At 37.6% G+C, this 57,671-nt stretch carries 51 protein-coding genes (2 of these 51 cut by a window edge); 29 read left to right on the top strand and 22 right to left on the bottom strand.

The window, feature by feature from the left end:
- The 4 genes from nosD to ACIQZ6_RS00795 all read left to right on the top strand — a co-directional run.
- Nucleotides 1–609 carry the final stretch of a nitrous oxide reductase family maturation protein NosD gene (gene nosD, locus ACIQZ6_RS00810; RefSeq protein WP_395807226.1) on the top strand. The gene continues 639 nt to the left of window position 1, outside the view, so the window shows 609 of its 1,248 coding nt (coding positions 640–1,248); its start codon lies beyond the left edge, outside the window; its stop codon occupies nt 607–609.
- Nucleotides 610–659: 50 nt separating this feature from the next.
- Nucleotides 660–1,370, top strand: coding sequence for an ABC transporter ATP-binding protein (locus ACIQZ6_RS00805; protein WP_395807224.1), 711 nt, complete (start codon nt 660–662; stop codon nt 1,368–1,370).
- Nucleotides 1,363–2,130, top strand: coding sequence for an ABC transporter permease (locus ACIQZ6_RS00800; protein WP_395807222.1), 768 nt, complete (start codon nt 1,363–1,365; stop codon nt 2,128–2,130). Before ACIQZ6_RS00805 ends, ACIQZ6_RS00800 begins: the two co-directional genes overlap by 8 nt.
- 343 nt (nt 2,131–2,473) lie before the next feature.
- On the top strand, nt 2,474–2,875 hold the full coding sequence (locus ACIQZ6_RS00795; RefSeq protein ID WP_395807220.1) for a group III truncated hemoglobin: 402 nt from the start codon (nt 2,474–2,476) through the stop codon (nt 2,873–2,875).
- 101 nt (nt 2,876–2,976) lie between these two features.
- Here ACIQZ6_RS00795 and ACIQZ6_RS00790 read toward each other — a convergent pair whose 3' ends face one another.
- From ACIQZ6_RS00790 to ACIQZ6_RS00780, 3 genes are all read right to left on the bottom strand, one after another.
- Nucleotides 2,977–3,537 carry a fasciclin domain-containing protein gene (locus ACIQZ6_RS00790; protein ID WP_395807218.1) on the bottom strand — a complete coding sequence of 187 codons (561 nt, stop codon included), beginning with the start codon at nt 3,535–3,537 and terminating at the stop codon, nt 2,977–2,979.
- A gap of 214 nt (nt 3,538–3,751) precedes the next feature.
- Nucleotides 3,752–5,539: a hypothetical protein gene (locus tag ACIQZ6_RS00785; protein WP_395807216.1), complete on the bottom strand. Its 1,788-nt coding sequence runs from the start codon at nt 5,537–5,539 to the stop codon at nt 3,752–3,754.
- 98 nt (nt 5,540–5,637) lie between these two features.
- Nucleotides 5,638–6,897 (bottom strand): NAD(P)-binding domain-containing protein, encoded by a 1,260-nt coding sequence (locus ACIQZ6_RS00780; RefSeq protein ID WP_395807214.1) that lies wholly within the window; start codon nt 6,895–6,897, stop codon nt 5,638–5,640.
- Between the two features lie 205 nt (nt 6,898–7,102).
- Here ACIQZ6_RS00780 and glpK point away from each other — a divergent pair, with 205 nt between their 5' ends.
- From glpK to hemN, 6 genes are all read left to right on the top strand, one after another.
- On the top strand, nt 7,103–8,590 hold the full coding sequence (glpK, locus tag ACIQZ6_RS00775; protein WP_395807212.1) for a glycerol kinase GlpK: 1,488 nt from the start codon (nt 7,103–7,105) through the stop codon (nt 8,588–8,590).
- Nucleotides 8,591–8,608: 18 nt separating this feature from the next.
- Entirely contained in the window at nt 8,609–9,337 is a 729-nt protein-coding gene (locus ACIQZ6_RS00770; RefSeq protein WP_395807210.1) for an MIP/aquaporin family protein, read from the top strand.
- Nucleotides 9,338–9,407: 70 nt separating this feature from the next.
- Nucleotides 9,408–10,595: a PAS domain S-box protein gene (locus tag ACIQZ6_RS00765; protein WP_395807208.1), complete on the top strand. Its 1,188-nt coding sequence runs from the start codon at nt 9,408–9,410 to the stop codon at nt 10,593–10,595.
- A 6-nt stretch (nt 10,596–10,601) separates the two neighbouring features.
- On the top strand, nt 10,602–11,660 hold the full coding sequence (locus ACIQZ6_RS00760) for a response regulator (protein WP_395807206.1): 1,059 nt from the start codon (nt 10,602–10,604) through the stop codon (nt 11,658–11,660).
- A 59-nt stretch (nt 11,661–11,719) separates the two neighbouring features.
- A complete protein-coding gene (locus ACIQZ6_RS00755) occupies nt 11,720–12,745 on the top strand; it encodes a 2-hydroxyacid dehydrogenase (protein ID WP_395807204.1) in 1,026 nt (341 codons plus the stop codon).
- A gap of 32 nt (nt 12,746–12,777) precedes the next feature.
- A complete protein-coding gene (gene hemN, locus ACIQZ6_RS00750) occupies nt 12,778–14,142 on the top strand; it encodes an oxygen-independent coproporphyrinogen III oxidase (protein WP_395807202.1) in 1,365 nt (454 codons plus the stop codon).
- A 17-nt stretch (nt 14,143–14,159) separates the two neighbouring features.
- On the opposite strand, the gene ACIQZ6_RS00745 is transcribed toward hemN, so the two are convergent.
- The 3 genes from ACIQZ6_RS00745 to ccoG are packed head-to-tail and all read right to left on the bottom strand — an operon-like array spanning nt 14,160 to nt 16,721.
- A complete protein-coding gene (locus ACIQZ6_RS00745; RefSeq protein WP_395807200.1) occupies nt 14,160–14,861 on the bottom strand; it encodes a sulfite exporter TauE/SafE family protein in 702 nt (233 codons plus the stop codon).
- A 43-nt stretch (nt 14,862–14,904) separates the two neighbouring features.
- Nucleotides 14,905–15,327: a FixH family protein gene (locus ACIQZ6_RS00740; protein ID WP_395807198.1), complete on the bottom strand. Its 423-nt coding sequence runs from the start codon at nt 15,325–15,327 to the stop codon at nt 14,905–14,907.
- Nucleotides 15,328–15,332: 5 nt separating this feature from the next.
- Nucleotides 15,333–16,721, bottom strand: a complete 1,389-nt coding sequence (gene ccoG, locus ACIQZ6_RS00735; RefSeq protein ID WP_395807196.1) for a cytochrome c oxidase accessory protein CcoG — start codon at nt 16,719–16,721, stop codon at nt 15,333–15,335.
- Between the two features lie 266 nt (nt 16,722–16,987).
- Here ccoG and ACIQZ6_RS00730 point away from each other — a divergent pair, with 266 nt between their 5' ends.
- The 4 genes from ACIQZ6_RS00730 (at nt 16,988) to ACIQZ6_RS00715 (ending at nt 20,217) form a co-directional block, all read left to right on the top strand.
- Nucleotides 16,988–17,977, top strand: coding sequence for a PEP/pyruvate-binding domain-containing protein (locus ACIQZ6_RS00730; protein WP_395807194.1), 990 nt, complete (start codon nt 16,988–16,990; stop codon nt 17,975–17,977).
- Between the two features lie 4 nt (nt 17,978–17,981).
- Nucleotides 17,982–18,710 carry a TIGR00730 family Rossman fold protein gene (locus tag ACIQZ6_RS00725; RefSeq protein ID WP_395807192.1) on the top strand — a complete coding sequence of 243 codons (729 nt, stop codon included), beginning with the start codon at nt 17,982–17,984 and terminating at the stop codon, nt 18,708–18,710.
- A 79-nt stretch (nt 18,711–18,789) separates the two neighbouring features.
- Nucleotides 18,790–19,395, top strand: a complete 606-nt coding sequence (locus ACIQZ6_RS00720; protein ID WP_395807190.1) for a YceI family protein — start codon at nt 18,790–18,792, stop codon at nt 19,393–19,395.
- Nucleotides 19,396–19,413: 18 nt separating this feature from the next.
- Nucleotides 19,414–20,217 (top strand): hypothetical protein, encoded by an 804-nt coding sequence (locus ACIQZ6_RS00715; protein WP_395807188.1) that lies wholly within the window; start codon nt 19,414–19,416, stop codon nt 20,215–20,217.
- Between the two features lie 62 nt (nt 20,218–20,279).
- Here the strand turns inward: ACIQZ6_RS00715 and ACIQZ6_RS00710 are convergent, their stop codons facing one another.
- The 4 genes from ACIQZ6_RS00710 to ACIQZ6_RS00695 form a co-directional block, all read right to left on the bottom strand.
- The gene (locus tag ACIQZ6_RS00710; RefSeq protein ID WP_395807186.1) at nt 20,280–21,161 is read right to left on the bottom strand and encodes a cbb3-type cytochrome c oxidase N-terminal domain-containing protein; all 882 of its coding nucleotides are present in this window, start codon (nt 21,159–21,161) and stop codon (nt 20,280–20,282) included.
- A gap of 216 nt (nt 21,162–21,377) precedes the next feature.
- A complete protein-coding gene (gene ccoN, locus ACIQZ6_RS00705; protein WP_395807184.1) occupies nt 21,378–23,501 on the bottom strand; it encodes a cytochrome-c oxidase, cbb3-type subunit I in 2,124 nt (707 codons plus the stop codon).
- Between the two features lie 63 nt (nt 23,502–23,564).
- Entirely contained in the window at nt 23,565–23,750 is a 186-nt protein-coding gene (gene ccoS, locus ACIQZ6_RS00700) for a cbb3-type cytochrome oxidase assembly protein CcoS (protein WP_395807182.1), read from the bottom strand.
- Complete coding sequence (locus ACIQZ6_RS00695; RefSeq protein WP_395807180.1) at nt 23,747–26,146, bottom strand: heavy metal translocating P-type ATPase; 2,400 nt, start codon at nt 26,144–26,146, stop codon at nt 23,747–23,749. Before ACIQZ6_RS00695 ends, ccoS begins: the two co-directional genes overlap by 4 nt.
- Nucleotides 26,147–26,477: 331 nt before the next feature.
- Between ACIQZ6_RS00695 and ACIQZ6_RS00690 the strand changes: the two genes are divergently transcribed.
- Nucleotides 26,478–28,583 carry a PQQ-binding-like beta-propeller repeat protein gene (locus tag ACIQZ6_RS00690; RefSeq protein WP_395807178.1) on the top strand — a complete coding sequence of 702 codons (2,106 nt, stop codon included), beginning with the start codon at nt 26,478–26,480 and terminating at the stop codon, nt 28,581–28,583.
- A gap of 216 nt (nt 28,584–28,799) precedes the next feature.
- Nucleotides 28,800–29,375 (top strand): YbhB/YbcL family Raf kinase inhibitor-like protein, encoded by a 576-nt coding sequence (locus ACIQZ6_RS00685; protein WP_395807176.1) that lies wholly within the window; start codon nt 28,800–28,802, stop codon nt 29,373–29,375.
- Nucleotides 29,376–29,620: 245 nt separating this feature from the next.
- On the opposite strand, the gene ACIQZ6_RS00680 is transcribed toward ACIQZ6_RS00685, so the two are convergent.
- Nucleotides 29,621–29,767, bottom strand: coding sequence for a hypothetical protein (locus ACIQZ6_RS00680; RefSeq protein WP_395807174.1), 147 nt, complete (start codon nt 29,765–29,767; stop codon nt 29,621–29,623).
- A gap of 1,010 nt (nt 29,768–30,777) precedes the next feature.
- On the opposite strand from ACIQZ6_RS00680, the gene fucP reads away from it, so the two are divergent.
- The 7 genes from fucP (at nt 30,778) to ACIQZ6_RS00645 (ending at nt 37,418) form a co-directional block, all read left to right on the top strand.
- On the top strand, nt 30,778–32,034 hold the full coding sequence (gene fucP / locus ACIQZ6_RS00675; protein ID WP_395807172.1) for an L-fucose:H+ symporter permease: 1,257 nt from the start codon (nt 30,778–30,780) through the stop codon (nt 32,032–32,034).
- Nucleotides 32,027–32,356, top strand: a complete 330-nt coding sequence (locus ACIQZ6_RS00670; RefSeq protein ID WP_395807170.1) for an L-rhamnose mutarotase — start codon at nt 32,027–32,029, stop codon at nt 32,354–32,356. Before fucP ends, ACIQZ6_RS00670 begins: the two co-directional genes overlap by 8 nt.
- Before the next feature lie 6 nt (nt 32,357–32,362).
- Nucleotides 32,363–34,039 (top strand): UxaA family hydrolase, encoded by a 1,677-nt coding sequence (locus ACIQZ6_RS00665; RefSeq protein WP_395807168.1) that lies wholly within the window; start codon nt 32,363–32,365, stop codon nt 34,037–34,039.
- A 21-nt stretch (nt 34,040–34,060) separates the two neighbouring features.
- Nucleotides 34,061–34,825 carry an SDR family NAD(P)-dependent oxidoreductase gene (locus ACIQZ6_RS00660; protein ID WP_395807166.1) on the top strand — a complete coding sequence of 255 codons (765 nt, stop codon included), beginning with the start codon at nt 34,061–34,063 and terminating at the stop codon, nt 34,823–34,825.
- Between the two features lie 74 nt (nt 34,826–34,899).
- Nucleotides 34,900–35,757: a fumarylacetoacetate hydrolase family protein gene (locus ACIQZ6_RS00655; protein ID WP_395807164.1), complete on the top strand. Its 858-nt coding sequence runs from the start codon at nt 34,900–34,902 to the stop codon at nt 35,755–35,757.
- Nucleotides 35,744–36,571 carry an amidohydrolase family protein gene (locus tag ACIQZ6_RS00650; protein WP_395807162.1) on the top strand — a complete coding sequence of 276 codons (828 nt, stop codon included), beginning with the start codon at nt 35,744–35,746 and terminating at the stop codon, nt 36,569–36,571. Before ACIQZ6_RS00655 ends, ACIQZ6_RS00650 begins: the two co-directional genes overlap by 14 nt.
- 64 nt (nt 36,572–36,635) lie before the next feature.
- Entirely contained in the window at nt 36,636–37,418 is a 783-nt protein-coding gene (locus ACIQZ6_RS00645) for an SDR family oxidoreductase (RefSeq protein ID WP_395807160.1), read from the top strand.
- A 230-nt stretch (nt 37,419–37,648) separates the two neighbouring features.
- Here ACIQZ6_RS00645 and ACIQZ6_RS00640 read toward each other — a convergent pair whose 3' ends face one another.
- From ACIQZ6_RS00640 to ACIQZ6_RS00625, 4 genes are all read right to left on the bottom strand, one after another.
- On the bottom strand, nt 37,649–38,665 hold the full coding sequence (locus ACIQZ6_RS00640; RefSeq protein ID WP_395807158.1) for an FAD:protein FMN transferase: 1,017 nt from the start codon (nt 38,663–38,665) through the stop codon (nt 37,649–37,651).
- Between the two features lie 46 nt (nt 38,666–38,711).
- A complete protein-coding gene (locus ACIQZ6_RS00635) occupies nt 38,712–40,028 on the bottom strand; it encodes a putative oxidoreductase C-terminal domain-containing protein (RefSeq protein ID WP_395807156.1) in 1,317 nt (438 codons plus the stop codon).
- A 108-nt stretch (nt 40,029–40,136) separates the two neighbouring features.
- Nucleotides 40,137–40,286, bottom strand: a complete 150-nt coding sequence (locus tag ACIQZ6_RS00630) for a hypothetical protein (RefSeq protein ID WP_395807154.1) — start codon at nt 40,284–40,286, stop codon at nt 40,137–40,139.
- A gap of 299 nt (nt 40,287–40,585) precedes the next feature.
- Nucleotides 40,586–41,494 carry a serine hydrolase gene (locus tag ACIQZ6_RS00625; protein ID WP_395807152.1) on the bottom strand — a complete coding sequence of 303 codons (909 nt, stop codon included), beginning with the start codon at nt 41,492–41,494 and terminating at the stop codon, nt 40,586–40,588.
- A 101-nt stretch (nt 41,495–41,595) separates the two neighbouring features.
- Here ACIQZ6_RS00625 and ACIQZ6_RS00620 point away from each other — a divergent pair, with 101 nt between their 5' ends.
- Nucleotides 41,596–43,080, top strand: coding sequence for a M14 family zinc carboxypeptidase (locus ACIQZ6_RS00620; RefSeq protein ID WP_395807150.1), 1,485 nt, complete (start codon nt 41,596–41,598; stop codon nt 43,078–43,080).
- Nucleotides 43,081–43,112: 32 nt separating this feature from the next.
- Here the strand turns inward: ACIQZ6_RS00620 and ACIQZ6_RS00615 are convergent, their stop codons facing one another.
- From ACIQZ6_RS00615 to ACIQZ6_RS00605, 3 genes are all read right to left on the bottom strand, one after another.
- Entirely contained in the window at nt 43,113–44,102 is a 990-nt protein-coding gene (locus ACIQZ6_RS00615; RefSeq protein ID WP_395807148.1) for an N-acetylmuramoyl-L-alanine amidase, read from the bottom strand.
- 31 nt (nt 44,103–44,133) lie between these two features.
- Nucleotides 44,134–45,456: a D-alanyl-D-alanine carboxypeptidase gene (locus tag ACIQZ6_RS00610; protein ID WP_395807146.1), complete on the bottom strand. Its 1,323-nt coding sequence runs from the start codon at nt 45,454–45,456 to the stop codon at nt 44,134–44,136.
- A gap of 503 nt (nt 45,457–45,959) precedes the next feature.
- On the bottom strand, nt 45,960–46,397 hold the full coding sequence (locus ACIQZ6_RS00605; protein ID WP_395807144.1) for a hypothetical protein: 438 nt from the start codon (nt 46,395–46,397) through the stop codon (nt 45,960–45,962).
- Between the two features lie 1,073 nt (nt 46,398–47,470).
- Between ACIQZ6_RS00605 and ACIQZ6_RS00600 the strand changes: the two genes are divergently transcribed.
- Nucleotides 47,471–48,298 carry an aminotransferase class IV gene (locus ACIQZ6_RS00600; protein WP_395807142.1) on the top strand — a complete coding sequence of 276 codons (828 nt, stop codon included), beginning with the start codon at nt 47,471–47,473 and terminating at the stop codon, nt 48,296–48,298.
- Nucleotides 48,299–48,370: 72 nt separating this feature from the next.
- On the opposite strand, the gene ACIQZ6_RS00595 is transcribed toward ACIQZ6_RS00600, so the two are convergent.
- Both ACIQZ6_RS00595 and ACIQZ6_RS00590 read right to left on the bottom strand, forming a co-directional pair.
- Complete coding sequence (locus ACIQZ6_RS00595; RefSeq protein WP_395807140.1) at nt 48,371–48,820, bottom strand: YhcH/YjgK/YiaL family protein; 450 nt, start codon at nt 48,818–48,820, stop codon at nt 48,371–48,373.
- Between the two features lie 64 nt (nt 48,821–48,884).
- Nucleotides 48,885–49,910: a sugar kinase gene (locus ACIQZ6_RS00590; protein ID WP_306550075.1), complete on the bottom strand. Its 1,026-nt coding sequence runs from the start codon at nt 49,908–49,910 to the stop codon at nt 48,885–48,887.
- A 224-nt stretch (nt 49,911–50,134) separates the two neighbouring features.
- Here ACIQZ6_RS00590 and ACIQZ6_RS00585 point away from each other — a divergent pair, with 224 nt between their 5' ends.
- The 3 genes from ACIQZ6_RS00585 (at nt 50,135) to ACIQZ6_RS00575 (ending at nt 54,891) form a co-directional block, all read left to right on the top strand.
- Nucleotides 50,135–50,797 (top strand): bifunctional 4-hydroxy-2-oxoglutarate aldolase/2-dehydro-3-deoxy-phosphogluconate aldolase, encoded by a 663-nt coding sequence (locus ACIQZ6_RS00585; protein ID WP_395807138.1) that lies wholly within the window; start codon nt 50,135–50,137, stop codon nt 50,795–50,797.
- A 239-nt stretch (nt 50,798–51,036) separates the two neighbouring features.
- Nucleotides 51,037–53,748, top strand: coding sequence for a PKD domain-containing protein (locus ACIQZ6_RS00580; RefSeq protein WP_395807136.1), 2,712 nt, complete (start codon nt 51,037–51,039; stop codon nt 53,746–53,748).
- 126 nt (nt 53,749–53,874) lie between these two features.
- On the top strand, nt 53,875–54,891 hold the full coding sequence (locus ACIQZ6_RS00575) for a type IX secretion system membrane protein PorP/SprF (protein WP_395807134.1): 1,017 nt from the start codon (nt 53,875–53,877) through the stop codon (nt 54,889–54,891).
- A 402-nt stretch (nt 54,892–55,293) separates the two neighbouring features.
- On the opposite strand, the gene rpoN is transcribed toward ACIQZ6_RS00575, so the two are convergent.
- Nucleotides 55,294–56,763, bottom strand: a complete 1,470-nt coding sequence (rpoN, locus tag ACIQZ6_RS00570) for an RNA polymerase factor sigma-54 (RefSeq protein ID WP_395807250.1) — start codon at nt 56,761–56,763, stop codon at nt 55,294–55,296.
- A gap of 145 nt (nt 56,764–56,908) precedes the next feature.
- On the opposite strand from rpoN, the gene mscL reads away from it, so the two are divergent.
- Nucleotides 56,909–57,322: a large-conductance mechanosensitive channel protein MscL gene (mscL, locus tag ACIQZ6_RS00565; protein WP_395807132.1), complete on the top strand. Its 414-nt coding sequence runs from the start codon at nt 56,909–56,911 to the stop codon at nt 57,320–57,322.
- Here mscL and ACIQZ6_RS00560 read toward each other — a convergent pair whose 3' ends face one another.
- Nucleotides 57,323–57,671, bottom strand: the 3' end of a protein-coding gene (locus ACIQZ6_RS00560; RefSeq protein WP_395807130.1) for a ChaN family lipoprotein. The gene runs 524 nt beyond the window's last position; only the last 349 of its 873 coding nucleotides appear in the window; the start codon falls outside the window, past its right edge; its stop codon occupies nt 57,323–57,325. It lies immediately after the preceding gene.

Raw genomic sequence — 57,671 nt, 5'->3', positions numbered from 1 at the left:
TTTATGTTTTCGAATGATGATATGTATGTGAACAATGTTTTTAGAAATAATGGTTCGGGGGTATCAGTGATGTACTCTAACAGAATTAAAATGTTTAGCAATTATTTTGAAGAGAATTGGGGCGATGCGGCTCATGGTATTTTGCTCAAAGAAATATCTGATGGTTATATGGAAGGCAATTATTTTACTAAAAATACCAGTGCCATTTTTATGGAAGGCGCCAACCGTATTCACATGAAACGAAATGTATTTGAAAACAATGGCTGGGCCTTAAAAATTCAGGCAAGCTGTGCCGATGTAATTCTAGAATATAATAATTTCACTGGCAATACATTTGATGTAGGAACCAATGGTTCACTTGTACTGAATCAGTTTAAAAATAACTATTGGGATAAATACGAAGGCTATGATTTAAACAAAGATAAAATTGGGGATATTCCATATCGGCCTGTAAGTATGTATTCAATGATTGTTGAGAAGTATCCTCCCGCAATGATTTTATTCAGAAGTTTCATCACTACACTTCTTGATAAAACAGAAAAAATATTGCCGAGTCTTACGCCTGAAAATCTTAAAGACAATAGTCCAATGATGAATAAAGCATTCTAGATATGGCTTTTGCCTTAGTGTTTTCAGTGATGATTCTTAGCATATAAACTATGATTACTTTTAAAAATATAAATAAACAGTTTGGTAAATTAAACGTGCTTGACCATGTATCTACATCTTGCGATAAATCAGAATGTATTGCATTGATTGGTCCGAATGGCAGTGGAAAAACCACACTAATCAAATCAATTTTGGGTATGGTAATTCCTGATAGTGGCTCTATCACTTTCAATGGGAAAGACATCGCTAATAACTATCAATACAGAGATGAAATAGGGTATATGCCTCAGATTGGTCGATATCCTGATAATATGACTATTGGACAGGTATTGGGAATGATGAAAGATATACGTGGTAAATCTGGCGAGCTAGACCAAGATCTTATCCATGCGTTTTCCATAAATAACCTCTTGAATAAGAGAATGCGAACCTTATCAGGCGGAACCATTCAAAAAGTAAGTGCTGCACTTGCATTTCTGTTCAAACCCTCAGTACTGATCCTTGATGAGCCTACTGCAGGTCTTGATCCGGTAGCTTCTGAGCTCTTCAAAGAAAAAATTATTGCAGAAAAGGATAAGGGTAAACTGGTTCTGATTACTTCACATATATTGAGCGATCTAGATGATTTGGTTACAAGGATTATTTATATGCAGGATGGAAAGCTTGTTTTCCATAAAAGCATGGAAGAGTTGCGTAGGGATACGGGTGAGGAAAGACTCGTAAAATCAATTGCACAAGTGATGATCAGCAACTATGAATAAGATAATAAAATACGTAATTACAGATATCCTTCGAAATAAAATTGTGGTGATCTACACTGCTTTTTTGCTTGTAGCATCTTTCAGTGTGTTTAGTTTGGAAGATAATAACAGTAAAGGACTGTTAAGTTTATTGAATATTATTCTGATTGTGGTGCCACTTGTGAGCATTATTTTTTCTACCATTTATATGTATAATTCTGTTGAGTTTATTGAACTGCTGGTTAGTCAGCCTCTCAAAAGACGTACAATTTGGCTTAGCTTATTTATAGGTCTTGCATCGTCGCTTTCTATAGCATTTTTTATTGGTGCAGGAATACCGGTTTTGATCTATCAGGCAAATGGAATAGGTTATACTATGATCCTTTCTGGAATAATTCTCAGTATTATTTTTGCTGCCATCGCTTTTCTTGCAACAGTAAAAATGCGGGATAAAGCAAAAGGAATTGGCGCAGCAATTATGCTATGGTTATATTTTTCATTGTTATTCGATGGATTGGTTTTGTTTTTATTGTTCCAGTTTGCAGATTATCCGTTGGAAAAGCCAATGATCGCATTAAGTGCTCTTAATCCTATAGATTTAAGCCGAATCTTGATTCTATTGCAGCTCGATGTGTCTGCCATGATGGGATATACTGGTGCAGTTTTCAAAGACTTCTTTGGAACCTCAACTGGATTACTATTTTCTTTTTTTGTATTGTTGTTCTGGATCCTATTACCGGTTTGGTATTCTGCCAGAAAATTTAATTCTAAAGATCTTTAATGTAAAAAGACATCCTACATTAATACCTATTTCTAGAGAGCAACACGGCATATTGATACTTGATAGATTAATCAAAAGAATGCTCCACCATGCCAAGGTTTTCTTCTTGAAATTAAGGGTAAAGCAAAATATGCACTAGGATTTTAGAAAAATATACTGACTGCACATTTTATTGCTGAATCAATATAGATTCAGGATAACCTTGAGGTTCATCTAGACTAACTAGGTAACTATATTGAATTACATATTCGCACGTAGCAAAGGCAATTGTTTTGCTTAATTCAAGACAACTGCAATGAACGTGTAATGAATACCATTGGAATGACATAATCTGCATAGCTAGTTGAAAAAGGATATAGAAAACCGGACAGATATTGAGTTATTGGTTAATACTTTTTATACCAAAGTAATAGCCGATAAAAAGCTGGGCTATATTTTTAATGATGTGGCACACGTCAACTGGTCAACTCATTTTTTGGTCATGTATAATTTCTGGGAAAATGCTATTCTGTTTTCTGGTTCTTATGCAGGCAATCCAATAAAACTACATAAACAACTTCATCCTATTCAACCGCTAAATAAAACTCATTTTAATCGTTGGAATAACTTATTCGTAAAAACAGTTAATGAATTGTTTAAAGGATCAAAAGCAGATCTTGCCAAAGAACGTGCATTAAATATTTCCGTTATAATCAGCGAAAATATTCAGGAATATCAAAAAGAACTAAAATCCAAAAGTAAATAGGATTCTATTATTAATTTAAGAGGAGGATCTCTACGTGGAGATCCTCATTTAATTGATAATTGTATTTTTAATAGGAAATATATTCGCTAAAAATTAGATACTTATTTGGCTACAGGTGGTAATAATACCCCGTCAATTACATGTATAATGCCATTTGATGCCGGTACAGAGGCAACAATTTTTGCACCATTGATCATAACTTTGCCATCCTTTACACTTATGGTGATGTCATTGCCGTTTACTTGACCAAGTACTTGCCCGTCGGTAAAACTCTCAGCTTTAAATACACCAAGTGAAACATGGTACTGCAGTATATTGGCCAGGTCATCTTTACTTTCAGGTTTTAATAAACTTTCTACTGTTCCGGCAGGTAATTTATTGAATGCTTCATTGGTAGGTGCAAACACTGTAAATGGTCCGGCATTACTTAATGCGTCTACTAATTCAGCAGCTTGGATAGCGGTAACTAAAGTACTGTGGTCTTTGCTCCCGATAGCAACCTGAACAACATTTTTTTGCGACAGATCATCCTGTACTCCTGATTGCCCAGTAGCAATTGTTTCTGTACTGCCCTCTGTTTCAGTTGACTGTTTTGTACTGTTTTGGCAGCTTATCAGCATTGAAATACAGATCAATGATGTAGCTAAAAAGATCTTTCTCATAATTTTTATTTTAGTTTTATTATCATACAATTTATCTATTAAATTCTCCTAATTATATGATTACAATCATAATTGGAGAGTTTTTTGTGCATATTTTATTAAAATTATACTTTAATAAATACCTAATAATGAATTAATTACAAGATTTTTAATCAAAAAAAAGCCGGTCATCAATGTGTTTTGATGATCCGGCTTTACCTGATTCAGATTTCTATTATATTTCTTGATTTACTACCGGGTTTAACTGCTGTAATTGTTCTTCAATTACTTTGAGTTCATTCAGCATTTTCTTTCTGTAAACTTCGGTCTGGTTGGTGATTTTTGGAACAAGTTGTTTGTAATAATCGATTCCTACCTGCAGCTGCTCTTTAAATTTTGAAACGTATTTAGCTTTTTTATCACTCATTTCCTGTAAGTGCTTACTGACATCTTTTTTGAGGTATTCTACATAAAGATTCAGTTCATTTACAAATAGGTTTGGACGGTCGTTATCATTCAATAAATTGAGCTTACCATAAATATGGCTCACCATTTCATCAAGTGAGAATTTCCCACTAAAATAGGCTATGTTCGGTCCCGGACAAATAGCTACAGCTCTACTTTCTTTAGGCTTTAAAATGTCATTTTTTAAGTATGCTGGCGCTGCAAGGCCTTCGCAAAGGCATATTTTTTCAGTGATCTCATTGAATTTTGTCTGAAAAATTTCAGGATCTAAGCCTTCAGCTTCCAACTGTTTGATCTTTAAATTTTGGTATTCTCTTGAGGCCGTACAGATTGGTTGTTCGGTAAATTCTGTATTTGTGGATAGGTATTTCTTTACACAGGGGCTGCCGGGTCTGCCTTTGGCAATTCGTTCTAGCCTTTGCTTTTCTGATGTGCTTTTACTGAAATTATTAAATGGAATTCCCAAGGGCGATGAACTACTGATATAAAAATCATTTTTACATGCCGTTGCCAGTAGTTCTAATGTTTCCTCATCTACGTTTGTGGCTTCAGGTACCAGTAAAAATGGACTTCCCCATCCAGTAGCGTCTAATTGATAATGTTCCATCAGGAAATTATTTTCATGGGCAGTTCCAATACCTCCCTGGACGCTGATCTTCATCTGTGGTGCCTGGGTTAATTGAATGCCTTTTTCAAGTATTGCCTTACTATACATTTCATAGAGCTCATTAATCATCTCCTGTTTTTTCAGCTTAAACTCCTCCAGAATTGGGCCAAGTAAATAGCCCTCGGTAGCGAATGCATGACCACCGCAATTAAGTCCGGATTCAATTCTGAACTCGGATACCCAAATACCTTTTTTTGCAAGAAATTTAGCTTGGATAAGTGCCGATCTGAAATCGCTGACCTTTAAAATGACGCTTTTTTTAAATTTACCCCATTGATCAGGAAGAAAGTCTGCAAAGTTTTCTAAGTAACCGTAAAGTCGTGGATTCATTCCTGCTGATAATACTACAGCAGAGTTTATATCACTTTCAGCAAAACCTTTCAATGCCGATAGGGAGTCTGAAAGTTGCTCACCATTGGTATCTGGATTCATCCGGTCAACCTTGGCCATAATATTTACCTGAATTTCACCCTTTTGCATTTCATTTAGCAATTCCTGTTGTAATGCAGAAACTACTATGCGGTCTTGTTTGGAACGCATCTGCTCATATTTGCTTTTCAAGGGTGATGTGTCAGGTAATAATTTAAAATATCTGTTTAGGTCTGTACCATCATCAAAAGATTGCTTCTTCAGAGTATCAAACTGTTCATCAACAATCTTTTTTATAAGATTGAGATAGGCAGTTATTCTTTTGCTTCTAAAATCGACCTCTTTGGGATTTATGGGTACAAATGTCTCCTTGCGTTTTTCAGTATAGAATTGACGCATGCGTTCAATCAACATGTCATCAACTATAGAAACAACAGAACTGATACCATAACGTGCTACTTTTACTGGGGTATCAACAGAATAGGCTAGCCCAAGAACAGGAATATGAAATGTATGACTCATGAAAATTATAAATAGGTTAAAATCACGAGTGCAAATAAGAGCATTAAAGGGCTCTTAAAATATGACAGAAGTCACATATATGGAAAATGACTCAAGAATTATTCTATTTCAAGCTTTCTAATCAATTCTGCACTTTGGTCACGGCCATGTTCTAGCCTTCCTGCAAAAAATGTTTTTACTTGCTCAAAATGCTGTTTATAGCCTTCCATGTCGCCATAGCCAATAATTGATGACCATTCGCGTACTGCTGAGTGGAATTCCAAATCGTCTCCACGGATCGTTTTATCGAATAATGCAGTTTCAATTGATTCTTCTAAAAGTTCTTCATTTTTGAAGAGGTATTCAGCAATTCCTAATCTTAGCCGGAATGGGGGAGTTTGGCAAATCAGATTGTCATATGGGTTTATACCGAGATGATACCAGGCGTCTACCATACTAAGCAGACTCAAATGTGAATTTGGTTTACGATGTTCAGATCCTGCCGATAGTGAGAACTCCTGCATGACTTTTTCGTTAAGCATTAAAGGTTTATGATTCTGCCCAAAAATAAAATCCTTGGCATTATAAAGCCGCTTTCTGAACGTATCAGCTTCTTCTTTGATCATGAGCTTGAAAAGCTCAGATTCAGATTCGGCATAACGTTTGATCTGCTGCTTGGCATAGGGGTTCAATATGGCTAATCCGCCGTATATATGCGCCTTATAACTAAATATTCTAAGAGTGATCAGGATCTTTACATTATCAATTCCACCGAGATAGGAGGCATTTTCCCATGGAAAAAAGCCGGCTTCTTTCCAGGCGGTGCCCATACTTTCAAAGCCCATATGTGTTACTGCCTGCGTGTCAGCAACAATTTTATCATGCTCGTGGTAATCAGCTATTTCATTTAATACCGAACCCAAAGATAAAAGGATATCGGTCATTCGCTGATAAGCCTCCTTTGTTGTACGGTGAGGGATCACAATCATTTTTTGTCCCTTAGGATCGAATCCTGGGCCGTGCAGTGAATGGCAGGTTATAATATGAGAATCCTTTGGCAGGTATTTTTCAAATGCCTCAATTTCTGGATGCTTTACAGATGTCTGCCCCGCTACTATTGCCCCATATTTGGTATGGGGGCCATATTGACTCACTACTTCAGCAATTCGTTCAGCTTCAACAGAGTAAAATATCACATCAGATATACGGGAAACTTCTTTACCATCTTTCAAAATTTCAATGCCATAAGGGCCAAGCTCTGCTTCGAGTAGTTCTCTGCGATGTGGTAAATCGCAGCCATAAACCCTATAGCCAGCTTTTAAGAAAGATTTAGCATAGATACAGCCCATGTCGCCAAGGCCTATGATTCCAATATTCATGTTAAATGGCTGATGTGTTTTGAATAGATAATGGTTTGATTATTTATTCTATTTACTCATTTAATTAAAAAACTCATAATTCATGCTGTTGCTATAATTATAGTAGCATGCTATCTTTTTATCGATAAATATTATGCTCAATATTACATATTTTTCTCATATTTAATTAAGCTATAAACATCCGGTCGAATTAATTTTTATTACTATGTCAGATTATATTTTATCTATAGACCAGGGTACCACCAGTTCCAGAGCTATTTTATTTAATCGCAAAGGTAGTATTGTTGCTGTTTCGCAAAAAGAATTCGAGCAGATCTATCCTAAACCAGGGTGGGTTGAACATGATCCTTTAGAAATCTGGTCAAGTCAGGTTTCTGTTGTTACCGAGGCTATAGCCAAGGCCGGACTTAATTCAATTGATATTCACGCAATCGGTATCACCAATCAAAGGGAAACTACTGTGGTTTGGGATAAAGAAACTGGCCTTCCTATTTACAATGCAATTGTTTGGCAGGATCGTCGAACTTCAGATTATTGTGATTCGATCAGAACGGAACATGGCGATATGATCCGTCAAAAAACTGGCCTGATTATCGACTCTTATTTTTCGGCCACTAAGGTTCGTTGGATTCTTGAAAATGTTCCGGGTGCCCGTCTAAAAGCGATGCAAGGCAAACTACTTTTCGGTACAGTTGATAGCTGGTTGATCTGGAAACTTTCCGGAAATACTACCCATGTTACTGATGTTAGTAATGCATCACGTACCATGTTATTTGATATTAATACTCTTGAATGGGATCAAACTTTATTGGATATTTTTGATATTCCAATGAGCATGCTTCCGGAAGTTAAATCTTCTAGTGAAATATTCTGTCATACTGCAGGTAATATCCTGGCAACTAAAATTCCGATTGCTGGCATTGCTGGAGATCAACAGGCAGCTCTTTTTGGACAAATGTGTACCAAAGTTGGGATGGTGAAAAATACCTATGGAACAGGATGTTTTATGCTGATGAACATTGGTAAGAAACCAGCCATATCTGCCAATAATCTGCTCACTACCATTGCCTGGAAAATTAATGGAGAGGTAACTTATGCATTAGAGGGGGGTATATTTATAGGTGGTGCTGTGGTACAATGGTTAAGAGATGAACTTGGATTGATCAAGTCTTCTGCTGAAGTTGAAGACCTTGCAGCAACAGTAAACGACAATGGTGGAGTTTTTGTTGTTCCTGCCTTTGCAGGGCTGGGTGCACCTCACTGGGATCAGCATGCCAGAGGAACAATAACAGGAATAACACGTGGAACAAATTCTGGACATTTTGCAAGGGCAGCACTAGAAAGTATTGCTTATCAGACCATGGATGTGCTAAAGGCAATGGAAGCTGATGCTGGAACTCCCATCAGTGAGCTAAGAGTTGATGGTGGAGCTTCTGCAAATAATATATTAATGCAATTTCAGGCCGATATGATGAAATGCAAAGTTATTCGTCCGCAAGTAACAGAAGTAACTGCCCTGGGTGCTGCTTATCTTGCCGGATTGGCAACAGGTTTCTGGAGCGATGTGGAAGAAATCTCTGCACAGTGGAAAGTTGAAAGGAATTTTGAACCTGCAGCGCTTGAAAATTATGATGAATTGATCAATGGATGGGAGCGGGCAATAAAGGCTGCAAAAGCTAATGTAAGTTTATAAAAAACAATATTTTCAATTATGACACCATTTTTAGCAGAATTTATAGGAACAGCACTTCTGATCTTATTAGGCAACGGAGTAGTTGCCAATGTAGTTTTAACTGGGACAAAGGGCAATGGGGGTGGTTGGATGGTGATTACTACGGCATGGGCTCTGGCAGTATTTGTTGGTGTAGTAGTCTCAGCTCCTTACAGTGGGGCGCATTTGAACCCTGCAGTAACCTTCGCGCTTGCCATCTCCGGTAAATTTGAATGGGCTCAAGTACCCATATATATGCTTGCCCAATTGCTTGGAGCAATGCTTGGATCTTTGTTAGTTTGGGTTAAGTATAAGGATCATTTTTTAGTTACAGACGACAAGGGTTTAAAGTTGGCGGTATTCAGTACAGGACCTGCAATAAGAAATACAATTTCAAATTTGACCAGTGAGATCATTGGCTCATTTGTATTACTTTTTGTAATCTTCTATTTTACCACTGCTGAAATTGTAGATACTAAAACACCTGTCGGGCTTGGATCTTTGGGTGCTATTCCGGTGATGTTCCTAGTTTGGGCTATCGGACTATCACTAGGAGGAACTACAGGATATGCAATTAACCCGGTGCGGGATCTTGGCCCCAGAATCATGCATAGTTTACTTCCTGTTGCAGGTAAAGGATCAAGTGACTGGTCGTATTCATGGATTCCTGTTATGGGCCCTATGGTAGGAGCAAGCCTTGCAGCAGTTCTTTATCTTGCTTTAAATTGATCATAATTTTCATACCTTATAGCTATTCATAATTTCCTGATTTTCATTTTCAAAAGAGTATTTTTACCTCATGACTGAAAAGAGTGCTTTATTATATGCCATTATAGAAAATGCAATTGATGGCATTATAACTATTGATGAGCGCGGATTGATAGAGTCAATAAATCCCGCTGCTTGTGCCTTATTTGGCTACTCAATTGACGAAGTAATTGGGAAGAATGTTTCAATGCTTATGCCCAGGCCTGATAAAGATCAACATGATGAATATATAGCACGCTTTCAAAGAACCGCCAGTCCTCATATCATTGGAAAAGGTCGAGATGTTAATGGGCAAAAAAAGGATGGTACTTTATTTCCCTTCCGTTTGGGGGTAAATGAAGTAAAGTATTCGGGAAGAACTATTTATGCTGGGTTTATTCATGATCTTTCTAAAGAGAAAGAAGCAGAATCAAAGATACTTCATTATGCATCTCAACTTGAAAAATTGGTTGAAGAGCGAACCAATTCCTTGCAAAAATCGGTAACTGAACTCCAAGCAGCAAAAGAGTCGGTCAGCAAATCACTCGAAAAAGAAATAGAGCTCAACCAGCTTAAAAGCAGATTTGTATCGATGGCTTCTCATGAATTTCGAACACCACTGAGCTCCATTCAGCTATCAGCCTCGCTGATCGAAAAGTATAAATCGCAATCAGACGACATAAATGTTAGTAAACATGTCAGTAAAATCAAAAATTCAGTTGGAAATCTAACAACCATTTTGGATGATTTCCTATCGTTGGAACGCTTGGAGGCTGGAAAAATCGAAACTAATTTTACTAAATTCGATATGGTTAAACTTGCTGAAGAGATTACCGAAGAAATGCAGTTAATGGCCAAAAAAGATCAAAATATCATTTACCAGCATACAGGTTTGCATAGTATGGTTTTGCTTGATCAGAATTTGCTTCGAAATTGTATTATTAATCTGATTTCAAATTCAATAAAATACTCTGGTGAAAATACATTCATTGAATTTAACACTGAGCTTACCGATACGGAATGTAGTATAACAGTTCGGGACAATGGCATTGGTATTCCAGAAATTGATCATAAACATCTTTTTGAGCCTTTTTTCAGAGCAAATAATACTGGCAACATACCTGGTACCGGATTAGGATTGAATATAATTCTTCGATACGTTAACCTTATGGGCGGTAAAGTAGATTTTAAAAGCCTTGTTAATCAGAAAACTGTATTTACACTCAATTTTCCACAGTAAATTTCTATGAAGAAAAAAATTCTAATTATTGAGGATAATGAAGACATCAGAGAAAGTTCAATGGAAATCTTGGAACTTGCAGGTTATGAAGTATTACAAGCTGAAAATGGCAAAATAGGAGTAGAGCTGGCCCAAAAACATCTTCCGGATATGATCCTTTGCGATATCATGATGCCCGAGCTTGATGGATATGGGGTATTGTATCTACTTTCAAAAAATCAGAATACTGGAAATATTCCATTTATTTTTCTTACTGCCAAGGCAGAGCGTTCTGATTTGAGAAAAGGTATGGAAATGGGAGCTGATGATTATTTGACCAAGCCATTTGATGATATGGAATTGCTCAATGCCATTGAATCACGATTTCATAAAAAGCAGAAATTAGAATCTTTTTACAGCCAATCATACGAAAGCCTTAAGCTTCTTGCAAATCAGAATCAGGGATTAGATGAACTGAAAAAAGTAATAGCCGATCGAAAAGTAAAGTTGGTTAGAAAAAAGCAGATTGTTTATTATGAGGGAGATTCTATAACAGGCATTTATTTGATTCTAAGTGGTCGAGTTAAGGCTATCAAGTTAAATGAAGATGGTAGAGAACTTGTGACCGGAATGTATGGTTCAGAAGAATATCTTGGAATCCAGGCCATGTTATCTGGTGATCATTATAATGAAACTGTAGAAGCAACAGAAGATACCACCATTTGCCTCCTTCCCAAAGATATTGTTAAACAATTGCTTGATAATTATACAGATGTTGGTCAGAAGTTTATTAAAATAATTTCTAGTAACCTCATTGAAAAGGAAGAGCAATTGCTACAGCTCGCATACCATTCTGTACGAAAGCGTATGGCTGAGATTCTAATCCGTCTAACTAAAATTCATCAGGATTCTGTTGGAGAGTCTCAAATTCGGATTTCAAGAGAAGACCTTGCATCCATGGCAGGAATGGCAACAGAAACAGTTAGCCGTACTTTAAGTGATTTTAAGGATGAGGGAATTATCGAAAAAAAGGGCAGTGTGATCCAAATTATTGATCAATTGAAACTCCTAAAGATGAAAAACTGACAAAGATCATTTTTCTACATGACTTGACTCATTACAACTAGCTTTTCCAAATTCTATTTTTGGAGAATAGCTATGATAGAATGAAAGTTGTTGCCTACAGTATCAAAGAATTTGAAAAGGAATTTTTGGCTCGTGCTAATAAAAAGCAGCACGATATTACTTTAATTTCTAATCCTCTGAGCCTTGATACTGTTATGTATGCAGAGGGAAAAGAAGCAGTTATTGTTTTTACCAATGATGATGTTTCTGAAGCCGTTATTAATAAACTGGCCGATCTTGGTATAAAATATATTGCCACCCGTTCATTAGAAACAAACCATATCGATAGGAATGCTGCAGGTTTAAGGAAAATAAAACTGGCAAATGTTCCATCTTTTTCACCTCAATCAATTGCTGAATATGCAGTTATGCTGGCTTTGTCTTTGAGCCGTAAAATTGTATCGACCGTAAATAGTACAAGAGAATTTGATTTTAGAATAGATCAACACATTGGATTTAGTTTTTTCAAAAAAACAGTAGGTATAATAGGTTTTGGACATGTTGGACAAGCAACAGCAGCTATTTATAAAGGTTTGGGATGCAAGGTAATCTGTTATGACAAATACTATCCCGAATTTCTAAATGGTGTAGAAACAAGAGATCTAGGCCAGCTCCTTGCCGAGTCGGATATTATTTCCTTACATGTAGCATTAAACCCCGATACCAGGCATCTCATCAATAATCAAAGTCTGGGTAAGATGAAGGATGGTGTTATGCTGATCAATACCGGAAGTGGCGAATTGATAAAAACTGCTGAATTGCTAAAATCTCTTAAAAGTGGAAAAATTGCTTATCTCGGTTTGGATGGATATGAGTTTGAAAAAAGTCTATTTTTTAATGATCACAGAAATGACGAAAATAAAGATGCAATTCTTAAAGAGCTAATATCTTATCCCAATGTCATTGTTTCTCCACATCAGGCTTTTTTAACTAAAGAAGCTTTACAAGAAATTGCAAATCTTACCATCAAAAATCTAGATAACTGGCATGAAGGTAAATGTTCAGGTAAGGCATGTATCTGTGCTGATGGATGTAAAAAAATCTGACCCTTGTTTGATTTTATTTTTATCAATTACTTATGAACATGCAGCAACTCATTAATAAATATCACGTGGCTGCACCACGTTATACCAGCTATCCTACTGTCCCTTATTGGGATACTGCAGCTCCTGATATTAATGAATGGAAAACTTCTGTTAAATTTTCATTCGATCAGAGTAATGCAAGTAACGGTATAAGTTTATATGTCCACTTGCCATTTTGTGAAAGTTTGTGTACGTATTGTGGTTGTAATACCCGAATTACAAAAAATCACCACGTTGAAGATCCATATATACAGGCAATTTTAAAAGAATGGAAACTATATCGGGAGATATTTGAAGAAAAACCCCTAATCAGGGAGATTCATCTTGGCGGTGGTACACCTACCTTTTTTGATGCTGCAAATCTAAATGTATTGATAAACGGATTGATGGATGGTTCAGTAATCCATTCTGATGCTGAATTTAGTTTTGAAGCACATCCTAACAATACAAGTGAAGCTCATCTAATTACTTTGTATAAACTTGGATTTCGTCGAATAAGCCTTGGAATTCAAGATTTTGACCCCAGAGTTCAAAAGATTATAAATCGTGTGCAAAGCTTTGAGCAGGTTCAAAAAATTACAAGCCTTGCAAGAGAAATAGGATATACTTCAATTAATTTTGACCTAATCTACGGACTCCCGCTTCAAACCGCTTTAGGTCTTGCAGAGACCATTCTGCAGGTAGAAAAGCTAATGCCCGACCGGATTGCCTTTTACAGTTATGCACACGTGCCCTGGATAAAACCCGGACAGCGAAGTTTTACTGAAGAGGATCTGCCATCAGTCACTGAAAAGCAAAAATTGTACGAATTGGGTCGCCAAAAGTTTATCACCATGGGTTTTGAGGAAATTGGTATGGATCATTTCGCATTACCTACTGATAGCCTCTATAAAGCAGAACGTTCAGGCAAGCTGCATCGTAATTTCATGGGGTATACTCATCAGTATACCCAGCTAATGATTGGCCTGGGAGTTTCATCTATTAGTGATAGCTGGTTTGCATTTGCCCAAAATGTTAAAAAAGTAGAAGATTATTACGATCTGATTAACAAAGGCCAGTTTCCTGTACTTAAAGGCCATCATTTAACAGAAGTAGATTTAATGATAAGAAGACATATTTTAAATTTGATGTGTACAGGAAAAACAGATTGGGATTCTCCATTATCAGGCAATAATGAACTTATTGCTGGGCTTGAAAGAGCAAAATTGCTTGAACAGGATGGTTTAGTAGAAATACTTGAAAATAAACTTATTGTAACTCCCTTAGGCAAGCGATTCCTCAGAAACATCTGCATGACCCTTGACGCTCGCCTTTGGTCAGAACAGCCTGAAGCGCAATTGTTTAGTATGGCGGGTTAGGGCCGGGCCGGATCAAGTCAGGCCGCGAGCTGGAAACAAATCTCAACTCCTTCATTAATATTTTCGGGACTTAAATACGGAATATCTAGGTTAAGACCTCTTAAGATAAACCAAACTCCAAGTGCCAACATAACAAAAGGAATTGCCTTATTTATTCTTCTGCGAAAGGAAGGTCCAACCAATCCAACACTAACCATAGCTGCCAACATTAGAGGAAGTGTTCCCAGTCCAAAAAATAACATGTATTGCGCTGAATACATCACATTTCCTGTATTTAATGCTCCTGCTAAGGCAAGATAGACAAATCCACAGGGCAGAAAACCATTAAGTATACCGATTATTAGATGGCCTGCTTTATGCCTTATGGCATAGGATATTAGTTTATTGAAAGGTTGTACCATTTTAGAAATCCATTTCCAATTTCCAAACGAAATTTTAAGCATTCTTGAGCAGGCTGCTAGAATGATGAATACACCCGTTAAAATACTGACGGATGATTGTATACCAGCTAACCAGAACTGCCGACCTATTAATCCGATAATAATACCCAAAAATATATAGGTTAGTGTTCGTCCCAGATTGTATACCAGCTTGTCGAAAATTATCATCCAGCGGTTTTCGTGAAAGCTTGGAATTGCAAATGCCAGCGGTCCACACATTCCCACGCAATGTATACTCCCAAATAAACCAGTAAAAAAGGCGAGCTCGTTATAATTCATTTTACTTTATGATTGTATAATCTCATAAAATGGAAATATCCAATTAATGAATGGTGATGCTTTTTTCAAATAGGTATTCTTTTGCATCACTTTTCCATTCAATAATAAGTTTCCAGTGCCCTTCTGCTATATCAGTTAAAGGTAGTGCTACTTCTTTAGCTATTCCTGAATTCAGGTTAACTATACGGTCTTTTTTGTTATCAGAAGGATGAAGAAAACGAACAATTCCTGTCATGGGTTTATTGAAAACGATTCTTATACTATCGCCGATACTTATTTCAGGTTCAGCCTGATCTTTCTGCATTTGACTTTTACGGTCATAATCCTTATCGTATTCAATGCCTTTTTGATAATAATCTTTGTCTACCAGATCATCTGAATCGCTTGTAATCATCAATACTGCAAGAGTAATAATGAATGCCATAAATGATCCCATTCCTATGAGTAATTTTGTTCCCCAGTTCATCGTATTTAATTTGGTGGTGCTATAAAATTTGTTTTTACTTCGTCTATTTTATTACCAGCTGAAAATATCTCAAGTTCTATCTCTGATTTATACTTTTCAATATCTTTCTGAGCTCTAATTACAAAAAAAGCCACTTTTACACTACTTCCCTTTTTTATGGTAGACTCTTTACGGATAAATTGGATTTTAACCTCATCATCTTCTGCTTTCAATTCAAAATCAATATTCCCAGAGGTTTTATTCACCAATTCAGCAGTGTAAAGGTTGCTCACAGTGCCATTATCTCTTAACTGATATAAGGTTCCACCTGCACGCAATACAGTTGTTTCAATAGCACTTCTGCTAAACAACAGGTAGCTTAATACACTTAGTAGAATAAGGAAAACTACGGAGTAAGCGTATACTTTTTTGCTTAATTTAAATCCGGTTTTTGATTTGATCTGATCTTCAGACATAAATCCAATGAGTCTGCTTGGACGATGAACTTTTTCCATCACCATGTCGCAAGCATCAATACATGCGGTACAATTAATACATTCAAGCTGAGTGCCATTTCGAATATCTATTCCCGTTGGGCAAACATGAACGCATAGTTTACAATCTATGCAATCACCAAGATGTTGATCTGTAGTTTTTAATACTTTACCTCTTGGGTCACCCCGCTCATAATCATAGGCTACGATTATACTTTGATTGTCTAGGAGTACACCCTGAAGCCTTCCGTATGGACAAATAACTGTACAAACCAGTTCTCTGATATATGAATAGACTATATAGAATACAAAAGTGAAAATCCATATCGATATAAATCCAGAAGTATGTTCTCCGATTGGATCTGTCATTATGTTACTCAATTCGTCTGATCCTATGATATAGGCCAGAAAAATATTGGAGATGAAGAACGAAATCAGGATAAATATGAAATGTTTAAATCCTTTTTTTAGTATTTTCTCTATACTTAACGGTCCTGCATCAAGTTTTTGCTGATGTAGATAATCTCCTTCGATCCAGTTCTCAACTTTTCTAAAAACCAGCTCCATGAAAATGGTTTGCGGACATGCCCAGCCACACCATACCCTTCCAAATATGGCAGTAAACATGACTATAAATACGATGAATGTGAGTATTGCTAAAACAAAAAGATAGAAATCTTGAGGCCAAAAGATAAGGCCAAAAAACACAAATTTTCGTTCAATTACATTTAGAAGAATCAATTGTTCTCCATTTATTTTAATGAATGGCCCACTAAAAAGAAGTAAAAGAAGAAAATAGCTAACCTTATCTCGGTATTGATATAGTTTACCCTTAATGATTTGTGGATACATCCATTTTCTTTTATTCTCAGTATCATTAATTGAAGGTAGATGATCCCTGAAATTTGGTGCTTCAGCCATATTGCTTTTTTGGGTACAAATTTTTTGAAAAACCTAGTATTTTAATCTTAAAACGCACATTCGAATTTTCTAGCCTTGTTTTAATCTGATGTAAAAGTTGGCATATGGTTGATCATAGAGTATGATTTATATCATTTTAATTGATAATATGAATCATAAATAATGGCGGATATTCATTGCACTTTCGTATGGTGAGAATTTGGTTTTTTAATTCGGATAGATTCAAGCCTAGTAAATGATGCATGAGTATGAATAATTGTATAATTATGAAGGATTATGTTTTAAGACTAAATACTATTTCAGTTTCTGATACTGAAGAGGTTGGTGTTAAAAATGCATTTTTAGGTGAGATGTTTACCCATCCTGAACTTAAGGCCATCAGTGTGCCTAATGGGTTTGCAATTACTGCAAGTGCGTATAAACGCTTTATTGAATATAATAAGCTGGATGGCGTGCATGATAAGCTGATAGCCACTTTAGATAGAAATAATTTAGGAAGTGTTTATAAAATTGGCTTAAAAGCCAGGTCGCTGATACTTGGCGCACGAATGCCTGGAGATATAGATGATGCAATAATAGCTGCATACCGTGATCTTTGTTCTGATTCTGTTATTGAAGTAGCTGTTCGAAGTAGCGAAATAAGCTTTGAAAAAGCTCATCAAGCCAGCACTGATTTGTATGAAACTTTTCTTAATATTAAAAGTGAAAGAGAGTTAATAGAAACAGTAAAAAAATGTTTTGCATCTCTTTTTTCAGATTTAGCTTTAATTGAAAAAGCTTCTAAGCATCAGGCCATGGCAGTTTGTGTTCAAAGAATGATCGGTTCCGAAAAATCTTGTTCTGGTGTTGCCTATACTTCTGATCCTGAAACTGGGTTTGCTGATGTAATTCATATTTCCGGAATTTGGGGTCTTCATGAAAAAAAACTTCAAAAAAGTGTAGTTCACGACGAATTTATAATTTATAAACCTGCAATATCAACAGGGATTAAGTCAATTATTCAGAAAAAACTTGGGAGCAAAAATTATATGATTGTGCATCAAATTGATCATGAAATCCATACGGTTAATACTCCTGTTGAAAAGCGCGAACAATTTATTTTGTCTGATCAAGAAGTGATTTTAATTGCTAATTGGGGTATTATACTAGAAAATTATTATAACGGCCCAGTAAGTATGGAATGGGCAAAAGATGGTAAATCAGAGATTCTGTATTTATTGCAGGCAAAGCCTGAGATTTTTAAAAAATTACAATAACCTTATGACTAAATCAGAAATAAAATTTCTCAGTGGGCCGCAATCGCGTTTAAAGGAATTTCTTTTTACTATTAATATTTTGACTCAGTTTATCAAAGGATTCAGGGCACTGCATTTTATAGGTCCTTGTATAACTATTTTCGGCTCAGCCCGATTTAAGGAAGATCATGAATATTATAAATTGACAAGAAAAGCAGCCGCAGAATTTGCCAAGCTTGGCTTTACAATAATGACAGGTGGAGGCCCCGGAATTATGGAAGCCGCAAATCGTGGGGCCAAAGATGTAGGAGGGCGTTCAGTTGCTTGTAATATTAAACTTCCAAAAGAGCAGGATCCCAATCCATATCTTGATAAATGGGTTGAAATAAAATATTTCTTTGTAAGAAAGGTTCTTTTAGTAAAGTATTCTTTTGCGTTTGTGGTTATGCCTGGAGGATTTGGGACACTGGATGAATATTTTGAGGCTATCACTCTAATCCAGACCAAGAAAATTGATGATTTCCCAGTAATTATTTTTTGCAAGGACTTTCACCAAAAATTAATTGAACATACGTATATGATGAAAGAACAAGGAACTATATCCGAAGCAGATTTAAGTCTCTTTCTATTGACTGATTCTATTGAAGAGGCTGTTGAATTGATCAAGGAGCAAAGTATAAAACGACATGGATTAAAAGTTGAAGAAAGAATCAAACCATTTAGATGGTTGTTCGAATCTAATTTGAAATTTTAATCAATTTTTAAATATAAGGATTGTAAGTAGGATGTTAGCGCATGCATTTAGTAATTATGGCAATTTTAAGTCTTGCAGTATGAAAATTTATATTCATTCATTTTCCCTTAAATTAAGGTATATCAGCTTGATTATCTTACTTTTAATATCGGTTCAATTTACCTTTGGACAACAGAAAGCATACAGATTTCATTCCGGATTAATAGAGGTAAGCGGATTTACCAATGCTTATAATTGGAAAATGAAGACCGATAGCGTGGATTGCAGGGCACAGTTGACCTTGATCAACAGACAGTTAAAAGCGATCAATTCATTGAGCTTAACTGTGCCGGTTAATAAGTTAAGTAGTCCAAATACATACATGGATCGCATTGCCCATAGAACTCTTAAATCCTACCCATTTGACAAAATATACTTTCATTATGTAAAATCTGAACTATTACCATGGGATGATAAGGATCAGTATTTAGTTAAGGCAAGTGGTAATCTTACCATTGCAGGAATTACTCAGGTAGTTAAGATGGATCTTATCGCAACCGTAATACAGGATGGCGTAATTACCTTTGCAGGTTCGCATAAACTTAAACTAAGTACATTTCAGGTCACACCCAAAAAATCATTAATTGGAACCTTAAAAACAAGTGATGAGGTTACGGTGAATTTTGTTGTTGGAGTTAAACTATAGTTATAATTCAAAATTTAAATGAGTTTTAGGATCCCTGTTTTAATTGCAAAGAGCTTCCACTACAGAATACGCAAAATACATCGCTACCTTGGTCTTTTACTGGGAATGCAATTTTTATTCTGGACCATAGGAGGGATCTATTTTAGCTGGAGTAATATGGATGAGATACATGGCGACCTAAACAGGAGGCCAGCTTCTTTAATGTCCAGCAATTCCAATTTTATTTCTCCCTCTGCCGTCATTCAAAAGATGCAAAGCCTTGGTCAGAATGTAGATTCCATCAATGACATTAGGTTAATTCAGCTATCAGGGCAGCCTTTTTATCAGTTGTTGATCAAGGAGAAATTGGCCTTAACTCATACCAATCATTCCAAAAAACCAGAATTTAAGGTTCAACTGGCTAATGCAATTACCGGCGAACTTCGCGGACCATTAAACGAATTTGAAGCTATTGCAATTGCAAAGGAGGGCTTTATTGGAAGTGCAAAAATTCGGGAAGTAAAGCTTTTGACTGAAACATCTACTCATCATGAATATCGTTCAGGGCCTTTACCCGCTTATGCTATTAGTTTTGACCACCCTAGCAAGTCAACGGTATTTGTAGCCTCAGAGTTGGGAACCATTCAAAAAATCAGAAATGATAAGTGGCGAATTTTTGATTTTTTATGGATGCTACATACCATGGATTATGAGGGGCGTGATAATTTTGGCAATATTTTGCTTAGAGGATTTTCAATTTTCGGACTGTTTACAATTTTTTCGGGCTTTATTTTATTCTATCTAAGTTCTGTGAAACGAAAAAAACACATACAACCCCAATAAAAATTCAATAAAAAACCCGGCTCATGAATAGGAGGCCGGGTTGATATAGCGAGTATTATTAGTTACATTTTAGTTCCCTGAGGTTCTTTAGGATTAGCTGGTTTAGTCCCACTTAGAGATAAGATAAAGTTCGATACATCCGAAGTTTGTTGTACTGTCAGAGTTTTTTCCCATGCAATCATGCCCTTTTCAGGGATACCATATTTAATGGTCTTAAAAATATTGTTAACTGTTCCTCCGTGTATCCAATACTCATCCGTTAAATTTGGACCTACTGTTCCTCCACCATCTGATGCATGACATGCCACACAATTTTGTATAAAAACAGTTTTGCCCGCAGCCAATACAGCGGCGTTGCCATCCACTTGTACAGTGGTTTCATCGATTAGGTTTCGTGCTTTAGCTAAGAATGCACTTTTAGAGGCCTTTGCTGCTTTCATTTCAATTGCGTATTCTTCATCCTGCAATGGACTCCACTCCAATACATGATAATTGAGCAAATAAATAACAGCAAAAAGAATTGAGCCATAAAACATTGCATTGAACCATACTGGAGTAGGGTTATCAAGTTCAGTGATGCCATCAAAATCATGTTCAAGCATCATGTCCTTTTCTTCCGAAATTGGCCTAAGTCCAAGCAGTTTATTCCAGCTACTTAGTTTGCTACTTTTTTCAGCTGTTTCTGACGCTAACCATTCTTCGTATTCTAGCATTTTGGTTGGTTCAGTAGCTGGTATAATTCCTGGCACTTTGATTTCATTTGCCATAACCCGCACAGTTTTTAGTAAAACAACTGAAACGATGAGTAACAGCAGAGCTACAAGAAATAACACGATGAGTATTTCAGTATAAATATTGCCAGAAGTTCCATCTGCAGGATTAACAACAGCCCAAGCAGAATTGTTTGCAAAAAGTAGTATGAATATAAAAATCAAACGTTTCATAATTCTATTCTTTAGTGTCAGTTAATGGAAGTTTACTCATATAGCTCACGTGCTTTTTATTCATAGTAAATAGCATTGCTGTAACTATAACGAAAAACAAAAAAAAGATACCAAGTGAAGTTATTAGATAGACATCTGCGTCTGTGGATTTATCAATAAATTGTCTGAACATGTTCTTGTTGTTAATTAATTGTTCTCTGTTTAGTATTTTGAAGGTTATAAAGCATTATTTCCAACTTTGATGTCGGTACCTAGTCGCTGTAGATAAGCAATCAGTGCTATGATCTCTTTATCACTACTAACGGTTATGTTTTCCTTCACTAAGTTAGCGCTGATCTGTTCAGCTTGTTTTTGAAGGTCTGCATTTGCTTGCTGCTCATATAAAGGAGCATAAGGCACACCCAGTGTTCTCATTGCATTAATCTTTGCTACAGTTGTTGTGGTATCTAGGCTTTGTTCGCCTAACCAGTTGTAAGGCGGCATGATACTGCCAGGAGACATAGTTGTTGGATCCATCAAGTGATTGTATTGCCATGCATTGGAATATTTTCCACCTTCGCGATGAAGGTCTGGTCCGGTTCGTTTTGACCCCCATAAAAATGGGTGGTCATAAACGAATTCTCCCGCTTTACTGTATTCACCATAACGTTCGGTTTCAGAACGGAATGGTCTAACCATTTGGGAGTGACAGTTTACACAACCTTCACGGATATATAAATCACGACCCTGTAATTCAAGTGGCGTATAAGGTTTTACACTGGTTATTGTTGGAATATTTGATGAAATCATGAACGTAGGCATCATCTCCACCATTCCTCCAATTAAAATAACGATTAGTGAAAGCACCAGAAAATACATTGGTTTACGTTCCAAAGAACGATGCCAGGTTTTTTCTGAACCAATAGGAGCATAAGCAGGTTCTAATGCCATGGCTTCTGCAGGTTCATCTGCAAGTAAAACACCACTTTTTGCGGTCTTAATCAGGTTATAGGTCATGACTATTACACCAGTTAGGTATAATGTTCCTCCAATTGCCCTGAAAATATGCATTGGTAAAAGTTGAAGAGTCGTTTCAAGGAAGTTTGGATATTTTAACATTCCTTCAGGAGTAAATTCTTTCCACATCAATCCCTGAGTAAAACCAGATAGGTACATGGGTATAGCATAGAAAAGAATACCAAGTGTTCCAATCCAAAAGTGGAAGGCAACAAGCTTTTTAGAAAAGATCTCTGTGCGGTAAATTCTTGGTATTAGCCAATATAGAATTGCAAAGGTTAAAAATCCATTCCATCCAAGTGCTCCAACGTGAACGTGTGCTACTATCCAATCAGTGAAGTGTGCTATTGCATTCACTTGTTTTAAAGATAACATCGGGCCTTCGAAAGTAGACATGCCATAAGCTGTAATACCAACAACCATGAACTTTAGGTTTGTGTCTTCACGAACTTTGTCCCATGCACCTCTTAGGGTTAATAATCCATTGATCATACCTCCCCAGCTTGGAGCAATCAGCATGATTGAAAATGCAACTCCTAAAGATTGAGCCCAATCTGGTAAGGATGAATATAATAAATGGTGCGGACCTGCCCAGATATAGATAAATATCAATGACCAGAAATGCAGAATACTCAATTTGTAAGAATAAACTGGCCGTTGTGCCATTTTAGGAAGAAAGTAATACATCATTCCCAAATAAGGTGTAGTCAAAAAGAATGCAACCGCATTATGACCATACCACCATTGAACAAGCGCATCCTGAACACCGGCATAGATATAGTAACTCTTAAATGCTGAAATTGGTAATTGGAATGAATTAACAATATGCAATACCGCAACAGTAACAAACGTAGCAATGTAAAACCAGATAGCAACGTACATGTGTCGCTCTCTACGTTTAATAATGGTTCCGAACATGTTAATGCCAAAAACTACCCAGATTAGCGTAATGGCAATATCAATCGGCCATTCTAATTCTGCATATTCATGCGATGTGGTTAAGCCCAGTGGTAAGGTGAGCGCTGCAGAAACAATAATAAGCTGCCAACCCCAGAAGTGAATACTGCTGAGCATGTCGCTGAACATTCTAGCTTTTAAAAGCCGTTGTAGGGAGTAATAAACACCCATGAAGATTCCATTTCCTACGAATGCGAATATTACTGCATTGGTATGTAAGGGACGAATACGACCAAACGTAGTGTACTGGTTTCCAAGGTTCATCTCCGGTTTAAAGAGTTGCATGGCTACCAACAGGCCTACAAGCATTCCGACCAGACCCCATATTACAGTGGCAATTGCGAAATTCCTTACAATTTTGTTGTCATAGTTGAATTTTTCAAGCATACAATACGATTTTATTTATGAGGTAAAGCTAATTTGCCTGGCGTGACAATGATGTGACAGAACTTATTTTAAAAATTGATTCTCGTCACTTTTTTTGGATTGAATTGGTAGCTCATCATCAAATAGAATTCTTACCGCTGGTGTGTAGGTATCATCATTCTGTCCATTTTTCATGGCCCAAAAAAATGCGAATAGAAATATTAGTGCTAAAAACACACTGCAACCAATCAGGAAGTATAAGATGTTCATGTTAATTTGTTTTTACGTGCAAATAAATGAGTTGCAGTACTGGTAAATGAAATAATGGTAACGGTACTCAAAGGCATTAAAATAGCTGCATAAAGTGGTGATAATAAGCCTTGTACGGCAAAAAATAATCCTACTGTATTGTACAGTGTTGAAATACCAAAGCTGATATGGATCACTTTCATTGCATCTTTAGCTTGCTGAATAAAGTTGGGTAGCTTTTCAAATCCTGTTCCATCTAGTATAGCATCACATCCTGGCGAAAAGTTGTTGATGTTATCAGTAACTGCAATTCCAAGATCACTTTGTTTGAGTGCTCCTGCATCATTCAATCCATCGCCTAACATCATTACTTTATTGTTTTTTTGCTGAAGGGCATAGATGTAGTTCAGTTTATCTTGCGGGCTTTGATTGAAATGCATTTGATCTGCCCATGGGAATGCCGGAAGTAAAAATTCGCGTTCAGAATCCTGGTCTCCAGAAAGTAAATGCATATTTAGTTGCTTACCTAATTTTGCAAAGAGTTCTTTTAAGCCCTGACGCCAGCATTGCCTAAAACTGAAATAACCGGCATAATGATCGCCGATCTGGATATAAATCGTTCCTGTATCTTTCTTATCTGATTTTATATTAATAAATGATGCACTGCCGATTTTTATCAGTTTATTATTCACTATACCTTCAATACCTTTACCGGGAATCTCCTGATAGCAACTGACAGTAAAATATTCATTGATTTTCATCCACTTGACCAGCTCCCTACTCAGCGGGTGTCCTGAATTTCGTGCAAGTGAACTGATCATACATTGTTCTTCATGGCTAAGATTGCCTTCAAAACTGATTTGGAAACCTTCAGGGGCAGTTATGGTACCTGTTTTATCGAATACAAGGGTGTTGATTTTTGCCATCTGCTCAACTACAGCCGTATTTTTCAGATAGAATTTATTCTTATCAAAAATGCTAAGTACAGCTGATAATGTAAATGGTGAACTTAGAGCCAAGGCACATGGGCAGGCAATTATCAACACTGCTGTTAGAGATTGCCATGCTTTGGCATGATCATCAAACATCCAGAAAGCTGCCGATCCAAAAGCAATAATTAAGAGTGCAACACTAAAATATCTACTTATGGTATCGCTGAAGGTGTCAATTTTTCTTTTATTTCCTTCAAATGCTTCATTATTCCATAGACTGGTTAAATAACTTTGAGATACAGGCTTAATCACTTCAAGCTCAATGGCTTCATTAATTTGTCGCCCTCCAGCATAAACTATTTCACCTAATATTTTTTGCACTGGTGCTGATTCGCCCGTTACAAAGCTAAAATCAATCACAGCATCTCCTTTCATTAGTATGGTGTCGGCAGGTATAATTTCATTATTACGGATCAGGATGCGGTCTCCAACCTTTAGTTCATCCATTGGGATAGGTTTCTCAGTTCCTTCACTGATCAAAGTAACTGCCACAGGAAAGTATGAACGATAATCGCGTTCAAAAGATAAATGATGATAGGTTCGCTCTTGTACCCATTTACCAATAAGTAGAAAGAAAACTAGTCCGCAAAGCGTATCTATAAATCCAGCACCAGTACCGCTCCCAATCTCATAAATTGAACGGATGAACATCACTGCAATTCCTAATGCAAGAGGGAAATCAAGATTCAGAACCTTGTTCCTTAAATTTTTCCATGCAGAAATAAAATAGTCGCGGCCACTGTAAAATACTACAGGAATGGCAAACACAAGATTTAGCCAGCCAAAAAACGTTTTGAACTGATGTTCAAAGGCTGCCATTCCAAAATATTCAGGAAAGCTTAAGAGCATCACATTTCCAAAACAGAAACCTGCTACCGCAATTTTTTTGATGATACCTCTGTCAGAAACTTTATTCTGCTCCTTAACCACATCCTGCAAACTGATAACCGGTTCATAACCAATTGCAGCAAGCATGCTGATGAGTTCGCGCAAAGTGAATTCCTTGTGTTTGAATGTAATCACTACCTGTTTTTTCAGAAAATCGATACGTGAGTTTACAATAGACGCGTTGATCTTGTACAAATGCTCCAGTAGCCATAAACAAGAACTGCAATGTATGGTTGGGATATAAAGCGTAATGATGCTTACATTTTCGTCAGCATAGTCGAGTAAAGAAGAAGCGATCTTGGGTTCATCCAAATAATCGTAATGGGTCGATTGACCATTCTGAGTTTTACCCGGATTAGTATTATACGCGTAATAATTACAGAGTTGATTTTCAGAAAGAATGGTGTAAACACTCTGGCAGCCAATACAACAAAAATTTCTATCGTCGTAATCAAATTGATCTTCTAGGCAGTCATTGCCACAGTGAAAGCATTGCGTTAACGTTTCGGCCTGGCCTTGAATCTCTAAATTATCCATGCCTCCAAAAATCACTGCAATTTAGGTCTGGCGAAATGACTCTGATTATTAAAACTTGTGATCTCAATCACATTATCAGCTCTAATTATGGAATACTTTGTATTCGTCTTTTAATAAATTAAAAAAAATCTCATGCAGTACTGCAGTATATTTCATTTAAGCTGTTGACCCTTTAATTCTATCTAACAAAAGCACATGCACTAGTGCAAAGCTTTTTTCATTCTTTTATTGATTTTTCCAGAATCTTTCAAGCAGCTCCAATTAAATTAATTTGGGTGCCAGTTCCTGAATTCTTTTTTATAAATTAAGACCTTTAAAGCATTCAAATCTTATGAAAAAGTCTTTCTTTATTTTTGCTTTTCTATTGGGCATGAGCCTAATGTTTTTAAGTTTTAAAGGATATTTTGAGGGCGATCAAGACTGGCAAGAATACCTGGGAGGGGCAGATAGGAATCATTATTCAAACCTTTCACAAATAAACCTTTCGAATGTAAGCACTCTTGAGCCGGCATGGGAATTTCATACTGGAGATTCAGGTCAGGTTCAATGTAATCCCATCATAGTTGGAAACAGGTTGTTTGCATTAACCGCATCCAATCATCTTTTTGCACTCGATGCCGCAACTGGTAAAGAACTCTGGCGTTTTGCTCCAGAGCAAAAAAGTGCCGCTAATGTAAACAGGGGAGTTGCCTATTGGGAAAAAGGTAAAGACAAAAGAATTCTTTACACGTACTTAACCTGGCTTTATGCCATAAATCCATTAACTGGCAAGCCAATAACTTCTTTTGGCGAAGGTGGTAGAGTTAGTCTGAAAAGCGGACTAGGAAAAGATGCTGAGTTAAAATTTGTTTCTTCAACTACTCCAGGAACTATTTATGGTGATCTTATTGTCATGCCCTTGCGTTTAGACGAAGGTGCGGGTGCAGCAGCGGGATATATTCAGGCATTTAATATCCAAACCGGAAAAATAGCATGGGTTTTTAAAACCATTCCTCATCCGGGTGAACAAGGATATGATACCTGGCCGGCTGATGCATATAAAAATTCGGCAATCGGTTCAGCCAATAATTGGACAGGTATGTCGGTTGATCGTAAACGCGGAATCATTTATGTTCCAACAGGTTCAGCTGCTTTTGATTTTTATGGTGGTAACCGTAAAGGGTCTAATTTATTCGCTAATTCTTTGATTGCCTTAAATGCAAAAACAGGCGAGTATATCTGGCATTTTCAAACTGTTCATCATGATATTTGGGATCGTGACTTGCCAGCTCCACCAAACCTGATCACCATTAAGAGGGATGGCAAAAGTATTGATGCCGTAGCTCAGGTTACCAAGTCAGGCTATGTTTTTGTATTTGATCGCGAAAATGGAACACCTTTGTTTCCAATTGATGAAATACCTTTCCCTCAATCCACTCTGCCTGGCGAAGAAACTTGGCCTACTCAGCCGATACCACGTTTGCCAAAACCATTCGCTAGAAATTCGATAACAGAAAATGATATTACCCATTTTTCTTCTAAAAGAGATTCCTTGCTTACCATTTATAGGAACGCCAATAAAGGGCCATTTCATCCGCTCGACTTTAAAGAATCCATCATTTTTCCTGGCCCTGATGGGGCAGCAGAATGGGGTGGGCCGGCAGTTGACAAGGAAGGTATAATGTATGTTAATTCAAATGAGATGGCTTGGCTATTCAGTTTGAGTAAAAAAGATAAGGTTTCAAATGTTGCAAGTACCGGAAAGTCATTGTATCTGAATAATTGTCAAACCTGTCACAAAGCTGATTTTTCAGGAAATCCACCAAGTGGCTACCCAGCATTAGTGGGAGTCCGCGAACGTCTTGGCCGTATAGTAGTTAGCAATTTGATTAAAAATGGAAAGGGAATGATGCCGGGTTTCAGCCAGATTTCGGATCAGGAAAAGCAGGCCATTATATCTTATATTTTTGGTGAAGAAAAAGAGGAAGCACTTTCTGTAGCAAAAGATAAATATCCAGATGTGCCCTATCGGTTTAATGGGTATAATAAATTTTTAGATGAAAAGGGCTATCCTGCAATTACTCCGCCATGGGGAACTCTTACTGCTATTAATCTGAATACAGGCCAGCACCTCTGGCAGATTCCCTTAGGTGAAATAAAAGAATTCACTAAAAAAGGGATTCCGGTAACTGGTACAGAAAATTATGGTGGACCTCTGGTTACAGCTGGCGGACTGTTATTTATTGCTGCTACTAAGGATAATACCTTCCGCGCAATTGATAAGAAAACCGGTAAAATAGTTTGGGAATATCCTTTGCCTGCTTCTGGTTTTGCCACCCCATCAACATACCAGTTAAATGGAAAGCAATATATTGTCATAGCCTGTGGAGGAACTAAGCTTGGAATGTCAAAAGGAGATAGTTATGTGGCTTTTGCACTTGGAAATTCATTAAAATAAAGATCAGCTAATAGCGCATTTTTTAGAATTGAAAAAGCATCATTTAAATCATTTTAATTACACTTAGTAATTAGGAACGAAGTAGCTTTCTTCTGATATAGTAATTGTTTAAGCATTCTGTAATTTTTTTAGAACTCAGCTCTACTAGTGTAAAATTTTCATTGATTTTATACTCATATTTAGTAATTTGCTTATCATAAATTCAATCCAATTACCATGAAAAAAATAGTTTTAACCCTTGTATTTTTTAGTGCTTTTGTGCTCTTTACATGTGCACAAATTCCTCCAATGACTCTCTCCACAACAGCATTTGCTGATGGAACTATCATACCCATAAAATACAGCCAGGCAGCGCCTGGCGCTGCCATAGGTGAAGGAACTTCGCCTGCTTTAACCTGGACTAATGTTCCGGTTGGTACTCAGAGTTTATTACTTCATATGCATGACCTAGATTTTGTGCGTAATAAAACCACAGATGATCAGGTGCATTGGTTGGTATGGAATATTCCTGCAAATGCCACTGGCCTTCCTGAGGGGCTGTCAAGAGGTCCTAAATTGCCTGATGGAAGTTACCAGATCAGTGTAACTGGTCCGGTTTACCGTGGTCCAGGAGCCGCTGCAACTGGCCCACTGCATCATTATATGTTTGAGATCATCGCACTCGACATTAAATTGGATTTCCCGGCAGTGAATAATGATCCATTTGAAACCAGAGCCAAAGTTATGCAGACCATACAAGGGCATATCCTTGGAAAAGGTGTTTATGGTGGACTGTTTAAAAGGCCACAATAACATTTCATCATTATAACCTAATTTTTCCAATGCTTGGTGTTACCAAGCAATTATAATTTCTTTCCGCTCATAGCCGCGGGGGACAGCATATCGGATAAAGAGATTTTGAAAACAGGATATAATTTAATCTTAAAATCAAATTTTCCTTAGGCGCCTAGTGTCCACCGCTGGCGGGGGAATAAAAGGGGGTGGTTTTTAATTTTAGTGTCGAGAAATACCAAGCATAGGAAAGTGCTTGGTGTTACTCACCAAGCACATATAATTTCATTCCGCTCATAGCCGCGGGGGCTTAGTCCTTTTTCTGTAGCAAAAAAGGACCAAAACGCTACCGCTGCGCCTGCTGCTATGAAAGGTTCTGCCAGGGCTAAGACTGTAATTGCCGCACCAGTCAATGCGGAAGAGAGGTTATTAAAGGTCTGTGCAAGCGTGGCGGAGAATAAAAATTGTATTAACCGTCTTGCGCGGCATTGGACAGGGCGTTAATTCTAATTCATCCTTACTGCAAAATTCAAAGCCCTGTACGCAGCCGTTGGTGGATGAACGTTCATAACCCCCATTAACGTTAACCTTAGTACTCTGTCAGATTTTAACTAAAAAGAATAAATACAAAATGAACTACAATACCCGTGCGGTGGGATGAAAGAACGGCGGGCCAGGTGTTTTGCCCTCGGGGGTGGAAGCATCGTTCTTTCTTGAACTTTTGGTGCCTTTTGTTTCAAGACAAAAGACACAAAATATTGACATGAAAATTATTATAAAATAATTTTATGTTTCTTGTGCTTGGTGGTACCAAGCACATATAATTTCACTCCGCTCATAGCCGCGGGGGCCTTACCTTTTTCTGTAGGAAAAAAGTACCATGCCGAGGCGGCACGACGAGACCATGAGTGCCTTTAAAAAACAATAAAAAAACAGCGAATAAACGCTACCGCTGCGCCTGCTGCTATGAAAGTCAGTGGGTTGGCTAATTAAGTAATTGCCGCACCAGTCAATGCGGAAGATAGGTGAACGGAGGTTCAGTGAATGGACGATTTGTTTGAGATTGATATAAATTTTCCTGTTCCTGAATTTTCCTGGCTACCATTTATAACACTGCTGCCGATAGCTATCGGGACAATGCGAAAGAACGCTTATTAAAGGTCTGTGCAAGCGTGTCGGATAAAAATAATTGTGCTTCACGCGTTTGCTATTTACATTACATATGCTAATCCAACAAAATCTACTTGAATACCCCAATTTCTGCCAAAATACAATCATTAGCAATCTCTTTTAAATAAAACAACCTGAATTAGTATTATTGTATTATCAACCTGCATACCAAATTGGTTTCGAGGCTGATTTTTATGGTTTTATCGAATTTATTTATAAAATTGAATACAAATCCTTTAAAAAATAGGTGATTATGGCCAGAAACAAGTATTTTTTTCCTTTTATCATGATTACCTCCCTGTTTTTTATGTGGGGGTTTGTTCATAATCTGGATCCTATTCTGATTCCTCATCTCAAAAGATCTTTTAGCTTAAATAACCTACAGTCTTCTCTTGTTGATTCTTCTGTATTCATCGCTTATCTGCTTATGGCTATCCCAGCAGGTATTTTGGTGAAGAATTATGGATATAAATCAGGAATTATTACGGGTTTAATGTTGTTTGCATTAGGCTCATTTTTATTTATTCCAGCTGCTGATACAGGTCAATACTTATTCTTTTTAGGTGCTTTGTTCATCATTGCCTGTGGGCTTACCATTCTCGAGACCGTAGCTAATCCCTATGTTTCTCTTCTTGGTGACCCAGAAACGGCAACAAGACGTTTGAATTTTGCTCAATCTTTCAATGGTTTAGCAGCTTCTATGGCTCCGATCATTGGTGCCAGATTGATTCTGACAAAAGGCTCAAGCGATGAAGAGCTGAATGCTATGACTGAAAGTGCCCGACAACTATCGCTCGCAGCAGAAGCATCTAGTGTGAAAACTCCTTATCTGATTTTAGGAGGAGTTATTCTGGCCATTGCACTCATCTTTTATTTTATTCGTTTGCCAGAAATTAAGCAGGATGATGAACAAGGAGAAAGCAAAAATGTATTTCATGCCCTTCGGCATAAGCATCTGAGCTGGGCTGTAGCCGCTCAGTTCTTTTATGTTGGTGCACAGGTCTGTATTTTCAGTTTTTTCATTTTATATGCTGTTGAGGTTGCTCAGATTGATAAAGTGGTTGCAGCAGATTATTTAGGATGGGGATGCGGTTTAGCCTTTATGGTTGGCAGGTTTATCGGAGTGTTCTTTATGAGATTTATTGCATCTGAACGCCTTCTAGCGATATATTCAGTTCTATGTATACTGTTATGTATTCCAGCAATTTTTATGCAAGGGTACATTGCCATATATTCTGTAATTGGAATCGCTTTTTTTATGTCGATCATGTTTCCAACTATTTTTTCACTCGGAATTAAAGGTCTTGGTAGAGATACTGAATACGGCAGCAGTTTAATAGTGATGGCTATCGTTGGCGGTGCTGTTTTACCCTTGATTTTCGGATACATTGCAGATAAAACCGGTAGTCTTCAATTTGGTCATGTAGTAAGTTTGGGCTGCTTTGTGATCATACTTGCATTTGCTCTAAAAGGACATAAAATAGTTAAAAATGAAATGCTCAATGGATAGATACTGCCTTACGCTTGACCTGAAGGATGATCCCAAACTAATCGCAGAATATGAAGCATGGCATCAGAAAGTTTGGCCAGAGATCATTAATAGTATCCGTAATTCAGGAATTGAAAACATGCAAATCTATCGCTTCGCCAACAGGCTTTTTATGATCATGGAGGTCAATAAAAAGTTTAGTTTTGAGAAAAAAGGAATAGCCGATGCTGCAAATGCAAAAGTTCAGGAATGGGAAGAGTTGATGTGGAATTATCAGCAAGCTATTCCTGGGGTAAAAGCAGGTGAGAAATGGGTGCTGATGAATAAAATATTTGAATTATAAATTGCAATGAATACGAATTTCGAAAAGGGTAATAAGCATCGGTTTTTACAGATCCATCCATTGGATAATGTACTGGTTGCTTTACAAGACATGAACATAGGAGAGGAGATCTTGTTTAACAGTCAAACATTTAAACTGAGTACAGATGTATCCGCAAAGCATAAATTTGCATTGGTTCCATTCAAAGAAGAAGATAAGATCTACATGTATGGAGTATTGGTTGGCCGCGCCAGCAAGCCTATTGCACTGGGCGAATCAATCACGACTCAGAATATGTACCATGCATCTAGCGATTTCGTGCTAGGACAGCGCAAATTAGATTGGCAGAAGCCTGATGTATCTAATTTTGAAGGGAAAACCTTTAATGGCTTTCATCGAGCAGATGGCTCAGTAGGAACTTCAAATTACTGGATGGTTATTCCATTGGTATTTTGTGAAAACCGCAATGTGAATGTCCTGAAAGAGGCATTAGATGAAAAGTTGGGCTATAAAAAGGCTAAAAGCTATGAAAATGAAGTTGAAAGCCTTATTTCATTGTATAAAACTGGCAAATCAACAGAAGAAATTCTAAATGCCGACCTGCAATCTACGCCCGAAGGAGTAAAAAAGACCAGATTATTCCCCAATATCGACGGAATTAAATTTCTTACCCATGATATGGGATGTGGTGGGACCAAGCAGGATTCAGATACGCTATGCGGACTCATTGCCGGTTATATTACCCATCCCAATGTAGCAGGGGCTACTATTTTGAGTCTGGGTTGCCAGCATTCACAGATCAGCACATTGCAAAATGAGATCAGTAAGCGAGATAGTTCATTCAGTAAACCGCTTGCAATTCTAGAACAACAAGATTTAGGGACTGAAACAAACCTGATGCAAGAAGCACTTAAACGTACTTTCGCCGGTTTGGTTGATGCAAATAAGACAGTCCGCAGGCCAGCACCACTTTCAAAATTATGCATTGGTCTTGAATGTGGTGGTTCTGATGGTTTTTCAGGGATATCGGCCAATCCGGCACTGGGTTATCTCTCCGATATTCTTGTTTCACTTGGCGGATCAGTTGTATTATCTGAATTTCCAGAATTATGCGGTGTGGAGCAGGAGCTAAGCGACCGTTGTGTGGATGAGGATACGGCCAATCGTTTTATGCATTTAATGCGGACATATAACGCAAGGGCCGAAGCCGATGGCTCAGGTTTCTATGCCAATCCTTCACCTGGAAATATCCGAGACGGATTGATTACAGATGCTATGAAATCAGCTGGAGCGGCAAAAAAAGGAGGTTCTTCACCGGTTACAGCTGTTCTTGATTATCCAGAGAAAGTCACAAAAATGGGATTGAACTTGCTTTGTACTCCGGGCAGTGATGTAGAAAGCACCACTGCAGAAGTAGCTTCGGGTACTAATATTGTTTTATTTACTACTGGACTTGGTACTCCTACAGGAAATCCGGTTGCACCCGTAATTAAGCTGAGTACCAACACAAAAACATTTTTAAAAATGCCTGATATTATCGATATTAACTGCGGAACGATAATCGATGGTTCAGAAACAATACAAGAGAACGCACATCGTATTTTAGACTACGTGATTAGTGTTGCAAATGGTGAAGTTCAGCCAAAAGCTGTTCAACTTGGGCAGGATGATTTTATCCCATGGAAACGTGGTGTATCACTTTAATAATTTAAAAAAGATAAAAATATGTTTAGTTTAAAAGGAAAAACAGCCGTAATTACCGGTGGTGGAAGTGGTATCGGAAGAGGTATTGCTAGAGTATTTGCAGCGCAAGGTGCCGATGTTAAAATTCTGGAACTTAATCAGGATGCAGGCCTTGCCGTATGTAAAGAGATCATCGAAGCAGGTGGATCAGCATCTGTTCACGGATGCGATGTGTCAAAGCAGGCAGAAGTTGTTTCATTGTTTAATAGTATCGGCAAGGTCGATATTTTGGTTAATAATGCAGGTATTGCTCATGTGGGTAGGGCCGACACAACCTCAGAAGCAGACATGGATAGAATTTACAATGTGAATGTAAAGGGAGCCTACAATTGCCTTTTTGCCGCTATTCCTTTGATGAAGAAAAATGGTGGTGGTGTTATTTTGAACCTGGCATCTATTGTTGCTATTGTTGGAGTAGCTGATCGCTTTGCTTATTCAATGAGTAAAGGTGCCATTTACGCAATGACCCTTTCTGTAGCCAAAGATTACCTGGCAGATAACATTCGTTGTAACAGCATATCTCCGGCAAGGGTTCATACACCTTTTGTAGATGGATTCATTGCTAAAAATTATCCAGGTCAGGAAAAAGAAATGTTCGAGAAACTTTCTAAAACTCAGCCGGTTGGTAGAATGGCAACTCCAGACGATATTGCGGCTATTGCCTTGTACTTATGTGCAGATGAATCCAGCTTTGTAACCGGTAATGATTATCCGATTGATGGAGGCTTTATTAAATTGAATAGTTAATACGTATTCAATTCAAATTAAAGGGTATTTGACCCTATTTATACGATTCTCAAACTAAAAAATATACAAATACAATGAAATTAATCAGGTGGGGAAAACCCGGACAGGAAAAAACAGGAGTAATTATCAATGAGGTAAAATACGATACTTCAGCTTTTGGAGAAGACTACAATGAAACCTTTTTTGAAAATAACGGGCTTACTCGTCTTGCGTCATTTTTAAAGAATAATGAAGGCAGGCTTCAGGTTGTTGGTGATCATGAGCGTTTAGGTTCACCAGTGGCACGACCTTCAAAAATTCTGTGCATCGGGTTAAATTATGCCAAGCATGCTGCAGAAGCAAAAATGGCAATCCCGGCCGAGCCAATTTTGTTCATGAAATCTACCACCTCCTTATCGGGGCCATTTGACCCAATCGTGATACCGAAAGACTCGGTAAAATCAGATTGGGAAGTTGAGCTGGCCTTTGTAATTGGCAAAAAAGCTAGTTATGTAACTGAAGCTGAGGCTTTAGACTATGTTGCTGGTTACGTACTTCATAACGATGTTTCGGAACGTGAATGGCAGCTGGAGCGTGGCGGAACCTGGGATAAAGGTAAAGGATGCGATACTTTTGCGCCGCTTGGTCCCTTTTTGGCAACCTCTGATGAAATTGCTGATCCTCATAAATTAAGATTATGGCTGAAGCTGAACGGTAAAATTTTACAGGACAGTAATACAGATGATTTGATCTTCAATGTTCCTTTCCTGATTTCTTATGTGAGTAAATTCATGACCCTATTACCTGGCGATGTTGTATCAACAGGTACCCCTGCAGGTGTGGGTATGGGCTTTAACCCATCAATCTTCCTGAAATCAGGAGATGTGATTGAGTTGGGCATCGATGGATTAGGAGTTTCAAGACAGGAAGTAAAAGCCTATGGAGAAAGTTGATGCACATCAGCACTTCTGGAAATTTGATCCCATAAGGGATAATTGGATCACAGAGGATATGGAAGTCATTAGACATGACTTCCTTCCTCATGATCTGAGACCCTTGTTGGATGCCAATGGACTGAACTCTTGTATCGCCGTTCAAGCTGATCAGTCGGAAAATGAAACTAATTTCTTGCTCAGCCTGGCAACAGAAAATGATTTTATTAAAGGAGTGGTGGGCTGGATAGATCTTTGCGCAGATACCATCCATGAACAACTTGAGCATTACTCCCAATTCCCTAAACTTAAAGGATTTAGGCATATTCTGCAGGCAGAACCAATCGAATTTATACTCAAACCTGAATTTCAACGTGGTATTTCGGCATTGCAATTGTACGGCTTTACCTACGACATTCTCATTTACCCGCAGCACCTGTCTGTTACCCTAGATCTTATTGGAGGAAGTAATGAGCAGAAATTTATACTTGACCACCTGGCCAAACCCAACATTAAAAATGGCACTTCTGCAACCTGGGCATCAGATTTAAAAAAACTCGCTTCCCATAAAAACGTATTTTGTAAACTCTCAGGTATGGTAACCGAAGCAGACCACAAAGCATGGACTAAGGAAGATATTTATCCATACATGGACAAGGCACTTGAGTTTTTTGGTCCGGAACGCCTGCTATTTGGCTCAGATTGGCCAGTATGCCAGCTGGCGGCAAGTTATGGCCAGGTTTGTGATCTGATGAATGACTATCTAGACAGATTAACAATTCATGAACAGGAATTGATTTGGGGCAAAAATGCCACCCTGTTTTATAACTTATAATACATTTTTCTGGCCATTATACAATATCATAATTCTTAAATGATAATTATTGTAAATTTAATTCATGGATCTACATCTAACTGATAAGGTAATAATTGTAACTGGTGGTGCCAAGGGCATAGGCGCAGGAATTGTGAAAGTTTTAGCCGCAGAGGGAGCAATTCCTGTGGTGGTTGGCAGAAATGAACGAGATAACCTAAAGCTGATCGGCGAAATTGAAGCAGGAGGTGGCCGTGGCTCTCAAATCGTTGCCGAACTTACCCAGCCAATGGAATGTGAGAATGTGGTCAATCAGACCTTACAAAAATGGGGTAGAATTGATGCTTTGGTTAATAATGCCGGAGTGAATGATAATGTTGCACTCGAAAGCGGTAATTATCAGCGATTTATTGATAGTTTACATAAAAATGTAGTGCATTATTACCTGATGGCTCATCATGCCTTGCCCGCGCTAAAAGCTTCACAAGGATGCATCGTAAATATTGGTTCAAAAGTGGCCGAAACCGGCCAGGGTGGGACTTCGGCCTATGCTGCTTCAAATGGCGCCCGGAATGCTTTGACCCGCGAATGGGCCGTTGAACTATTAAAGGATGGGATCCGTGTTAATTCAGTAATTGTTGCAGAATGTTATACTCCACTTTACGAAAGCTGGATAAAAACACTTCCAAATCCAAAAGAAACCCTGCAGGAGATTATTAAAAAGATCCCTCTAGGAAAAAGAATGACCACAGCAAATGAAATTGCAGATACCGTAGCTTTTCTTTTATCCGACCGCTCATCTCATACTACCGGGCAATTGATTCATGTGGATGGGGGATATACGCATTTGGATAGAGCGATAGGTTGAAAGTTGAAAGTAATAGGTTATAAGTTATAGGTTATAAGTAATAGGTTATAAGTAATAGGTTATAAGTTATAAGTAATAGGTTATAAGTAATAAGTAATAGGTTATAAGTTATAAGTATAAAGCTGAAAGCGAAATTTTGTTTATTAGATATTTATACAGCCTAACCAACAGACAACAGACAACAGACAACAGATAACAGACAACAGATAACAGACAACAGTCCTCATCCCTTACTTAAAAAATCCAGCACTCGCCGTATCTCTCACCACACCATGGTCATCCTGGTAAATAAAATAAGCTTCCAAACCTCTATGCTTTTTCAGGAAGTCAAATGATTTTTCAATGCCTAATCCAATGAGTACATTGTCATACCCATCTGCGCTCATTGCATCTTTGGTTTTAACCGTAACACTGATCATCTTATTTTCTATCGGTCGGCCAGTTTTTGGATCTATGAGGTGAGATAGTTTTTTTGATCCGTTCTGGATAAACTTCCGGTAATTACCTGATGTGGTTATTGCGCCTCCCTGTAATTCAATCACTTTCTGGATGATGGGCTCGTTAATTCTCATTTCAGCAGGCTGCTCGATTCCAATACGCATGAGTTGATTGCCGGGTTGTTTACGGCCTTTTACCCGGATCTCGCCACCAATTTCAATCAGGTAATTTTGAACGCCTTTACTTTCTAAATGCTTAGCGATCACATCTACGCTATAGCCCTGTGCAATGCCATTGACATCAATTTTAAGACAGGGAATAGTTTTGATTAGTTGTTTGCCTTCGATACGGATTTTATCAGAACCTGAACAGGATAGGGCTTTTGCAATTTCGGTATTGCTTGGCTCTATGCTATGTTTTTTAGCCCCAAAGCCCCACGCTTCCACAATTGGTAATATGCTAATGTCAAACACGCCCTCACTTTCTTTCCAAATCTTCATTGAACGCAGCACAACTTTAAAAAGATGATCATCCATGATCAATCCATTGGCCGAATTATTAAATTGATTAATCAGGGAATAGGGTTTGTAAATGGAAAGGGAACTATCCAGCTCACTGAATAGTTGATTGATGGAACTGCTGCTGATGATTGCAGATTCAGTATAATAGGTGATCTGATAACTGGTGCCCTGAGCAAAGCCCTCAATTTTATAGGCTCTTGATCGCAATTCAGCCCTTCGGCTAACCCTGCATGAGCTAATGATAAAGAATGCGAAAATGGATAAGAAGATACAAACAGATTTATTCATTTTACTTTATCGCGAATTCTTAAAACTCCTATTCTTCAGTGTAAAATCAGTCTCTTTTTATATTCCTGATTGCTCCGGTAGTTGTATAATATTTCGTGATCATATTGGGAACTTCCCAGGCGGGCATTTTATTATTTAGGATATACGAAATTGCAATTTCGGCAGCATTCGTCGATTTAAAGGTTCCGGGTTTAACAACATATTCATTCTCTTTTTTGATGAGGTCAAAGCCTGGATATTTTTGCTGAAATTTTAATTTTATCTGATCGATGGTCTTATCAAAATCTACTACTGGGATTCCTTCAGCTGCTCTGATGTATAAGGTTGCTTTATGCTGTTCGGCAATACCCTGCCTAAGCTCCAAGACTGCTTTCGTGCCGCGCATTAAGGCATAATGTGTGTCACCAGAACCACTAGGCTCTTTGTACTTCCACAATACCGATACTTTGGAATGAACTCCTTTGATCGTATAGTTGATTTCGCCATTTGCATACACTGATAAAATACTGTCTTTAAGGTATTTATTTAGATAGTCAGGATAGTTTACACGGGTAACCAGTTTAAATTCTGAAGGAGTTAGCTCGGTAGGCCATTCCTTTGAATTCAGGATTCTGATGTCTTTTGTAGCATTCAATGTCTGTTCTGGGAAGGCTGCCCATTGAGTCATATCTACCAGGTGAGTGCTGACATCAGTAATGCCATGCCCCTGTTGTTCAATGTCAAAGAACCAGGCTGGTCGTCTGGCAGGTTCAGTTCCCGAGAATTTTAGAAAATGATGCAGATTCGCTTGTATTAGCGATGGATCGTCTACACTACCTTTGGTGAGTGTACCAAAAAGTTCTTGACTTGCAGCCAGTTCTCTTTGCAGGATATTGCTGATATCATAGCGAAGATCCATTGGGTCGAAAAGCAAAACATTCTTTTTTGCAGCTATTTTAAATGACTCTATCAGCTTTTCAAAATCTTGTGCAGTTACTGCCAATGGTTTATCGGCAAGAATATGTAAGCCCGCTTCAATAGAACGGCGAATGTAATTGGCTTTTTTACTATTATTTCCTGAAATAATTACGGCATTGCCTTTTTTTTCAGTAAGCATTTTTTCTAGATAATCAGTTCCGGTATAAAGAACAATCTTCCATTTGGTAGGGTTGCTTGTGCGATTGTTGCCTCTATTGATACTGTTCAGGTAAGTTTCTACATCCGGTCCTGCTGGTGCATACACATGAACTTCCGGATCAATTCCTTCATACATTCTTCCCTGCATATAGGTTGCATGCCCGTGTCCGGGATCTAGTATGATTAGTTTAATAGATGGCTTTTGTGCAAGAACTATTAAGGTGCTGCATGTGAGTATGAATAACAAAAATGTTATTTTAATTAATTTAGTTAACCTCATATTAATTATTCTTATAATTTTTTGTCCTTTACCAGATTAATTACTTGTTTTTTTCTTGAATAAATCATATTGATTTTAAGAAAAAGATGGAGTCAATTCTTGTTTGTATTTACTCAAATATAAGAGAATTGCTGATTTTTGTGGCCTGGCTTGAATATCAATCCTAAAGCTAAAATGTCGTCCCGAAACCTGCCCTTCAGCAGGTGAGGGATCTTCGTAGTTCATGGTACAAATTTAGCCCTGGGTATAGGTAAAAAAAAGACTCTCGCAAAGACGCAAAGACGCAGGTGAATAGCGCCTAAAAAAATAAATTTCAATCTTAATGCGATGTCATCCCTGGTACCGGCAGGCAAGCCGAAACCTGCCCTTCAGCAGGTGAGGGACCTTCGTAGTTCATGGTACAAATTTGCATTCATCACTACTAAGTTCCTTCACTCTATTCAGCGTGACACATGCACTGCGCTAAAAATAAATTTGACATTTAACCTCCTGCCTCATACCTCCTGCTTCCTACCTCCTACTTCCTACATCATCCCAAAAGAAGACCTATTCAAACTAGTCCTACTTCTAGTTTTGCGATCAAAATAGGTGTAAATTAATTTTGAAATTTTGGCCATTGACTCAACCGCTGCTTGATCATTTTCAAGATCCTTAGAAAGTAAAACCAATACATATTTTCTCCCATCGGGAAGGAAAACAATTCCGGCATCGTGATTTACACCCGTGATCCAGCCAGTTTTATGAGCCACTTTTACATCTTTTGGTAGCTTGGCCGGAATCTTATCGTTAAACTTTTGGTCGAGCAGGATGTTAATCATCGCATCCGAAGACTCCTGACTTACAATTTTACCATTGGCCATTTCCGAAAATATCAGCATCTGGTCATAGGCGGTAGTGGTATTATTCAGACCTTTACGATAAGCTTTGGTATCTTCTACTCCCCGCAGCACCTGAATATCACTAGCACCCATTTCTTGCATGGTATTGTTTGCATTCTTAGCTCCAACTAGGTCGATGATTAGATTGGTAGCTAGATTGCTACTTTTAATGATCATCAAATAGAGCAGATCATAGATTTTAACTTTCTTGTTTTCTTTGGTATATAGGTCTACTTCACTATCGTCTTTTGCATCAAGCGAGTACAGGCTTCTATCTACTATACTTTTAAATTCATTTTTGACTAGTATAGAATCTTGGATTTGGAACTTTCCGGCAGCAGCTTGTTTATAGGCCTCAATCAGTACCGGTGTTTTCATTGTGCTAGCAGCATGGAAACTGATTTTTTCATTGATTAGAAGTTCTTCGCCAGAGCTTAGGTCTTTATAAGCCACTGCGAATGTTCCTTTATTTTTTGTAAGCTCAGAGCTGATTTTTTTCTTTAGATTGTTTAAACCGGCCGACCCTGATGGTACGATAGTTAATAAAATTGACATGAGTATTGTAAACATTTTAAATAGGCTTGATTAATTTAATAGCCATTGCTAATATAGGAATTGTATATTTTGTATTTTTAGCAGATTAATATTTCAATTTCATGCGATTACAAACTATATTTCTTACTGTTTTTTTGATTATTAGTGTTTCAATTGTAGCTGCTCAGGATTCTGTTCAGGTTAAAAAAGATGTGGATAGGGTATGGGATAATTATGAACTGTATCATGAAACCAGTATAAAAAATCGCTTTGTTAAACATAGTGATGTCCAGCAACTAATTCAGAAAAATATTAATTCAGGATTATTTATAACTGAAGAGATTGGTCGGTCAATTAAAGGACGTAGCATCAATCATCTAACTTACGGTAGAGGTAAGACCAAGGTCTTACTTTGGTCTCAAATGCATGGAGATGAATCTACTGCAACAATGGCTTTATTCGATCTGTTCAATTTTTTAACAGGAATTGATGAGTTTGATTCTTTACGAAAAATGATTAGGGATAATCTGGAGCTGCATTTCGTTCCTATGCTTAATCCTGATGGTGCTCAAGAGTGGAAGAGAAGAAATGATCAGGAAATTGATATTAACCGCGATGCCCGTTTGTTGGTCAGCCCTGAGGGAAGAGCATTGATGAACATTGCTAAAAATATTCAGCCTGAGATCGGTTTTAACTTGCATGATCAAAGTACGCTTTATGCGGCTGGTCGTACCGATAAATCGGCTACGATTTCATTTCTTGCTCCAGCCTATAATTATCCAAAAGATATGAATGCAAGCAGGAAAATAGCTACCCAGTTGATCCTCACTATGAATGATGCTCTTCAGACCAAAATTCCTGGAAATATTGCTAAATACGATGATGCTTTTGATCCACGTTGTTTTGGAGATACCTTTCAAGCCATGGGTATATCTACCATTCTGATAGAATCAGGAGGTTTCAAAGCAGATCCTGAGAAACAATACATCAGAAAAATAAATTTCTATGCGCTTTTGACGGCTTTGGAGTCTATTGCTAAAAAGTCTTATATCAGTCAGAGTCTTTCAAACTATGAATTGATCCCTGAAAATAGCAGGTCATTGTATGATCTGGTGATTAGGAATGTGAGTATTAATAAAGAGGGTATATCTTTTAGAACTAATCTTGGAATTAATCTATCCCAGATTAAGGGCCCTGCTTTTGCAAGTATGTCTTATAACGGACGAATAGAGGAGCTTGGAGATTTGGAGCTTAGTTATGGTTATCATGAAATTGAAGCTTCTCAATTGAGCCTGATTCCTGGAAAGGTTAAATTGCTCCTGAAAAGTGAATGGGATAAGTTAACCCAGGAAGAAGAGTTTCAATTGGTTAAGGAAGGATATTTATTCGTGAAATGGTTGGATGCTAAATCTCCTGCCGGACCACTGAGTAACAGACTTCTAAACCTGACTAATAATGAAATTGGGCCACTTAAAGCAGCCGGTATTGGCCAGCAGGCTCAGTTTCTATTAACCAGAGAGGGCAAACCTGAATTTGCTGTTATTAATGGTTATTTACTTAATCTAAATCAGGATATTCAGCAGTTGCCGAATGTATTTGGGTACTGATATTTCGGTTTTGAGCCTGAGTTATCCCAGATTTAATCCGGGAAGAATTCATTCACTCTTTTCTCTTCCTGCATTGCTTCATCAGGCTTTCCCATTTTTTTTAATAAAATTACTCTGTTTTTATGGCATTGGGCTGCAACATAAGAGTCGGGGAATGACCTTGCTGATTGTGTGAAAAGATCGTAAGCTTTTTGAAGAACTTCTTTATCCTTGCTTTTCATTAATTCTTTGGCTTCGTTAAAGTCTTGTAGCCAGCGTTTTGCCAGCGGACTCATACGTTCTGCTTCCTGAAGGGTGGCAAATTGTGGTGGAAAGTCGGATGCTATTTTTGGGCTTATTTTAGGGATAGTGCCTTTGAAAAAATTCTCAATACTCAAGGCAAAAGCCATTGCTTCATTGTAGTTATGTTCCTTTTCTTTTAAACGGTTTTCTTCCTGTGGATTTGTGAAGAATGAAGCTTCAGCCAAAACACCTGGTATACCGTATGTTCCACGTAATACAGATGAGCCTGCTACTGAAAATATGGTAAAGTCAGATACGACACTCACCTGAGTTTTTGATTTATACATGTATTTTGCCAGGTTTTTTGCCAGTTGTTTTCCAAAGGCAACACCCGCTTTGTTCGAGGAGGATAATCCGTGAAAATAGATGATTGGAAAATTTACGGAAGGGTCGGCTGTAGCATTATGGTGTATTGAAACAAAAAAATCTGCTTGGTTATCAGTCGCCATTTTTGAACGGTCGGCTAATGGAAATGTAACGTCAGTACTTCGGGTCATGAATACTTTTGCTCCTTTTTCTTCTAGCATCTCTTTTAATAGCAATCCTACTCTAAGATCAATCCATTCTTCACGTTCTCCTGTTGGACCTTGACGGTAACTGTCAGTAGCAGCTGATCCTCCATGTCCGGGATCAATAACTATAATTTTTCCATTTAAGGGCGAAGCTTTTTGTGCAAAAGCAATGTTTAATGTTAAAAATAAGGTTAATGCGAAAGAAAGAAATATTTTTGGGCTTTGCATGTTTTATTTAGATGATATTGAATAGTTAAAATCAGTATTTATTATGAAAATCAGTAATTATCCTAACCATTTCATTGCGAATGTCAGCTGTTGGGATTAGGAAATTATTGTTCATGAATGAAAATAAGTACTTTTTACCTTTCCGGGTGATGAAATATCCACCCTGTAAATGGACATTAGATAAACTACCGGTCTTGGCCCATACAAATGGACTACCGTTATCTGTTTTGTAAGCAGTACGAATGGTGCCGCTCACACCACCTGCCGGAAATAAGTTCAAAAGCCTTTCTTCGTTATTAATTTTCTCTTTTAATTTGATTAGAATCTTGATGATGGAACGCGGACTGAATAAATTATTTCTAGATAATCCCGAACCATCTCTCCATTGAAATTTATCAGGCAAGTCACTTAAAAAATTTCTAGAACTGTAGGCAATGGCCGAGTCAACACTAAGCTTCCCGGGAAGTAAGGATGAACAAACATATAATAGTTGCTCGGCCAGATAATTGTCGCTTGGCAACATCATTCTGCGGTAAAGTGTATCTGATGGGATACTGAACAAAGTTTTTGCATTTTGTGGGAGCCTCATATTAAGGGTGTTTACCTGTTTTTTTAGGGTATCGGCAAGGAATGAGGTAGTAAGTTCAGAGCCTGGAACCAAGTAAAGTGTTTGCCTGAAATTGGCAGGCACTGGCATGTTTGGATAGGTAAATGAATTGGTTTCTTCATCTCTACGTATCGTAAAGGTTATTGGATGGTAAGTTGTATCCATTTTCAGAGATTTCTCTAAAAAAGCAGGGCTTAATCTAAGCTTTCCATCTTTGTCGGTATAGGCTCTTCCTGTATTTTCTATAACGGGCATAGAAACCATTGCAATTTGATAAATGGCAGACCCTGCAAAATCGGTACTGCTGTTGCTATGCGAGTAGAAGAGTTTTTTGTCTGAATTTTTTAGAAAATCATAGATTTTTCTTGATTTAAGATCGGGATGAAGGAAAGACGGATCACCCGTGCCCCAGAATATTAAGGAATCACCCCTAGTAATGTATCGCAAACCCGGAATGGAATCTCCTAGCATGTTTAAAGCCGTGTATAGCGTAAAAATTTTGGTGTTTGAAGCCGGAATAGCAGGTTTATTAGCATCTAGCTCAAATATTGGCTTATTCGTCTCATTGTCATATAGCGCAAAGCCGGTATAATGATTATTTACTATTTCTGAATTCTTAAATACTTTAGCGACTTTTCGCTTTGTTAGTTTTTGTGCAAAAACAGGGCTAATGAACAAGATGCTCAGGAACAGATAAATTAGTCCGCTTAATTTTTTCATGGCAATTTTTGAGGAATTAGACTTCATACGTTTATTTATTAACTATCCTAGTAGACCCTGCAAAATTCAGTTCTTGCTAAAAAAAAATATCTCAGGATTAATATCATGCAAGATAACTTTCTGGGTTTAATATTAAAAGTAATAAAAATGAGGATATGTTAGTGGGTGCCAATGAGTGTGTGTTGTACTATTCGCCCCGGGCGGTCGAAGAACGGTTATTAAAGGTTTGTGCAAGCGTGTCGGAGAATAAAAATTGTATTAACCGTCTTGCGCGGCATTGGACAGGGCGTTAATTCTAATTGATCCTTAATACAAAAATCAAAGCCCTGTACGCGGCCTTTGGTCGATGAACAATCATAACCCCATTAACGTTAACCTTAGTAGCCTGTCAGATTTTGACTAAAAATAATAAATACTAAATGAAGCAGAATATCTGTGCGGTGGGATGAAAGAACGGCGGGCCAGGTGTTTTGCCCTCGGGGGTGTAAGCAAAGCCTGCCCCGACCTTTAAGAGGGGTCATTTCTTGAAGTTACTCAGTATTTTTTATTGTGTTTTTATAGGTCTTCGTGGTCTCAGCGCTGAAGTGCGCTTCGGCATTGGTGCCTTTTGTTTCAAGACAAAAGACACAAATAATTTTTGCCAAAGGCAAAGACCTAATTTTCATGAAATAACTAATTTCTCTTGTGCTTGGTGGTACCCACCAAGCATTTATAATTTCATTCCGCTCATAGCCGCGGGGGCCTAGTCCTTTTCCTGCAGCAGAAAAGGACCAAAATGCCGCCGCTGCGCCTGCTGCTATGAAAGGTTCTGCGAGGGCTAAGACTGTAATTGCCGCACCAGTCAATGCGGAAGAGAGGTTATTAAAGGTCTGTGCTAGCGTGGCGGATAAAAATAATTGTGCTTTACTATATTCACCGTCTTGTGCGGCATTGGACAGGGCGGTAGTTCTATTATCATCCCAAAACAAAGTATCAAAGCCCTGTACGTAGCCGTTTGTGGATGAACGTTCATAACCCCCTCTAACGTTAACCTTAGTACCCTGTCAAGTTTTGATAAATGAAAATTTATAATTAATGAACTACAATATCCGCGCGGTGGGATGAAAGAACGGCGGGCCAGGTGTTTTGCCCTCGGGGGTGGGAGCATCGTTCTTTCTTGAACTTTTGGTGCCTTTTGTTTCAAGACAAAAGACACAAATAATTTTTGCCAAAGGCAAAGACCTAATTTTCATCAAATAACTAATTCCCTTGTGCTTAGTGGTACCCACCAAGCATTCATGATTTCCTCCCGCTCATAGCCGCGGGGGCTTAGTCCTTTTTCTGTAGCAAAAAAGGACCAAAACGCTACCGCTACGCCTGCTGCTATGAATGTCAGTGGGTTGGATAGTTAAGTAATTGCCGCACCAGTCAATGCGGAAGAGAGGTGAACGGAGGTGCAGTGAATGGACGATTTGTTTGAGATTGATATGAGTTTTCCTGTTCCTGGACTTAGCTGTCCACCATTCATCATTTCATTCCGCTCATAGCCACGGGGGTTTTACCTTTTTCTGTAGCAAAAAAGGACCAATGCCGAGGCGGTACGACGAGACCATGAGTGCCTTTAAAAAACAATAAACTACACCGAATAAACGCTACCGCTATGCCTGCTGCTATGAATATAGTGGGTTGGCTAGATCTGTAATTGCCGCACCAGTCAAGGCGGGAAGAACGGTTATTAAAGGTTTGTGCAAGCGTGTCGGAGAATAAAAATTGTATTAACCGTCTTGCGCGGTATTGGACAGGGCGTTAATTCTAATTGATCCTTAATACAAAAATCAAAGCCCTGTACGCGGCCTTTGGTAGATGAGCAATACAATAAAATCAAATCTTTACAATCAAAAAAGATCTGTCGAGCTCCAATAGACATTAATGCTAATTTATAAATCAGATTTTTGCTAATATTGTATGTATGCAAAAATTATATAGGATTCAATGGTCATACCCTTTAAGCTATTTCATTTGATCATTAATTCCAATTCTTAAAAGTATAATCAAAATAATAATGAGTACACGCTATGTTTGGGTCAATGATTCTTTAATCCCTGCCGATGATGCTCAGGTTAATATTTCAGACCTTGCAGTTCAAAGAGGCTATGGGATCTTTGATTTTTTTAAGACCATTGATGGTCAATCTGTGTTCCTTGAAGATCATCTTGATCGTTTCTTTCGCTCTGCTGTATTGATGCGACTCGATATTAAAACGAGTAGAGATGAAGTTAGCAATAGAATAAATCAGCTTATTAAAAAAAACAACTTAAGTGATTCTGGTATAAAGATCATACTGACTGGCGGATTTTCGGAGGATGGATTCAATATAGCAGCGCCTAACTTGATTATTACTCAGCATAGTTTTCAGATTCCCAGAACAATGCAAGAGCATGGGGTTAGCGTGATCACTCATGAATACCAGCGTCAATTTGCCAATGCAAAAACATTGGATTATTTACAAGCTATTTGGCTTCAGCCTGTTTTAAAAGAAAAGAAGGCAGATGATGTTTTGTATCATAGTAATGGACTGATTCGGGAATGTCCAAGGGCAAACTTTTTTATCGTTACCAAGGATGATCAAGTATTAACTCCCGAATCGGACATGTTAAAAGGAGTAAGTAGAAAGCAGGTGTTGGAAATTTCTGCAGCTACTTACCATACCGAGGCCAGAGATGTAACACTAGATGAACTCAGAAATGCTAAAGAAGCTTTTATAACCAGTACAACTAAAAATATATTGCCGGTAGTTCAGGTAGATGGAAAATTTTTAGGAGATGGAAGGCCAGGTGCTGTAACCAGAGCTCTTGCAGAAAAATATAACGGAATGATTTACGGTTCTTAAAAGAACCTGGTCCAAACAAAAAGGGATAGTTTGATTATATTCAGACTATCCCTTTTTTTAATATTAAACCGATCAGATTTTTACTTTAACGATCAATTTCTTGATAACTTCATCGCCAATCATTGGAGCATGCACATCTTCAGGAAAGAAAATAGCAAATTGATTATCTGTTAATTCAAAAAACATATCTGGAGCATCGTTATAAAACAAAACATCCTTTTCTGTATTATATTCTCCCTTTGGTGAGCTGCAAGACTGTCGTGATTTCCAACCCATTTGTTCTTTACCACTAATGCAAAGCTGGATATCAATATTTTGATTGTGACATTCAAATTTTGCCACAGACTCTTCCTGCTTCATTCCTACTTTTTCAGCAACAATAATCTTTAATCCGTCACTAAGGTCAGTTTTCCCAATCTCAGTATTTTTAAGATCGAGTGTTTTAATATACTTAAATGCCTCTTCGAAAAGCGGATGAATGCTGATATACCTTTCTGCATTCTCTAAACTATCTATGATCATATTGTTTATTTAAAACGATTTTAAAATTTGCTTGAATTGAGGCAGTTTAAAATCCGTAATTTATTTATCGTTGTACACGTCCTGAACCATCGCCACCAACAAGGTCTTTAACCTCTGCTAATGTGGCATGATTTAAATCGCCAGGTATTGTGTGTTTAATAGCAGAAGCCGCAACACCAAACTCAGCGGCATCACTCATTTTCATGTTGGTTACCAAACCATATATGAATCCGCTTGCAAATGAGTCGCCACTTCCAACACGGTCAACTATTCTTACTTCATATGACTTGGTATGATAGAATTCAGTTCCATCATATACTAATGCAGACCAACCATTATCAGAAGCGCTATGGCTTTCTCTTAGTGTGGATGCAATGTACTTGAAGCCAAATTTTGCCTTCATCTGCTGAAATACATCCTTGTATCCATCAAGATTAAGTTCTCCTTTAGTCACATCTGTTCCTTTACTTGTAAAGCCAAGGGTAGTATCTGCATCTTCTTCATTACCGATACAAACATCCACATACTGGCAAAGTCTGGTCATTACCTCTCTTGCTTTTTCCTTACTCCATAATTTTTTACGGTAGTTAAGGTCAATACTGGTCGTAATGCCTTTAGCTTTTGCAGCTTTCAAAGCAGCTTCAGTCAAAGCAGCTGCTTTATCACTCAGTGCAGGAGTAATTCCTGTTGTATGGAACCAGTCTGCTCCTTCAAAGATCTTATCAAAATCAAATTCAGAAGCATCAACATCTGAAATAGAAGCATCAGCTCGGTCATATACAACCTGAGATGCTCTCATAGATGCCCCAGTTTCAAGGAAATAGATTCCTAATCTGTTTCCGCCTCTAGCAACAAACTGAGTGTCAACACCATAGCGGCGTAAATGATTAATAGCGGATTGTCCTAATGGATTGTTCGGAACTTTAGAAACAAATGTTCCATTTAGCCCGTAGTTACATAATGCAGCTGCAACGTTTGCTTCACCGCCACCATAGGTAACATCAAAACTATCACTTTGTACAAATCTCTTGAAATCAGGAGTTGATAATCTCATCATTATCTCTCCAAGTGTTACGACTTTTTTAGCCATGGTTATTTTGTAATTTATTTGAAAGGTGTTTGTTAAATATTCTTTGTTAGGATAAACAAAAATACATTAATGACCGATAATTAAAAGCTTTATGCCTGTTTTATCGATTAATTAATGTAAAAAGTTACTTAACCAGATAAATACCTTGAATTTCGTTTACATTGAATGATTTATTCATTAATTATCTAAATTAGTAGCTCAGTTTTAATTTAATAACTATAACGATGAGTAAAAAATCCGAACTTCTGAAGTTAATACCCGAGCAGGGTATATTGCCATTATATTTTAATAAAGACGAAGAAACCAGTGTTCAACTGTTGAGATCTTTATATTCTGCCGGTATTCGTGCAGTTGAATATACAAACCGTGGAGAAGCAGCCTTACATAATTTTAAAGCAATGCGCAAGGTTGTAGATTCGGAATTAGAAGGCATGTACCTTGGAATTGGTACGATCAAAGACGGAAATATGGCGCAAACATTTATTGATGCTGGTGCTGACTATATTATTTGCCCGGGTCTTGTAGAGCGTGTTGCTGAGGTAGCCGATAAACATGATTTGTTATGGGTACCTGGTTGTATGACTCCGACTGAAATTATTAAAGCCGAGACATTGGGTGCTAAGATGGTTAAATTATTCCCAGGAAATATTCTTGGTCCAGGTTTCATGTCTGCTATAAAAGAGTTGTTTCCTAATCTTTTATTTATGCCTACAGGTGGTGTTGAACTTGATAAAGCAAATATTGAAGGCTGGTTTAAATCAGGTGTTTGTGCGGTTGGAATGGGCAGTAAACTAGTGAGTAAAGAGGTTATGGAAAACAAAAAGTATGCAGAGCTAATTCACTCAACAAAAGAAGCTTTAGAGATCATTAAATCTCTTAGAAAATAGATTTATCTAACCTTGATTAAATGCCTGAAGAGTCTATTCTTCAGGCATTTTTTTATTTCTAAATATCAGCCATTTATAAGTAAACAATTGGTCTACAGAGTTTTGATGATTACTGTCATTTTGTTTCTAATCAGGAATACTTGATGTCTATTTATTAATTTTAGAACTGAATTTGAAGTTTTGTACGTATCTAAAGATATTGGCGAAATTATCATGCTCATATTCACTTAACTCAAGGAATGCTGAATCGATTTATTGTATTTTTTATTCTAATTTTGGGCATTCAGCAGCTTAAGGCCCAAAGTACTTCGAACGAAGGCACAGATTTTTGGGCAGTATTTCCTTCGCATGTAGCAGCAAATTTCAGTGGAGTTAGGCCATTGGCAAATTATTCAATATTTATTACTGGAAACCAAGCTTCGTCAGGTGAAGTTACAGTTGGTACATTTCGGACCACTTTTGTTTTGTCGCAGGCAAATTCTGTTATTGAGGTTCAGATACCCAGAGCTCAGGCCTATATTGATGAAGCAGAAGCAGGAAGGGTGCTTTCCAATAGGGCAATTAGAGTGCAAGTTGATCCAGGAAAACCTAAAGTAGTAGTTTATGGACATATTTTTGCTGGAGCGCGTTCTGCCGCTTCGCTAATACTCCCTAAAGAGGCATTGGGACAACAGTATTTTAGTATGAACTATATATCTGGTAATACGCTGGATGATGGTCAAAATCATATTGTTTTGATTGCAAGTGAACCGAATACCAAAATATTTATAAGACGAAATGGCTTAGACCTAGTGCCCGGTGGCATAGTACTTCAAAATATTGGCGATGTGTATGAATATCTTTCAACCAATGATCTGACTGGTACTAGCGTATTTGTTGATCCAATAACATCTGGCTGTAAGCAGTTTGCAATGTTTTCAGGGACCACGAATTCTGCTATAACTATTCCTAGTGGATGTGCAGGACGCATTACTTCAGATCCGCTTTATCAACAAAATTATCCTGTTGAAAGCTGGGGTAAATCCTATGGTTTTATTCCTTTCAGCTCTCGCACACAATCAGGGGCACTAACCAGAACTAACGGTAACTATGTCCGTATACTGGCAAAAGATGACAATACAGAAGTTTTATATAATGGAAATCTAATAGTGACACTTAATGCAGGTCAATTTTATCAAACTCCATTACCTGTTAATCAGCCTGCCTATATTACCGCAAACAAGGTTATAGCAGTTGCTCAATATTCACTTACTCAAACTTGCGCAGGCGGAGGGCTCGGTGATCCGGATATGGTAATTTTAAATCCGATTGAATACAATATTAAAAACATAACTGTTTATTCTTCTAATAAGGAAGATATCAGCGAGAATTATGTTAATATTCTAATAAAAACAGCTGCAGTAGCTTCATTTAGAATTAATGGTCGTGTGCCTAATGGAATATTTACGCCTTTGCCATCCTTTCCGGGCCTTTCATACCTGCAGCTAAATTTGAATCAATACCCCACACAGATTTTTAATTTATCAGCCTCTGATGGGTTTAATGCAATTGCTTACGGTTTTGGTGATGTAGAGTCTTATGCTTATTCTGCAGGCACGAATCTTGCTTCAAGTCAATCTATAAAAGCAATTAATAAAATCACGTTTGAAGAAATTAAAAATGCCTGTACCAATCAGGATTTAGACTTTGTTTTAACTTTAACCTCTCCGGCCACAAGCTTAACCTGGCAGTTGGATATAACTGACCCATTGATAGTGCAAAATAATCCGGTTGCTACCCCTGTAACACGCAATGGTATTATTTATTACGAATATATATTTCCCAGAAATGCTGGGTATAGAATTCCTGGAGAGAAAATGGTCAAGGTAATTGCTAGCTATGCATCGGCCGCAGGTTGTACGCTTAATACGCAGCAAATAGACTATGAGTTTAATGTTTTTGAACCTCCAACCACATTATTTACCAATTCATCCAATCTATGTGCAAAAAATGAAATAGTATTTACAGATCAAAGTATGGATAATGGTAACGCTATTACTTCATGGTTATGGGATTTTGGTGATGGACAAACTTCGGCTGAACAAAATCCTAAACATGTGTATGCAAATCCGGGTTTATTTACTGTGATTTTAAAGGTGCAAAATTCAACTAGTTGTAATGCAATAGAATTTAAAAAGGATTTGAAGATTATGGCCATACCAATAGCTGATTTTTCAATGAGCCTTCCAGGTTGTAATAATTCAGGAATCACCTTTACTGATCTTTCGATTCCATTTCTGGGTAAAATTGTAAAATGGAATTGGGATCTGGGCGACGGGACTATTACCGAGTTTACGAATGGCGCTCCTTTTTTACATCAGTATACTGCAGGAGGTGCCTATACGGTTAGTTTAAAAGTAACCAATGAGTTTGGCTGCGATCATACTGTAAATCGGCAGTTGAATATTACTACTCCTTTTTTAAATGCTGGTTCAGATACCATGATTTTGAGGGGGGGAGGGGTCAGGTTTAAGGTAAGAGCAACTGGAACTAATTTGAAATATAAGTGGAGCCCTTCTATCGGACTTGATCGCGATGATATTCGAAATCCACTGGCTTCGCCAACAGAAGATACCCGATATTCAGTGACTATTACTTCTGATGAAGGTTGTATTTTACAAGATGATATTCTAGTAAAGGTGTTGGAAAAACCTATAATCCCAAATACGTTTACTCCGAATGGCGATGGGGTAAATGATGCATGGAAAATTGAATATCTGGATAGCTATCCCAACGTAGCTGTCAATGTTTTTAATCGTTATGGAGTAAGAGTATATGTTTCTATTGGTTACATTGAACCCTGGGATGGGACGTTTAACGGACAGCCAGTCCCTGTAGGGACCTATTACTATGTTATTGATTCCAAAATTGCCATGCCTGTTTTTAAAGGATGGATTGCGGTTATTCGATAGCTTGGGTTTGTGACAAGAAAGTATTAATTGAAACATTATTTACTATATTAACCCAAAAAATGAAATGGAAACTGCCTTTAGTTAATTTAAATGTAAGATTAATGCGCTCAAAAATATAATGTTAGGATGAAGAAAGCGGTATTTTTACTAGTTTTTATATGTTTAGGTCATGCAGTTGCTGCTCAACAGAGGCCACAGTATACGCAGTATATTTTAAATAATTTTATATTGAATCCTGCTATAGCTGGCATTGAGAATTACATCGATGTAAAGGCAGGCTATAGACGTCAATGGCAGGGTTTAACTGGAGCTCCTGAAACTTCCTATATTTCAATTCACGCTCCTATTGGTAATAGTTTTCGATATGGAACCTCCACATCGGTTCCTCAAGGCGGTGGTTCAAATCCCAATAATCGCAGCTATTTGCAAAACTATATGGCATCTGAGCCTCACCATGGGGTAGGATTTACAGCAGTTTCAGATAAAGCAGGGCCTATTTCAAGAACCGATGTTAATTTAAATTACGCGTATCACATTGGAATTACTGAACAGATAAATGTCTCAGTAGGTGTTGCCGCAGGTGTTTCAAAGCTGTTTTTGGATCGTTCGCAATTAGTTCTTGAAAACCCGGTTGATCAGGCTATCGGTACTGGAAATTTTAACCAGCTTAAACCTGATCTTAGTGCAGGCATTTGGTTATATGGGCCTAGATATTTCGCAGGGGTTTCAGCACAGCAGCTTTTGAAAAGTCCGATGGGTTTCAGTGATGATCCTGTAACCTATGATCAGGGCAGAAAAGTTTCGCATCTATTCGCAACTTTGGGTTATAAAATATATCTCGGAGATGATTTTGCAGCTATTCCTTCAGCATTATTAAAGGTAGTATCTCCGGTGCCCATGTCTGTTGATGTAAATCTTAAACTTGCTTACAAAGACCGTTTCTGGCTGGGAGGCAGTTATCGTAAAGATGATGCATTTGCAGGAATGGCTGGTTTTAATCTGGGCTCATTTATGAATATAGGCTATTCATATGATGTTACTACTTCCGGCTTAAATACCGTGAGTAATGGATCTCATGAAATTGTGCTAGGCATTTTCTTGAATAACAGGTACAAAGTAACATGTCCGCAAAAAAGCTGGTAATGCATCTGTTATCAGTTGTCTGTTAACAGTTATCAGACAACAGATAACGAATTTTGCGTATTGCGTATTGAGATAGATTCTGCTTCATTTCAAACAAGTACCTCATACCTCAGATAACAGACAAATGATAACAGACAACATTTTTTTAGTATTGCGTATTGCGTATTGAGATAGATTCTGCTTCATTTCAAACAAGTACCTCATACCTCAGATAACAGACAACGGATAACGGACAACATTTTTTTAGTATTGCATATTGAGATAGATTCTGCTTCATTTCAAACAAGTATTTCATACCTCAGACCTCAGACAACAGACAACTGATAACAGACAACTGATAACAGACAACTGATAACAGACAACTGATAACAGACAACAGACAACTGATAACAGACAACCGGCCTATAGCTCTTTTCTTAATCTTGCAACCGGTATATTCATTGCTTCCCTGTATTTGGCCACAGTTCTTCTGGCAATATTATAGCCTTGTTCTTTGAGGATTTCAGTCAGTTTTTCATCTGCAAGTGGTCGTCTTTTATCTTCTTTGCCAATGCATTCCTCAAGAATTTTTTTAACCTCTTTATTGGATACTTCCTCTCCACTTTCCATCTGAATGGCTTCAGAAAAAAATGATTTTAATAAAAATGTTCCAAATTCTGTTTGTACATATTTAGAGTTAGCTACCCTAGAAACAGTTGAGATATCCATGCCAATACGATCAGCAATGTCTTTCAGGATCATTGGTTTTAAATTCTTATCATCGCCGCTCAGAAAATATTCATACTGATAATGCATGATTGCATTCATGGTTTTAAGCAAAGTTTGCTGACGCTGTTTAATTGCATCAATGAACCATTTCGCTGAATCAAGTTTTTGTTTTACAAATTGTACTGCTTCTTTTAGTTTTTTATCCTTTTGAGCAGTTTTATCGTAATGTTCAAACATGTCTTGATACGACCGACTTACCCGCAGTTCAGGAGCATTTTTTGAGTTTAAGGTTAAAAATAAAATACCGTCGTTATTACTGATATGAAAATCAGGGATAATTTGAAGTTGCTTTGTTGTAACAGCATTCGAATCGCCTGGTTTTGGATTAAGTTTCAGTATTTCATTGACAACTTCTTTAAGCTCCTCTGAATCCATGTTTAGTGAACGTTCAAGTTTGTCGTAATGTTTTTTAGTAAATTCTTCTAGAAAATGTTCTACTACTCTCGTCGCTTTTCTAACAATTGGATTTTGATCTTTTTTTCTAAGTTGAATTAATAAACATTCTTGAAGATCTCTTGCACCAACTCCTGCCGGATCGAATGATTGAATTACTTTAAGGATCTCAAGCACCTCTTCAGCCTCTGCAAAAATGTTCTGCGAAAAAGCTAGATCATCAATCAGTGAAGTAATTTGGCGACGCAAGTAGCCATCATCATCAAGACTGCCAATAATTTGTTGACCAATTCTGAAATCTTTATCGGATAAAGGTACCAGATGTAGCTGCGCTTGAAGACTTTCAAAAAATGAATTTTGCACAGCAATGGGAATTTCTTTTCGCTCCTCATCATCATCTCCATTCTGCTCGTATTTGGAGCCAAAGTCGTTGATATTGTCGTCCTGCAAATAGTCATCAACATTAAATTCATCTGAGCTATCCTGGCTATCTTCTGAATTGAAATTATCGTCTGGATCCTTGTCAGGATATTCTTCTGCCGGTTCATTCATGTTAGCAAGACTAAGATCTTCAAGTGCTGGATTGTCTTCCAGCTCTTCTTTAATTCGGGTATCAAGCGATACAGTTGGTACCTGTAATAACTTAATAAATTGAATTTGTTGAGGAGATAGTTTTTGAAGAAGCTTTTGCTGAAAATTTTGTCTTAACATGATTCGAATTGTCATGTAAAATTACACAAATATTGGCTTATGACGCATTCTTAATGTAAATTATGTAATCGTTTTAATGTAAAAATATTTTTGATTTAGTTAAAAACTAATCATATTTAGTAAGTTTTTAAAATTTAGAAATTATATGGCGATTATTAAGGAGTTTAAAGAATTTATAGCTAAAGGGAATGTGGTTGACTTAGCGGTTGGTGTGATCATTGGCGCTGCTTTTGGAAAGATCATTACTTCATTAGTTGATGATATTCTGATGCCACCTTTGGGATTTATAATGGGTGGTGTTGACTTCTCTTCAAAGAAGTTGGTTTTAATTTCTGCTAATGCTATTCTGAAAGTAGAAGAAGTGTCAATACGCTATGGAAATTTTATTAATGCTGTCATTCAGTTTCTGATCGTTTCCTTTTGTATTTTCGCTGTCATAAAAACCATGAATGCTCTAAAGCGTAAAGAAGAGGAAACGCCTGTAGCCCTGCCAGCACCAAGCCCTGAAGAAGCATTATTAATGGAGATCAGGGATCTGTTAAAACAACAGAAAAAATAATTAAAAAGTTTTTTTCAGTTCAGGATTGGTTACAATCACAAAATCACCAAGTTTTGAGAATTTGCTCCAATCAGGTTCTTTAAATGATTGATCAGAGAAGCTTGAAATATTTGATAGCTTCAATCCCGGATTAGACTTTAATAATTTAGCCATTGTTCCTAGTTTTTCATCGCTGTGAAAACGGCCTAGCACATGAAATACCCTAGCTTTTTTGTTTTTCTGTAGATACTGCTTGATTGAATAAGCCATTCCGCTATCCCAAAGGTTTTGCGATTGATATATTTCCATTCCTGGAACCGAGTGGCCGCCCATAGTTTCTAAGAAATTCTGATAATAAGCGCCTGTAGCT

It is taken from the genome of Daejeonella sp., assembly GCF_044348475.1.
In the GTDB taxonomy this organism is placed as follows: domain Bacteria; phylum Bacteroidota; class Bacteroidia; order Sphingobacteriales; family Sphingobacteriaceae; genus Daejeonella.
Note: the sequence above shows the minus strand (reverse complement) of the source record. Positions and strands in the feature narration are given on the sequence as shown.

Excerpts from the sequence above, each read along its gene's own strand:
- ACIQZ6_RS00805 (WP_395807224.1), top strand. The coding sequence starts at position 660 with ATGATTACTTTTAAAAATATAAATAAACAGTTTGGTAAATTAAACGTG.
- ACIQZ6_RS00800 (WP_395807222.1), top strand. The coding sequence starts at position 1,363 with ATGAATAAGATAATAAAATACGTAATTACAGATATCCTTCGAAATAAA.
- ACIQZ6_RS00790 (WP_395807218.1), bottom strand. The coding sequence starts at position 3,537 with ATGAGAAAGATCTTTTTAGCTACATCATTGATCTGTATTTCAATGCTG.
- ACIQZ6_RS00785 (WP_395807216.1), bottom strand. The coding sequence starts at position 5,539 with ATGAGTCATACATTTCATATTCCTGTTCTTGGGCTAGCCTATTCTGTT.
- ACIQZ6_RS00780 (WP_395807214.1), bottom strand. The coding sequence starts at position 6,897 with ATGAATATTGGAATCATAGGCCTTGGCGACATGGGCTGTATCTATGCT.
- glpK (WP_395807212.1), top strand. The coding sequence starts at position 7,103 with ATGTCAGATTATATTTTATCTATAGACCAGGGTACCACCAGTTCCAGA.
- ACIQZ6_RS00770 (WP_395807210.1), top strand. The coding sequence starts at position 8,609 with ATGACACCATTTTTAGCAGAATTTATAGGAACAGCACTTCTGATCTTA.
- ACIQZ6_RS00765 (WP_395807208.1), top strand. The coding sequence starts at position 9,408 with ATGACTGAAAAGAGTGCTTTATTATATGCCATTATAGAAAATGCAATT.
- ACIQZ6_RS00760 (WP_395807206.1), top strand. The coding sequence starts at position 10,602 with ATGAAGAAAAAAATTCTAATTATTGAGGATAATGAAGACATCAGAGAA.
- hemN (WP_395807202.1), top strand. The coding sequence starts at position 12,778 with ATGAACATGCAGCAACTCATTAATAAATATCACGTGGCTGCACCACGT.
- ACIQZ6_RS00745 (WP_395807200.1), bottom strand. The coding sequence starts at position 14,861 with ATGAATTATAACGAGCTCGCCTTTTTTACTGGTTTATTTGGGAGTATA.
- ACIQZ6_RS00740 (WP_395807198.1), bottom strand. The coding sequence starts at position 15,327 with ATGAACTGGGGAACAAAATTACTCATAGGAATGGGATCATTTATGGCA.
- ccoG (WP_395807196.1), bottom strand. The coding sequence starts at position 16,721 with ATGGCTGAAGCACCAAATTTCAGGGATCATCTACCTTCAATTAATGAT.
- ACIQZ6_RS00730 (WP_395807194.1), top strand. The coding sequence starts at position 16,988 with ATGAAGGATTATGTTTTAAGACTAAATACTATTTCAGTTTCTGATACT.
- ACIQZ6_RS00725 (WP_395807192.1), top strand. The coding sequence starts at position 17,982 with ATGACTAAATCAGAAATAAAATTTCTCAGTGGGCCGCAATCGCGTTTA.
- ACIQZ6_RS00720 (WP_395807190.1), top strand. The coding sequence starts at position 18,790 with ATGAAAATTTATATTCATTCATTTTCCCTTAAATTAAGGTATATCAGC.
- ACIQZ6_RS00715 (WP_395807188.1), top strand. The coding sequence starts at position 19,414 with ATGAGTTTTAGGATCCCTGTTTTAATTGCAAAGAGCTTCCACTACAGA.
- ACIQZ6_RS00710 (WP_395807186.1), bottom strand. The coding sequence starts at position 21,161 with ATGAAACGTTTGATTTTTATATTCATACTACTTTTTGCAAACAATTCT.
- ccoN (WP_395807184.1), bottom strand. The coding sequence starts at position 23,501 with ATGCTTGAAAAATTCAACTATGACAACAAAATTGTAAGGAATTTCGCA.
- ccoS (WP_395807182.1), bottom strand. The coding sequence starts at position 23,750 with ATGAACATCTTATACTTCCTGATTGGTTGCAGTGTGTTTTTAGCACTA.
- ACIQZ6_RS00695 (WP_395807180.1), bottom strand. The coding sequence starts at position 26,146 with ATGGATAATTTAGAGATTCAAGGCCAGGCCGAAACGTTAACGCAATGC.
- ACIQZ6_RS00690 (WP_395807178.1), top strand. The coding sequence starts at position 26,478 with ATGAAAAAGTCTTTCTTTATTTTTGCTTTTCTATTGGGCATGAGCCTA.
- ACIQZ6_RS00685 (WP_395807176.1), top strand. The coding sequence starts at position 28,800 with ATGAAAAAAATAGTTTTAACCCTTGTATTTTTTAGTGCTTTTGTGCTC.
- fucP (WP_395807172.1), top strand. The coding sequence starts at position 30,778 with ATGGCCAGAAACAAGTATTTTTTTCCTTTTATCATGATTACCTCCCTG.
- ACIQZ6_RS00670 (WP_395807170.1), top strand. The coding sequence starts at position 32,027 with ATGGATAGATACTGCCTTACGCTTGACCTGAAGGATGATCCCAAACTA.
- ACIQZ6_RS00665 (WP_395807168.1), top strand. The coding sequence starts at position 32,363 with ATGAATACGAATTTCGAAAAGGGTAATAAGCATCGGTTTTTACAGATC.
- ACIQZ6_RS00660 (WP_395807166.1), top strand. The coding sequence starts at position 34,061 with ATGTTTAGTTTAAAAGGAAAAACAGCCGTAATTACCGGTGGTGGAAGT.
- ACIQZ6_RS00655 (WP_395807164.1), top strand. The coding sequence starts at position 34,900 with ATGAAATTAATCAGGTGGGGAAAACCCGGACAGGAAAAAACAGGAGTA.
- ACIQZ6_RS00650 (WP_395807162.1), top strand. The coding sequence starts at position 35,744 with ATGGAGAAAGTTGATGCACATCAGCACTTCTGGAAATTTGATCCCATA.
- ACIQZ6_RS00645 (WP_395807160.1), top strand. The coding sequence starts at position 36,636 with ATGGATCTACATCTAACTGATAAGGTAATAATTGTAACTGGTGGTGCC.
- ACIQZ6_RS00640 (WP_395807158.1), bottom strand. The coding sequence starts at position 38,665 with ATGAATAAATCTGTTTGTATCTTCTTATCCATTTTCGCATTCTTTATC.
- ACIQZ6_RS00630 (WP_395807154.1), bottom strand. The coding sequence starts at position 40,286 with ATGAACTACGAAGATCCCTCACCTGCTGAAGGGCAGGTTTCGGGACGA.
- ACIQZ6_RS00625 (WP_395807152.1), bottom strand. The coding sequence starts at position 41,494 with ATGTCAATTTTATTAACTATCGTACCATCAGGGTCGGCCGGTTTAAAC.
- ACIQZ6_RS00620 (WP_395807150.1), top strand. The coding sequence starts at position 41,596 with ATGCGATTACAAACTATATTTCTTACTGTTTTTTTGATTATTAGTGTT.
- ACIQZ6_RS00615 (WP_395807148.1), bottom strand. The coding sequence starts at position 44,102 with ATGCAAAGCCCAAAAATATTTCTTTCTTTCGCATTAACCTTATTTTTA.
- ACIQZ6_RS00610 (WP_395807146.1), bottom strand. The coding sequence starts at position 45,456 with ATGAAGTCTAATTCCTCAAAAATTGCCATGAAAAAATTAAGCGGACTA.
- ACIQZ6_RS00600 (WP_395807142.1), top strand. The coding sequence starts at position 47,471 with ATGAGTACACGCTATGTTTGGGTCAATGATTCTTTAATCCCTGCCGAT.
- ACIQZ6_RS00595 (WP_395807140.1), bottom strand. The coding sequence starts at position 48,820 with ATGATCATAGATAGTTTAGAGAATGCAGAAAGGTATATCAGCATTCAT.
- ACIQZ6_RS00590 (WP_306550075.1), bottom strand. The coding sequence starts at position 49,910 with ATGGCTAAAAAAGTCGTAACACTTGGAGAGATAATGATGAGATTATCA.
- ACIQZ6_RS00585 (WP_395807138.1), top strand. The coding sequence starts at position 50,135 with ATGAGTAAAAAATCCGAACTTCTGAAGTTAATACCCGAGCAGGGTATA.
- ACIQZ6_RS00580 (WP_395807136.1), top strand. The coding sequence starts at position 51,037 with ATGCTGAATCGATTTATTGTATTTTTTATTCTAATTTTGGGCATTCAG.
- ACIQZ6_RS00575 (WP_395807134.1), top strand. The coding sequence starts at position 53,875 with ATGAAGAAAGCGGTATTTTTACTAGTTTTTATATGTTTAGGTCATGCA.
- rpoN (WP_395807250.1), bottom strand. The coding sequence starts at position 56,763 with ATGTTAAGACAAAATTTTCAGCAAAAGCTTCTTCAAAAACTATCTCCT.
- mscL (WP_395807132.1), top strand. The coding sequence starts at position 56,909 with ATGGCGATTATTAAGGAGTTTAAAGAATTTATAGCTAAAGGGAATGTG.